This window comes from Kitasatospora sp. NPDC049285, from assembly GCF_040678815.1.
Classification (GTDB): domain Bacteria; phylum Actinomycetota; class Actinomycetes; order Streptomycetales; family Streptomycetaceae; genus Kitasatospora.
In genome coordinates, this window is the sequence record NZ_JBFAQR010000024.1 from 1 (window position 1) to 57,671 (window position 57,671).

48 protein-coding genes and 2 pseudogenes (1 of these 50 running past the window's edge) are annotated in these 57,671 nt (G+C 72.4%); 19 read left to right on the forward strand and 31 right to left on the reverse strand.

The window, feature by feature from the left end; genetic code table 11:
• Together AB0K51_RS17445 and pdhA are read right to left on the reverse strand one after the other, a co-directional pair.
• On the reverse strand, positions 1–834 hold an 834-nt coding region (locus AB0K51_RS17445; protein ID WP_363455860.1), incomplete at its 3' end, for a transketolase C-terminal domain-containing protein.
• Complete coding sequence (gene pdhA / locus AB0K51_RS17450) at positions 831–1,988, reverse strand: pyruvate dehydrogenase (acetyl-transferring) E1 component subunit alpha (protein WP_363455658.1); 1,158 nt, start codon at positions 1,986–1,988, stop codon at positions 831–833. The genes AB0K51_RS17445 and pdhA, both read right to left, overlap by 4 nt.
• Positions 1,989–2,293: 305 nt before the next feature.
• Between pdhA and AB0K51_RS17455 the strand changes: the two genes are divergently transcribed.
• Both AB0K51_RS17455 and AB0K51_RS17460 read left to right on the forward strand, forming a co-directional pair.
• Complete coding sequence (locus AB0K51_RS17455; protein ID WP_363455661.1) at positions 2,294–2,953, forward strand: response regulator transcription factor; 660 nt, start codon at positions 2,294–2,296, stop codon at positions 2,951–2,953.
• A 58-nt stretch (positions 2,954–3,011) separates the two neighbouring features.
• Positions 3,012–4,097: a phosphotransferase gene (locus tag AB0K51_RS17460; RefSeq protein WP_363455664.1), complete on the forward strand. Its 1,086-nt coding sequence runs from the start codon at positions 3,012–3,014 to the stop codon at positions 4,095–4,097.
• Positions 4,098–4,158: 61 nt separating this feature from the next.
• Here the strand turns inward: AB0K51_RS17460 and AB0K51_RS17465 are convergent, their stop codons facing one another.
• The 5 genes from AB0K51_RS17465 to AB0K51_RS17485 form a co-directional block, all read right to left on the reverse strand.
• Positions 4,159–5,820: a protein kinase gene (locus tag AB0K51_RS17465; protein WP_363455667.1), complete on the reverse strand. Its 1,662-nt coding sequence runs from the start codon at positions 5,818–5,820 to the stop codon at positions 4,159–4,161.
• Positions 5,821–5,930: 110 nt separating this feature from the next.
• On the reverse strand, positions 5,931–7,361 hold the full coding sequence (locus tag AB0K51_RS17470) for a protein kinase (RefSeq protein WP_363455670.1): 1,431 nt from the start codon (positions 7,359–7,361) through the stop codon (positions 5,931–5,933).
• A gap of 157 nt (positions 7,362–7,518) precedes the next feature.
• The gene (locus AB0K51_RS17475) at positions 7,519–8,118 is read right to left on the reverse strand and encodes a bacterial proteasome activator family protein (RefSeq protein WP_363455863.1); all 600 of its coding nucleotides are present in this window, start codon (positions 8,116–8,118) and stop codon (positions 7,519–7,521) included.
• Between the two features lie 91 nt (positions 8,119–8,209).
• Positions 8,210–9,181 (reverse strand): hypothetical protein, encoded by a 972-nt coding sequence (locus AB0K51_RS17480; protein ID WP_363455673.1) that lies wholly within the window; start codon positions 9,179–9,181, stop codon positions 8,210–8,212.
• Positions 9,182–9,294: 113 nt separating this feature from the next.
• Positions 9,295–10,263 (reverse strand): NAD(P)H-quinone oxidoreductase, encoded by a 969-nt coding sequence (locus AB0K51_RS17485; RefSeq protein ID WP_363455675.1) that lies wholly within the window; start codon positions 10,261–10,263, stop codon positions 9,295–9,297.
• A gap of 170 nt (positions 10,264–10,433) precedes the next feature.
• On the opposite strand from AB0K51_RS17485, the gene AB0K51_RS17490 reads away from it, so the two are divergent.
• Positions 10,434–11,519: an NAD-binding protein gene (locus tag AB0K51_RS17490; protein ID WP_363455678.1), complete on the forward strand. Its 1,086-nt coding sequence runs from the start codon at positions 10,434–10,436 to the stop codon at positions 11,517–11,519.
• A 151-nt stretch (positions 11,520–11,670) separates the two neighbouring features.
• Here AB0K51_RS17490 and AB0K51_RS17495 read toward each other — a convergent pair whose 3' ends face one another.
• From AB0K51_RS17495 to AB0K51_RS17510, 4 genes and pseudogenes are all read right to left on the reverse strand, one after another.
• Positions 11,671–12,057, reverse strand: a complete 387-nt coding sequence (locus tag AB0K51_RS17495) for a hypothetical protein (RefSeq protein ID WP_363455681.1) — start codon at positions 12,055–12,057, stop codon at positions 11,671–11,673.
• Between the two features lie 67 nt (positions 12,058–12,124).
• On the reverse strand, positions 12,125–13,324 hold the full coding sequence (locus AB0K51_RS17500) for a molybdopterin molybdotransferase MoeA (protein WP_363455866.1): 1,200 nt from the start codon (positions 13,322–13,324) through the stop codon (positions 12,125–12,127).
• A 109-nt stretch (positions 13,325–13,433) separates the two neighbouring features.
• Positions 13,434–14,408 (reverse strand): annotated as a pseudogene (locus AB0K51_RS17505) (NTP transferase domain-containing protein).
• 38 nt (positions 14,409–14,446) lie between these two features.
• Positions 14,447–15,379, reverse strand: a complete 933-nt coding sequence (locus AB0K51_RS17510; RefSeq protein ID WP_363455684.1) for an MBL fold metallo-hydrolase — start codon at positions 15,377–15,379, stop codon at positions 14,447–14,449.
• A 222-nt stretch (positions 15,380–15,601) separates the two neighbouring features.
• On the opposite strand from AB0K51_RS17510, the gene manA reads away from it, so the two are divergent.
• Positions 15,602–16,795 carry a mannose-6-phosphate isomerase, class I gene (manA, locus tag AB0K51_RS17515; RefSeq protein ID WP_363455687.1) on the forward strand — a complete coding sequence of 398 codons (1,194 nt, stop codon included), beginning with the start codon at positions 15,602–15,604 and terminating at the stop codon, positions 16,793–16,795.
• Positions 16,796–16,802: 7 nt separating this feature from the next.
• Here the strand turns inward: manA and AB0K51_RS17520 are convergent, their stop codons facing one another.
• The 3 genes from AB0K51_RS17520 to dnaB form a co-directional block, all read right to left on the reverse strand.
• Positions 16,803–17,366 carry an HD domain-containing protein gene (locus AB0K51_RS17520; RefSeq protein WP_363455690.1) on the reverse strand — a complete coding sequence of 188 codons (564 nt, stop codon included), beginning with the start codon at positions 17,364–17,366 and terminating at the stop codon, positions 16,803–16,805.
• Between the two features lie 84 nt (positions 17,367–17,450).
• Entirely contained in the window at positions 17,451–19,133 is a 1,683-nt protein-coding gene (locus AB0K51_RS17525) for a hypothetical protein (protein ID WP_363455693.1), read from the reverse strand.
• A gap of 129 nt (positions 19,134–19,262) precedes the next feature.
• Entirely contained in the window at positions 19,263–22,103 is a 2,841-nt protein-coding gene (dnaB, locus tag AB0K51_RS17530) for a replicative DNA helicase (RefSeq protein WP_363455696.1), read from the reverse strand.
• A 460-nt stretch (positions 22,104–22,563) separates the two neighbouring features.
• Between dnaB and AB0K51_RS17535 the strand changes: the two genes are divergently transcribed.
• Positions 22,564–23,901, forward strand: coding sequence for an MATE family efflux transporter (locus AB0K51_RS17535; protein WP_363455698.1), 1,338 nt, complete (start codon positions 22,564–22,566; stop codon positions 23,899–23,901).
• Between the two features lie 96 nt (positions 23,902–23,997).
• Here AB0K51_RS17535 and rplI read toward each other — a convergent pair whose 3' ends face one another.
• The 4 genes from rplI to rpsF form a co-directional block, all read right to left on the reverse strand.
• Entirely contained in the window at positions 23,998–24,444 is a 447-nt protein-coding gene (gene rplI / locus AB0K51_RS17540) for a 50S ribosomal protein L9 (protein ID WP_363455701.1), read from the reverse strand.
• 17 nt (positions 24,445–24,461) lie between these two features.
• On the reverse strand, positions 24,462–24,698 hold the full coding sequence (gene rpsR / locus AB0K51_RS17545; RefSeq protein ID WP_030270170.1) for a 30S ribosomal protein S18: 237 nt from the start codon (positions 24,696–24,698) through the stop codon (positions 24,462–24,464).
• A 69-nt stretch (positions 24,699–24,767) separates the two neighbouring features.
• Entirely contained in the window at positions 24,768–25,358 is a 591-nt protein-coding gene (locus AB0K51_RS17550) for a single-stranded DNA-binding protein (protein ID WP_363455704.1), read from the reverse strand.
• A 100-nt stretch (positions 25,359–25,458) separates the two neighbouring features.
• Positions 25,459–25,749 (reverse strand): 30S ribosomal protein S6, encoded by a 291-nt coding sequence (gene rpsF / locus AB0K51_RS17555; RefSeq protein WP_363455706.1) that lies wholly within the window; start codon positions 25,747–25,749, stop codon positions 25,459–25,461.
• Positions 25,750–25,984: 235 nt separating this feature from the next.
• Between rpsF and AB0K51_RS17560 the strand changes: the two genes are divergently transcribed.
• The 3 genes from AB0K51_RS17560 to AB0K51_RS17570 all read left to right on the forward strand — a co-directional run bounded on the left by AB0K51_RS17560 (position 25,985) and on the right by AB0K51_RS17570 (position 28,669).
• On the forward strand, positions 25,985–26,290 hold the full coding sequence (locus tag AB0K51_RS17560; protein WP_363455709.1) for a hypothetical protein: 306 nt from the start codon (positions 25,985–25,987) through the stop codon (positions 26,288–26,290).
• Positions 26,291–26,486: 196 nt separating this feature from the next.
• On the forward strand, positions 26,487–27,605 hold the full coding sequence (locus AB0K51_RS17565) for a peptidoglycan bridge formation glycyltransferase FemA/FemB family protein (RefSeq protein WP_363455712.1): 1,119 nt from the start codon (positions 26,487–26,489) through the stop codon (positions 27,603–27,605).
• Positions 27,606–27,637: 32 nt separating this feature from the next.
• The gene (locus AB0K51_RS17570) at positions 27,638–28,669 is read left to right on the forward strand and encodes an alanine racemase (RefSeq protein WP_363455714.1); all 1,032 of its coding nucleotides are present in this window, start codon (positions 27,638–27,640) and stop codon (positions 28,667–28,669) included.
• 1 nt (position 28,670) lies between these two features.
• On the opposite strand, the gene AB0K51_RS17575 is transcribed toward AB0K51_RS17570, so the two are convergent.
• Both AB0K51_RS17575 and AB0K51_RS17580 read right to left on the reverse strand, forming a co-directional pair.
• Complete coding sequence (locus AB0K51_RS17575; protein ID WP_363455717.1) at positions 28,671–30,254, reverse strand: glycosyltransferase 87 family protein; 1,584 nt, start codon at positions 30,252–30,254, stop codon at positions 28,671–28,673.
• A gap of 93 nt (positions 30,255–30,347) precedes the next feature.
• Positions 30,348–32,972 carry a transglycosylase domain-containing protein gene (locus AB0K51_RS17580; RefSeq protein WP_363455720.1) on the reverse strand — a complete coding sequence of 875 codons (2,625 nt, stop codon included), beginning with the start codon at positions 32,970–32,972 and terminating at the stop codon, positions 30,348–30,350.
• Positions 32,973–33,231: 259 nt separating this feature from the next.
• Here AB0K51_RS17580 and AB0K51_RS17585 point away from each other — a divergent pair, with 259 nt between their 5' ends.
• Positions 33,232–33,894, forward strand: coding sequence for a PadR family transcriptional regulator (locus tag AB0K51_RS17585; protein WP_363455723.1), 663 nt, complete (start codon positions 33,232–33,234; stop codon positions 33,892–33,894).
• Positions 33,895–34,037: 143 nt separating this feature from the next.
• The gene (locus tag AB0K51_RS17590) at positions 34,038–35,120 is read left to right on the forward strand and encodes an inositol-3-phosphate synthase (protein WP_363455725.1); all 1,083 of its coding nucleotides are present in this window, start codon (positions 34,038–34,040) and stop codon (positions 35,118–35,120) included.
• Between the two features lie 85 nt (positions 35,121–35,205).
• Here the strand turns inward: AB0K51_RS17590 and AB0K51_RS17595 are convergent, their stop codons facing one another.
• Positions 35,206–36,828, reverse strand: a complete 1,623-nt coding sequence (locus AB0K51_RS17595) for a peptidoglycan-binding protein (RefSeq protein WP_363455727.1) — start codon at positions 36,826–36,828, stop codon at positions 35,206–35,208.
• Between the two features lie 165 nt (positions 36,829–36,993).
• On the opposite strand from AB0K51_RS17595, the gene AB0K51_RS17600 reads away from it, so the two are divergent.
• Both AB0K51_RS17600 and AB0K51_RS17605 read left to right on the forward strand, forming a co-directional pair.
• Positions 36,994–38,286, forward strand: a complete 1,293-nt coding sequence (locus AB0K51_RS17600) for an MFS transporter (protein ID WP_363455730.1) — start codon at positions 36,994–36,996, stop codon at positions 38,284–38,286.
• Between the two features lie 98 nt (positions 38,287–38,384).
• Complete coding sequence (locus tag AB0K51_RS17605) at positions 38,385–38,756, forward strand: hypothetical protein (RefSeq protein WP_363455732.1); 372 nt, start codon at positions 38,385–38,387, stop codon at positions 38,754–38,756.
• A 24-nt stretch (positions 38,757–38,780) separates the two neighbouring features.
• Here AB0K51_RS17605 and AB0K51_RS17610 read toward each other — a convergent pair whose 3' ends face one another.
• Positions 38,781–40,208 (reverse strand): CCA tRNA nucleotidyltransferase, encoded by a 1,428-nt coding sequence (locus tag AB0K51_RS17610; RefSeq protein WP_363455869.1) that lies wholly within the window; start codon positions 40,206–40,208, stop codon positions 38,781–38,783.
• 261 nt (positions 40,209–40,469) lie between these two features.
• Between AB0K51_RS17610 and AB0K51_RS17615 the strand changes: the two genes are divergently transcribed.
• From AB0K51_RS17615 to trxA, 7 genes and pseudogenes are all read left to right on the forward strand, one after another.
• Positions 40,470–42,815: a DUF6049 family protein gene (locus tag AB0K51_RS17615; RefSeq protein ID WP_363455734.1), complete on the forward strand. Its 2,346-nt coding sequence runs from the start codon at positions 40,470–40,472 to the stop codon at positions 42,813–42,815.
• A gap of 47 nt (positions 42,816–42,862) precedes the next feature.
• Positions 42,863–45,127, forward strand: coding sequence for a murein biosynthesis integral membrane protein MurJ (murJ, locus tag AB0K51_RS17620; protein WP_363455738.1), 2,265 nt, complete (start codon positions 42,863–42,865; stop codon positions 45,125–45,127).
• Positions 45,128–45,368: 241 nt separating this feature from the next.
• The gene (locus AB0K51_RS17625) at positions 45,369–47,477 is read left to right on the forward strand and encodes a serine/threonine protein kinase (protein WP_363455741.1); all 2,109 of its coding nucleotides are present in this window, start codon (positions 45,369–45,371) and stop codon (positions 47,475–47,477) included.
• 124 nt (positions 47,478–47,601) lie between these two features.
• Positions 47,602–48,168 (forward strand): annotated as a pseudogene (sigM, locus tag AB0K51_RS17630) (RNA polymerase sigma factor SigM); the annotation flags it as partial.
• A 293-nt stretch (positions 48,169–48,461) separates the two neighbouring features.
• Complete coding sequence (locus AB0K51_RS17635; RefSeq protein ID WP_363455743.1) at positions 48,462–49,379, forward strand: zf-HC2 domain-containing protein; 918 nt, start codon at positions 48,462–48,464, stop codon at positions 49,377–49,379.
• A 153-nt stretch (positions 49,380–49,532) separates the two neighbouring features.
• Complete coding sequence (gene trxB / locus AB0K51_RS17640) at positions 49,533–50,501, forward strand: thioredoxin-disulfide reductase (protein WP_363455745.1); 969 nt, start codon at positions 49,533–49,535, stop codon at positions 50,499–50,501.
• Between the two features lie 128 nt (positions 50,502–50,629).
• Complete coding sequence (gene trxA, locus AB0K51_RS17645) at positions 50,630–50,956, forward strand: thioredoxin (protein WP_363455747.1); 327 nt, start codon at positions 50,630–50,632, stop codon at positions 50,954–50,956.
• 175 nt (positions 50,957–51,131) lie between these two features.
• Here trxA and AB0K51_RS17650 read toward each other — a convergent pair whose 3' ends face one another.
• From AB0K51_RS17650 to rpmH, 9 genes are all read right to left on the reverse strand, one after another.
• On the reverse strand, positions 51,132–51,749 hold the full coding sequence (locus AB0K51_RS17650; RefSeq protein WP_363455749.1) for a GNAT family N-acetyltransferase: 618 nt from the start codon (positions 51,747–51,749) through the stop codon (positions 51,132–51,134).
• A 116-nt stretch (positions 51,750–51,865) separates the two neighbouring features.
• Complete coding sequence (locus AB0K51_RS17655; protein WP_363455752.1) at positions 51,866–52,939, reverse strand: ParB/RepB/Spo0J family partition protein; 1,074 nt, start codon at positions 52,937–52,939, stop codon at positions 51,866–51,868.
• The gene (locus AB0K51_RS17660) at positions 52,936–53,904 is read right to left on the reverse strand and encodes a ParA family protein (RefSeq protein WP_363455871.1); all 969 of its coding nucleotides are present in this window, start codon (positions 53,902–53,904) and stop codon (positions 52,936–52,938) included. The genes AB0K51_RS17655 and AB0K51_RS17660 overlap by 4 nt, the downstream gene beginning before the upstream one ends.
• 260 nt (positions 53,905–54,164) lie before the next feature.
• A complete protein-coding gene (rsmG, locus tag AB0K51_RS17665) occupies positions 54,165–54,959 on the reverse strand; it encodes a 16S rRNA (guanine(527)-N(7))-methyltransferase RsmG (RefSeq protein WP_363455755.1) in 795 nt (264 codons plus the stop codon).
• A gap of 151 nt (positions 54,960–55,110) precedes the next feature.
• Positions 55,111–55,632, reverse strand: a complete 522-nt coding sequence (locus tag AB0K51_RS17670) for a R3H domain-containing nucleic acid-binding protein (RefSeq protein WP_363455757.1) — start codon at positions 55,630–55,632, stop codon at positions 55,111–55,113.
• Positions 55,633–55,693: 61 nt separating this feature from the next.
• Entirely contained in the window at positions 55,694–56,854 is a 1,161-nt protein-coding gene (gene yidC, locus AB0K51_RS17675; protein ID WP_363455760.1) for a membrane protein insertase YidC, read from the reverse strand.
• Positions 56,855–56,857: 3 nt separating this feature from the next.
• Positions 56,858–57,172 carry a membrane protein insertion efficiency factor YidD gene (yidD, locus tag AB0K51_RS17680; RefSeq protein ID WP_363455762.1) on the reverse strand — a complete coding sequence of 105 codons (315 nt, stop codon included), beginning with the start codon at positions 57,170–57,172 and terminating at the stop codon, positions 56,858–56,860.
• On the reverse strand, positions 57,169–57,597 hold the full coding sequence (gene rnpA, locus AB0K51_RS17685; protein WP_363455765.1) for a ribonuclease P protein component: 429 nt from the start codon (positions 57,595–57,597) through the stop codon (positions 57,169–57,171). The genes yidD and rnpA overlap by 4 nt, the downstream gene beginning before the upstream one ends.
• 19 nt (positions 57,598–57,616) lie before the next feature.
• Positions 57,617–57,671: the final stretch of a 50S ribosomal protein L34 gene (gene rpmH / locus AB0K51_RS17690; protein WP_033214180.1), read on the reverse strand. 83 nt of this gene lie beyond the right edge of the window; the window shows 55 of its 138 coding nt (coding positions 84–138); its start codon lies beyond the right edge, outside the window; the stop codon is at positions 57,617–57,619.

Genomic DNA, 57,671 nt, shown 5'->3' on the forward strand with positions numbered 1-57,671 from the left:
CGTCAACCGCGCCGCCAACTCCGCACCCAGACCCAGGAACACCGGCGCCTCGTGCACCACGATCGCGCGCCCGGTCCGCTTCACCGACTCCTCCACCGTCGCGAAGTCGATCGGCGACAGCGACCGCAGGTCGACCACCTCCAGCCGGCGGCCGTCCTCCAGCGCCGCCTGCGCCGCCTCCTGGCACACCTTCACCATCGGCCCGTACGCGATCAGCGTCGCATCCGCACCCGGACGCACGACCCGCGCCGCGTGCAGCGGCAGCATCGCGTCCTCACCGACCTCGCCCTTGTCCCAGTACCGCCGCTTCGGCTCCAGGAACACCACCGGATCGTCCGACTCGATCGCCTGCCGCAGCATCCAGTGCGCGTCGTGCGCGTTCGACGGGCTCACCACCCGCAGACCCGCCGTGTGCGCGAAGTACGCCTCGTGCGACTCACTGTGGTGCTCCACCGCCCCGATACCGCCACCGAACGGGATCCGCACCGTGATCGGCATCTTCACGTGCCCCAGCGCCCGCGCGTGCATCTTCGCCAGCTGCGAGACGATCTGGTCGAACGCCGGATACACGAACCCGTCGAACTGGATCTCCACCACCGGCCGGTAACCGCGCAGCGCCAGACCGATCGCGGTCCCCACGATCCCCGACTCCGCCAACGGCGTGTCGATGACCCGGTCGTCGCCGAAGTCCTTCTGCAGACCGTCGGTGATCCGGAAGACGCCGCCCAGCTTGCCGATGTCCTCGCCCATCAGGACGGTCTTCGGGTCGCTCTCCAACGACTTGCGCAGCGCGTCGTTCAACGCCTTCGCAATGCTCAACTGCCCGGCCATCAGTGGTACTCCCCACCCTCGAAGGAGGCGGCGTACGCCTCGTACTCGGCGCGTTCCTCGTCCACCAGGGGGTGCGGCTCGCTGTACACGTGGTCGAAGATCAACGTCGGGTCCGGATCCGGCATCGAGCGGACGCCCTCCCGCACGCGCAGGCCGAGCTTCTCGCTCTCGGCCTCGACCTCGGCGAAGAACGCCTCGTCGGCGAGGCCCTCCTTGTCGAGGTACGCCTTCAGGCGGAGGATCGGGTCCTTGGCCTTCCAGGCCTCGGTCTCCTCGGACTCCCGGTAGCGGGTCGGGTCGTCGGAGGTGGTGTGGGCACCCATCCGGTAGGTGAACGCCTCGACCAGGACCGGGCCCTGGCCGGTGCGGGCGTGGTCCAGCGCCCAGCGGGTGACCGCCAGGCAGGCCAGCACGTCGTTGCCGTCGACCCGGACACCCGGGAAGCCGAAGCCGGACGCCCGGCGGTACAGCGGGATCCGGGTCTGCACCGTGGTGGGCTCGGAGATCGCCCACTGGTTGTTCTGGCAGAAGAACACGACCGGGGAGTTGTACACCGAGGCGAAGGTGAACGCCTCGTTCACGTCGCCCTGGCTGGACGCGCCGTCGCCGAAGTAGGCGATCACCGCGTCGTCCGAGCCGTCCTTGGTGATGCCCATCGCGTAGCCGGTCGCGTGCAGGGTCTGCGCGCCGATCACGATCGTGTAGAGGTGGAAGTTCTTCTCGTTCGGGTCCCAGCCGCCGTGGTTCACGCCGCGGAACATGCCGAGCAGGTTCAGCGGGTCCACGTCGCGACACCACGCCACGCCGTGCTCACGGTAGGTCGGGAAGGCGTAGTCGCCCGGCCGCAGCGCCCGGCCGGAACCGACCTGCGCCGCCTCCTGACCCAACAACGAAGCCCACAGGCCCAGTTCACCCTGCCGCTGGAGCGAGGTGGCCTCGGCGTCGAAACGCCGCACCAGCACCAGGTCGCGGTAGAGCGAACGCAGCTCCTCCGGCGTGATGGTCAGGGGGAATTCCGGGTTCTCGACCCGGTCGCCTTCCGGCGTGAGCAGCTGGACGAGCTCCGGCTCGGCGGCCTGCCCGGTCCGGGGGTGGTCAGGGACGCCGGGGGCGGCCTTCTTGCGCGCCCTCGCCGTGCTTTTGACGGTCACGTTCACTCCTCGGTCTGTCCGGCCGCCCGGGGTCGCCGGTGGCCGGTCCGGTCACCTCCTCGCCCGGGCGCGTGGGTGTGCGCTCCGAGTGCGGGTAGGTGGTGTTCCCATTCCGACGGCGTCCCTCACGAGAACGTTACCCAGCGGGGCCCTTCAGCGCCTTTGCGCTAGGACGTCCTACTTGTTCTCGGTCGAGAAACCGCCGGTGTGACGCGGCTTACTCGATGCCATCAGGACACCAGCGCACGGTATCCGGGCAGCGGCCGCTGCGTAAGGGGGTAACAGGCATCGATTTGTGCGAGGCTTTGCAAATGACTGATAACGGACATATCCGGGTTTTTCTCCTCGATGATCACGAAGTGGTGCGGCGCGGGGTGCACGATCTGCTGTCCGTCGAGGACGACATCGAGGTGGTCGGCGAGGCCGGGACGGCCGCCGAGGCGCTGAACCGGATCCCCGCGGTCCACCCGGACGTGGCGGTGCTGGACGTCCGGCTGCCGGACGGGAACGGCGTCGAGGTGTGCCGCGAGATCCGCTCCCAGGACCCCTCGGTGAAGTGCCTGATGCTCACCTCGTTCTCCGACGACGAGGCGCTGTTCGACTCGATCATGGCGGGGGCCTCCGGATATGTCCTGAAAGCGATCCGCGGCACCGACCTGCTCTCCGCGGTGCGCGACGTGGCGGCGGGCAAGTCGCTGCTCGACCCGATCGCCACCAGCCGGGTGCTGGCCCGGCTGCGCGAGGGCGGCGAGAAGGAGGACGAGAAGCTCGCGCAGTTGACGAAGCAGGAGCGCCGGATCCTCGATCTGATCGGCGAGGGGATGACCAACCGGCAGATCGGCAACGAGCTGCACCTGGCCGAGAAAACCGTAAAAAACTACGTCAGCAGCCTGCTGGCCAAGATGGGCATGGAGCGCCGCACCCAGGCCGCCGCCTACGTGGCCCGCCTGCAGGCCGATCAGCAGCACTGAGACCAGATCGCATACGCTGTGTCAAGTCACCATCACGCCGAGTAATACGCTCTGCTGCGTGACGGACGGTCAGACCATCTCCCTCGCGCCGGCCCGCCCGGACGCCACCGCTCCCCCCGTCGGCACCCTCAGCCCCCCGGTCGCGCACGCCGCCGTGGCCGGAGTGCTGCGCGCCTACCGCACCGGACCGCCCAGCGCGGTGGCCCCGGTCGCCGAGGGCCTGCTGAACCGGGGGTACCGGGTGTCCACCGCCGACGGCGACTACTTCCTCAAGTGCTACGTCGACCGGGCCACCGCCGGCCGGCCCGCGATCACCGCCCAGCACCGCGCCACCACCGCGCTGGCCGGGCTCGGTCTGCCGGTCACCCCGCCGCTGGCCGCCGAGGACGGCCGCACCGTGACGGCGCACGGCGGGCGGCTGTTCGCGCTCTACCCGTGGGTGGCCGGCGGGCACCGGCACGGCACCGAGCTCGACCCCCTGCGCTGCACCGAACTCGGCTCCCTGCTGGGCGGGTTGCACCTCGCGCTGGCCCGGGTCTGCGCCCCGCTGCAGCAGCCCGACGGGGTGCTCGGCGCCGAACCGGAGGAGACCGAGCGGATCGTCGGCGAGCTGCTCGCCCTGGCCCGCGCGCACCGGCCGTACGGCCCGTTCGACCGGCTCGCCGAGCAGCGGCTCACCGAGCGGCTCGACCTGCTCGCCGCGCACCGGCACCGCCGACCCGGCCCCGCCGACGCCCCGCCGACCGGCTGGACCCACGGCGACTTCCACGGCCTGAACATCCTCTACCGCGGCGACACCGTCACCGCGGTGCTGGACTGGGACAAGCTCGCGCCGCACCCGGTCGCCGAGGAGGCGGTCCGCGCCGCCACGCTGCTGTTCAACGACCGCGCCACCGGCGTCCTCGACCTCGGCCGGGTCCGGCACTACGCCCGCGCCTACCGCGCCAGCGGAGCCGCCACCGCCGAGCAACTCGCCGCCGCCACCCACCGGGTGTGGTGGGAACGGCTGAACGACCTGTGGATGCTGCAGTGGCGCTACCAGCGCCGCGACCACCGCGCCGACCCGCTGTTCCCGGGCTCCGCCGGGCAGTTGACCTGGTGGTGCGCCGAGTACGAGCAGGTCCTCGACGCCTTCACCAACTGACCTCCGGCCTCAACCGAGGCCTCCGCCGACCGGATTGACGTGACGTCCGGTCGGCGGCGGGTCACTCCGGCTGGGCCGCCGACGTGGGGCTCGCCTTCGTGCTGCTCGGCGGGGCGGCCGGGCTGGTGCCGGTGGTCGGCGTCCCGCCGGCGCTCGGGCTCCCGGACGCGGACGGCGAGGCCGAGTGCGAGGGGCTCGGCGAGGGCGAGGCGGACGGCGACGCGGAGTGCGAGGGGCTCGGCGACGGCGAGGCGGAGGGCGACTCCGTTTGCCGGCTGGCGGTCTGACTGCGGGTCGGGAGCGTGGTGCTCGGCCGCTCCGTCGGGGTCGGGGAGACCGGGGCGCTGCTGCTCTGGGTCGGCTGGAGCGGCGTCTCGTTCTTGTCCCGATTGGCCGTCAGCGCCAGCGCCACCCCGATGGTGGCCGCCAGTACCAGCGCGACCAGCGCCAGCACCCAGCCCCACGGGTTGCGACCCTTGCGCCGGCCCTCGTCGTCCTCGCCGCCACCACCACCGCTCGCCGCCGGGTAGGGCTGCGCGGGCGTCTGGTACGGCGAGGTCACCTGGTAGGGCAGCAGCTCGGTCGGTCCGGTCCCGGGCGCGCCGACCGCGCCCATCGGCTCGGTCAGCGAGTCGGAGCCGCTCGGCGGGGTGGTGTCCCAGCCGCCCGCGGCCGCGGCTGCGGCCAGCCCGGCCGCACCCGACGGGAACCCCGCGCCGGCCGCGCCGTGCATCTGCCGCAGCGCGTGCTGCACGTGCGCCCGGAACTCGTCGGCGCTCTGGAACCGGTCGTCCGGGTTCTTCTCCAGCGCCCGCAGCACCAGCGCGTCCAGCTGCGGCGGCACCCGGTCGTTGGCCCGGGACGGCGGCACCGGGGCGTCCTGGACGTGCTGGTACACCACGGCCAGCGGCGTCTCGCCGGTGAACGGCGGCCGCAGGGTGAGCAGTTCGTACAGCATGCAGCCGGCCGCGTACAGGTCCGAGCGGTGGTCCACGGCCTTGCCGAGCGCCTGCTCCGGCGACAGGTACTGCGGCGTGCCCATCACCATGCCGGTCTGCGTCATGGTGGAGGCGGCGCCGGTCAGCGCCCGGGCGATGCCGAAGTCCATCACCTTCACCGCGCCGCCGGTGGTGATGATGACGTTGGCCGGTTTGATGTCCCGGTGCACGATGCCGTGCCGGTGGCTGTAGGCCAGCGCCTCCAGCACCCCGGCGGTGATGATCAGCGCCTGGTCGACCGGCGGCGCCGCCTCGTCCACCAGCAGCTCGCGCACGGTGCGGCCCTCGACCAGCTCCATCACGATGTACGGGGTGGACTCCCCGTCGTGCTGCTCCTCGCCGGTGTCGTAGACCGCGACGATCGAGTGATGGTTGAGCGCGGCGACCGAGTGCGCCTCACGGGTGAAGCGCAGCCGGGCGGTGTCGTCCTCGGCGAGTTCCGAGCGCAGCAGCTTGACCGCCACGGTGCGGCCCAGCCGGATGTCCTGGGCGGCGAACACCTCCGCCATCCCGCCGCGGCCCAGCCGCCGGGTCAGCCGGTACCGGCCCTCGCCGACCGTGGCGAGCGGAACGGCGGTGCCGCGTCCGGGAGTTCCCGTCCCGGCAGGCGGCGTCGCGGCCGCCGCGGGGCCCTGGTCCTCAGCCGCGGTCCGGTCTGCGGCGTCCGCACCCGGGACGTCCCGCTGCTCCGCCTCGCCGTCGTCCGGTCGTTCGCTCTGACCCATCGCTCCTCGCCCCGGGCACTCGCTCGGCGCGCGGTGGCCCTGTCGGTTCCTTCCTCAGCACGCTACCGTCTCGCGCCGTCCGTCGTGTCACACGGCGGCGCGGATCGGCCTCAGAGCGCGCCCGCTCCGCCCGCCGCGGAGCCCAGGTCCAGCACCGTGCGCAGGGTCGGCGCGCCGTAGGTCGACGAGCCCGAGTTCGACCCGGCCGCGGCGATCATCACGATGACGATCGCCAGCACGATCACACCCACGATCACGCCCACCACGATCAGCGCGGTCGAGCAGCCGCTGTTGTTGCTCGGCGGCGCGTACGGCACCGTGACCGGCGGACCGATCGGCCCGGTCTGCTGCGGGAACGGCTGCGGCGTCTGCGGGTACCCCGGCTGCGGGAACGGCTGAGGGGTCTGCGGCGCCTGCGGGAACGGCTGGGGAGTCTGCGGTGCCTGCGGGAACGGCTGCGGCGTCTGCGGTGCCTTCGCGAACGGCTGCGGCTGCGGGGTCTGCGGCGCCTGCGGGAACGGCTGGTACGGCTGCTGCACCTGCGGCGCCGGGGTGCGCAGATCGCCGGTCACCTGCGGGAAGTTGGTCAGCGAGGGCGCGGCGTGCACCGAGCGCGGGCCCTCTCCGATCACCAGCGGGGTGGACGCCTGCAACGGCGTGTTGCCCTGCTGCTCCCCCGCCGCGACCCGCTCGACCTCCTCGCGCATCGCCTCCGCGGTCGGGAACCGGTGCGCCGCGTCCTTCCGCAGCGCCCGCGCCACCAGCGCGTCCACCGCGGGAGTGACCGCCGGGTTCAGCGTCGACGGCGCCGGCGGGGTCTCCTGCACGTGCTTGTACGCGATCGAGAACGCCGAGTCCCCGTCGAACGGCAGCTGCCCGCTGAGCAGTTCGAACAGCATGCAGCCCACCGAGTACAGGTCGGAGCGGGCGTCCACGCTCTTGCCGAGCGCCTGCTCCGGCGACAGGTACTGCGGGGTGCCGACCACCATGCCGGTCTGCGTCATCGACGTGACTCCGGACTGCAGCGCGCGGGCGATGCCGAAGTCCATCACCTTGACGACGCCCTTGGAGTTCACCATGACGTTCGCCGGCTTGATGTCCCGGTGCACCAGCCCCTGGTCGTGCGAGGCCTCCAGCGCCGACAGCACCGCCGCGGTGATCTTCAGCGCCTGCCCGGCCGGCATCGCGCCCCGGGTGCGCACGTGCTCGTCCAGCACGTCCTTCAGGGAGCTGCCCTCGACGTACTCCATGACGATGAACGGGGTGGGCGTCCCGTCCGGCGCGATGTCCTCGCCGGAGTCGAAGACCGAGACGATGTTGGTGTGCTGCAGCCGCGCCACGGCCTGCGCCTCACGCCGGAACCGCTCCTTGAACGAGGCCTCCCGGCCCAGTTCGGTGTTGAGCGTCTTCACCGCGACCTGACGGTCCAGCACCGAGTCGTACGCCAGGTGGACCGACGCCATGCCGCCCTGCCCGAGCAGCCGCTGCAGCACGTAGCGGCCGTTGCCGAGCGAGCGGCCCCCGGTGGTGCCCTCAGTCATGGTCCCAGCTCCCCCTCGGCGCGCGGTACTTCCGGACAGGGGTCAGGGTAGCGGCTCGGGGCCGCGCTGCCGCGCGACCCCTGCCGAGTGGTGGATGATGAGGAATTTTCAGTTGTGCACTGCCGTGACTGGCGGGGCGACAGTCACCGGGTACCGGTCACAGGTAGGGGCCGGAGCGGATGCCGCGGCCGGGAGCCGGTTCGTCCAGCTCGCCCTCCGCGCCGTGCATGCCCGGCGGCAGCGCCCGGCGCATCTGCTCCAACTGGGCCCGGGCGGCCATCTGCTGGGCGAACAGCGCGGTCTGGATGCCGTGGAACAGGCCCTCCAGCCAGCCCACCAACTGGGCCTGGGCGATCCGCAGTTCGGCCTCGGTGGGGATGGTCTCCTCGGCGAAGGGCAGCGACAGCCGCTCCAACTCCTCGACCAGCTCAGGCGCCAGACCCAGCTCCAGCTCCTTGATCGAGCTGGCGTGGATGTCCTTCAGCCGCGCCCGGCTGGCCTCGTCGAGGGGCGCCGCGCGGACCTCTTCCAGCAGCTGCTTGATCATGCTGCCGATCCGCATCACCTTGGCCGGCTGCTCGACCATCTCGGTCACCGGCAGTTCCCGCGGCTCCCCGCCGTCGTCGCTCCGCCCCAGTGCCCCGGCCGGCGCGGTGCCCACCGCCATCCCGTCGGGCCCGACGATCAGCACCTTCGGACTGTCATCGGATTTCCCGCTCGACACTTGGTATGGCTCCTGCCGCGACCGCTCGTTCATCGGGTTGGTCATAGCTCCTTCATATGCTTCGTCCACCACGATGGTCAACGAACCCGGGCCATCGATCGTCCCGGCCCCGCCGCGGAGCCCGCTAGCGGCGGCGCATCCGCAGGCCCACCAGCCCCAGCCCGAACCCGATCAGCGCCAGGCCCGTGCCCAGCGGCAGTTGCAACGCCGACGGGTCGGTCCAGTGCAGCGGGAAGGCCGGGTCGACCGGGCCCGCCGCCACCGCCTCGGGCGACGCCCCCGGCGTTTCCGCACCCGCGCCCGGCTCGGGCTGCGCCGCATCCCCGTCCGACTGCCCGCCCACCGCCCCCGGGACGTCCAGCTCGGGCACGGCCAGCTCCCCGCCGCCGCTCTGCTGCTGCTCCGGCTCCACCTCCTGCACCGACGGCGGGGGCACCTCCGGCACCTCCGGCACCTCCGGCAGCATCGGCTCCGCCGGGAGGGCCGGGACCACCGCGTGCTGGTGGCTCTGGTGCTGCGGCCCCGCCGTCCCCGACGGAGTCGGCTGCGGCGAGGCACCCGTGCCCGCCGCCGACGAGGCCGAGGGCGACGCGGACGCCGAGGAGGACGGCGACGGCGACGGCGTCCCGGACGGCTCGGCGGAGGGCGAACCGCTCGGTGACGGTTCCGGCGACGGCGACGCCGGTGCGGTGGCGGGCATCGTCGCGGTCCGGGTCTCGGTGGCGCTCGGCGACGCCGCGACGGGGCTCGCGGACGTGCTCGCCGTCTCGTCCGGCAGGCCGGGTATCGCGCTGCCGGGCGACGCCGCCGCGGGCCCGCCGGCCGGCAGCCGGCCCGCCTGCTCGCGCGCCGCGTCCAGCTGTGCCTCGGCCTGCACGCGGGCCGCCTCCACCTGCGCGACGGTCTGCTCCCGGATCCCGTCCACCACGCCTGCCACCGCACCGCCGCCCGGCCCGGTCGCCGCGGCGGGAGCGGCGAGCAGCAGCGGCAACGCCAGCCCCGCCCCGGTCAGCACCGCCCACCGCCGGATCGGCGCCGAACGGGCAGCGGCGGAACGGTGCGGAACCGAGGACGCGGAGCGGCGACGAGCAGGCATGGACGGCGGTCCTTCCGACGGCCGCCCGCACCTGAGTGCGGGCGGAGGCGGAACAGCTTGTGGCCAGCCTCACACATTCGGACAATTCGGGCATGTCGGTCCTGCGGCCGAGGTCAGAGCTCCAGGACCACCTTGCCGACCTGCTCGCCCGCCTCGACCACCCGGTGGGCGGCGGGGGCCTCCGTGATCGGCAGCACGCGGTCGATCACCGGTGCCACCACACCCGCCTCGACCAGCGGCCACACGTGCTCCCGGACGGCGGCCACGATCGCGGCCTTCTCCCCGAGCGGACGGCCGCGCAGGTTGGTGGCCACCAGTGCCGCGCGCTTGGCCAGCAGGGTGGAGAGGTTGAGCTCGGCCGTGACGCCGCCCTGCAGGCCGATCACCACCAGCCGGCCGTTCACGGCGAGGGCGTCGACGTTCCGCTGCAGGTACTTGGCGCCCATGATGTCCAGGATCACGTCCGCCCCGCCGAGCGCCGCCACCTCGGCGACGAAGTCCTGCCGGCGGTAGTCGATCAGCACGTCGGCGCCGAGCTCGGCGCAGCGGGCCAGCTTCTCCGGGCTGCCCGCGGTCACCACGACGCGCGCGCCGACCGCCTTGGCCAGCTGGATCGCCATGGTGCCGATGCCGCTCGCGCCGCCGTGCAGCAGCACCGTCTCGCCGGGGCGCAGGTGCGCGACCTGGAACACGTTGGACCACACCGTGCACGCCACCTCGGGCAGCGCCGCCGCCTGCACCGGCGTCAACCCCGCGGGCACCGGCAGCAGTTGACCGGCCGGCACGACGACTTGCTCCGCATAGCCGCCGCCCGACAGCAGGGCGCACACCTGGTCGCCGACCGCCCAGCCCGCCACGCCGGGGCCGAGCGCGACGATCCGCCCGGCGCACTCCAGGCCCGGATACGGTGAGCTGCCGGGCGGCGGGTCGTAGAAGCCCATGCGCTGCAGCAGATCGGCCCGGTTGACCGCGGTGGCCGCGACCTCGACCAGCACCTCGCCGGCCGCCGGAGTGGGTTCGGGTACCTCGGCCCAGACCAGCTGCTCCGGTCCGCCGGGCTCGGGAATCGTGATGGCTCGCATGCCCGCCACGCTACTTGTCCCGCCCCCGAACTCCCCGGCCACCCGCCGCTGCCCGCCCCCGCCTGGCGGTTCGTCAGCCGACGTGCGATCAGTTCGGCGGCTCCGACGGGCCGGCGACACTCCGGCCCCGGGGCCCCGCGCCGACCGTCCCACCCCGCATCCTTTTCCCTGTGCCGAACTCCACCCCGCCGACCCGGCCCACGCGCAAGCCGTACCGGGACCCCGGCGCCGACACCGCCGACCCCGCCCGCCGGATCACCCTGCCCGCCCGGCCGACCCGCCCACCGCTGCGCCAGGTCGGCAAGCGGCTGGCCCTCGCGCTCGGGGTGCTGGTGCTCACCACCTTCCTGGTCTACGCCGACCACGCCGGCTACCACGACAACGCGGACGACACGGTCAGCTTCCTGGACGCGGCCTACTACGCCACCGTCACCCTCTCCACCACCGGCTACGGCGACATCACCCCGGTCAGCGACGGCGCGCGACTGGTCAACATCTTCGTGATCACCCCGCTGCGCGTGGTCTTCCTGATCATCCTGGTCGGCACCACCCTCGAAGTGCTCACCGAACGCACCCGCCTGCAGTGGCGGATCGAACGCTGGAGGCACACCGTGCGCGAGCACACCGTCGTGATCGGCTACGGCACCAAGGGGCGCAGCGCCGTCGACACCCTGCTGGGCCAGGGCGTCCCGAAGGACTCCATCGTGGTGGTCGACCCGCAGGCCAGGGCGATCGACCAGGCCACCCACGACGGACTCGTCGGCGTCCTCGGCGACGCGACCCGCGCCGCGACCCTGCTGCGCGCCGAACTCCCGCGCGCCGCGCAGGTGGTGGTCGCGCCCGAACGCGACGACACCGCCGCGCTGATCATGCTGACCGCCCGTCAGCTCAACAAGGGTGCGACCGTGGTCGCCGCGGTCCGCGAGGACGAGAACGCCCCGCTGCTCCGCCAGAGCGGCGCCGACGTCGTCGTCACCTCCTCCAGCTCGGCGGGCCGCCTGCTCGGCATGTCGATGCTCAGCCCGAACGCCGGCTCCGTGATGGAGGACCTCCTCACCTACGGCAACGGCCTCGACGTCGCCGAACGCCCCGTCACCAAGGCCGAAGCCGGCCGCAGCCCCCGCGACTGCGCCGACCTCGTCGTCGCAGTCGTCCGCGGCCGCCGCATCCTCAACTACACCGAACCCGAAGCCGCGACCCTCCACCTCACCGACCGCCTCATCGTCATCAAACCAGCCACCCCAGTCGCCACCTGACGCAGCCACCCGGAAGCAACGCTGCCGCCCCCAGCGCCAGCACCTCAGCCCCGGCACAAGCCGCCTCCTCACCCCCGGTGCGCCGCAGGCTTGAGCGGCAGCAGCTCCGCTGGCACGGCGTCAGCCATCTCTTCACCGCAAGCGACTCCCGCTACAGCAACGGCAGCTCCAGCCGGGAGACCGCCCGGGGGATGACGGCCAGGGCGTCAGCGAGAGCGAGGCCTCGAAACATGGCGGGGCCGTCGTGCGGCCAGCACAGCACCACCTCTTCACCCCGCTTGCGCCGCAGGCTTGAGCGGCAGCAGCTCCGCCCTGACTCCAGCCCGGAGGGACTGCCCTGGGGGGAGACGGCCAGGGCGTCGGCGAGGGCGAGGCCTCGAAGCACGGCGGGGCCGTCGTGCGGCCAGCACAGCACCACCTCTTCACCCCGCTTGCGCCGCAGGCTTGAGCGGCAGCAGCTCCGCCCTGACTCCAGCCCGGAGGGACTGCCCTGGGGGGAGACGGCCAGGGCGTCGGCGAGGGCTAGGCCTCGGAGCATGGCGGAACCGTCGTGCGGCCGGCACAGCACCATCTCTTCATCCCCCTTGCACCGCAGGCGACTCCCGCTACAGCGCCAGGAGCTCCGTCTGGGCTCCGGCCGGGAGGCCGGCTGGGGGGATGACGGCCAGGGCGTCGGCGAGGGCTAGGCCTCGGAGCATGGCGGGGCCGTCGTGGGGGAGGAGGGCTAGGCCGGTGGGGGTGTGGCGGACGGGGTGGAGGCGGGTGTCGCGGGGGTGGCCGGGGAGGGGCGCGGCGAGGTGACCGGTGTGCGGGGCGGGGGCCGGGCGGCCGGAGCGGGCGTGCAGGAGGGGGAGGGCGAGGGTGACGGTGCCGGCCACCGCGGCGAGCGGGTTGCCGGGGAGCCCGACCAGGTGGCGGCCGCCGGGCAGCGCCGCCAGCAGCATCGGGTGCCCCGGCCGGACGGCCACGCCGTCGACGCGCAGGTGGCCGCCGGTAGCCTCGAGTGCGTCGTGCAGGAAGTCGACCGGCCCGGCGGCGGTCCCGCCGGTGGTGAGGACCAGGTCGGCGGGCGAGTGCCGGATGGCGTCCCGCAGCAGCCCGAAGTCGTCCCGCACGTACCGTCGGCCGATCAGTTCGGCCCCGGCCGCGGCCAGCCACGGCGGCAGCAGCGGTCCGAGCGCGTCCCGCACCCGCCCGGGCCCGGGGAGCCCGGAGTCCAGCAACTCGTCGCCGAGGACGAGCAGTTCGACGGTGGGGCGGCGGTGCACGGCGAGCGTGTCGTGGCCGGCCGCGGCGGCCAGGCCTAGCACCGCGGGGGTGACCATCGTCCCGGCGGGCAGCAGTTCCTCGCCGCTCGTGCACTCCTGCCCGCGCGGACGGATGTCTTGCCCCGGGTCCACCCGGCCGTGCAACTGCCGGACGTCACCGGGGTGTTCGTCGACCCGGCCGTGTTCGCGGCGGAGCACCCCGGTGGCGCCCGGCGGGAGCTGGGCGCCGGTGGCGATCTCCACCGCGGTGCCGTCGGGCAGCGGGTGGCCGAAGTCGCCGGCCAGCAGCCGTCCGGTCAGCCGCCACGGGCCGGGTCCGGCCACCGCCCAGCCGTCCATCGCGGAGGTGTCGAACGCGGGCAGGTCGGTACGGGCGGCCAGCGGACGGGCCAGGGTGCGACCGGCCGCGTCCGCCAGCGCGACGTGTTCCACCGGCAGCGGCCCGGCCGCCGCCCGTGCGGCCGCCCGGGCGTCCGGCCACGGGCATCCGCGCAGGGTGGCCTCGCCACGCTCCAGCCGTACGTCCGGGTCCACCATCCCGCCGCTCAACGCCCCGTCGATCATCGCCCGACCGCCCGACCGCACGGGCCGGCGCCGAGCCGGGCACAACCGCCCCGCCGGACCCGAGCCACCGCCACCGACCCGCTCATCGCTCGGCCGCGTCCGTCCCGGCCGCACCGTCCGACTCCGCCGCCCACCGCTCGGCGAGCGCCGTGGCCTTGGCCGTCGCGTCGGCGACGGCTGCCGGGCCACCGCCGTCGAGGGCGGCCGCGTAGCCCACCAGGAAGGCCGTCAACGGCGCGGCCGGGCGCTCCACACCGTGGGCGACCACCCGGGTCATGTCCAGCAGGGCCCGGACGTCCACCGCCAGGTCGAGGCCGAGTTCGGCACCGGCCGCGGCCATCCACTCATCCAACGTGCGCTCCATGACGCCCATGCTGCCCGATCCGCGCACCGCGGGGCCGCTTCCGGGGTGAGCGTCCCGAGTCGTTTCGCTCACGGGCGCCGCCGCGGCCGGTGAGGATCACCCCTCGCGGGCCGCCCGCTCCCGGGCCGCCGCGACCTGCTCCCAGGTGTCGCAGTCCTGCGCGGCCCCCGCCGGATCGGGCACCCGGACCAGCCGCAGCCCCAAGGTCACCCGCCGCAGCGGCGCACCCGCCGGGTCGCCCAGCGCCGCCACCGCCGACCGCAGCGCCGCCGTCCGGTACACCGCGGCCAGCGGCTGCTCCCGCCCGTCGGCGTCCACCAGCAGCGCCCCGTCCGCCGCCCCGTCCGGCGGGACCGGCCCGTCCAGCGCGGCCACCAGCCGGTCGACGGTCGCGCGGTCCAGGAACGGCAGGTCGGCGGCGAGCAGCAGCACCGCGGGCGCGGCGGCGTACGGCAGCGCCGCGGCGAGCGCCGCCACCGGCCCGCCACCGGGCGGGTCCTCGCGCAGCAGGCGCACCCCGGCGGGCCCGGTCGGCCGCGGCGGGCCGACGACCAGGACCGCACCCGCCCCGGCGCAGGCGTCCAGCACCCGGTCCAGTAGCGTCCGTCCGCCGACCTCCAGCGCGGGCTTGTCCGCCCCGCCCAGCCGTCGCCCGGCCCCGCCGGCCAGCACCACCGCGTCGTACTCCGTCACCCGGCCAGTATCCGCCGCGCCCGGAACCCGGCGGGCGGCTACTCCTCGTCCTCGACGATCTCCGCGTCGACCACCCCGTTGTCCTCGTGCGGGACCTCCACGCGTTGGACGTTGGCGGCGGCGCCGAGTTCCAGGATCACCGGCAGGGTCAGGCCGCCGTAGCGCTCGTTGACCGCGTCGGCGAGGGCCTCCGGGTCGTCGGGGTGGTCGGCCAGCGCCTCGTCGAAGTCGCGCAGGTAATCGGCGGTGAAGCCGAGCACCCGGTGCGCGGCGTCGTCCATGCCGGGGGCGCGGTGGCCGGCGATCACCCGGTCCACGCCGAGGTCGGCGATCCGGCCCAGGTTGTGCGACCACTGGTCGCGGGCGGCGGGGTCGGTGTCGGCGGTCCACACGTGCGTGCCGTTGTAGACGAAGTCCCCGGCCACCACGGTGCGGATGCTCGGGATGTGCGCCACCGTGGAGCCCGCCGCGTCGCCCTGGCCGAGCTGCAGCACCCGGATCAGCTGACGGTCGATCATCAGCGGCTGCGGCAGCAGCGGGGCGGGCAGCAGCGGCTGGTCGGGGATGTCGTCGCCGTACACCGGCTTCCACTGCGCGACCTTCGCGGCGGCGGTCTGGCCGATCCCCTGCACCACGGACGGCGCGGCGAGCAGCTGCGCGGCGGGGAACAGCCGCAGCACCTCCTCGGCGCCGAAGTAGTGGTCCGGGTGCTGATGGGTGATCACGATCGCCAGCAGCTGGCGGCCCTTCCCGGCGATCCACTCGGCCAGCTCGCGGCCCGCCGAACGGGTCAGCTGGGCGTCCACCAGGATCGCCGTGCGCTCGCCCATGATCAGGCTGGAGGTGGCGAAGAACGCGGTCTCCGGACCGGTGAAGACGTCCACCTCCAGCGGGCGGACGGCCGGCGCGCCGCCCGCGCCGAGATGCGCTCCGCCGCCCTGGGCGGTCTCGTCGGGCGGTGACGCGGTCACGGCGGCTCCCTGGTCGGTTGCGGCGGCGGGCCGGACCGGCCCGATCCCCACCAGCCTGTCCGCAACACCCCGGCGACGCCGGGTAGGCGCGCCCAGGAGGGTGATCACTCCGGCGCCCGCCGAACGCCCTCGGCACCCGGTGGGGCGGCCATCGACGTCGGCTATTGTCGGTGGTCCCTCGGACCACGGCAGACCTGACGCGCACACACCTGGGAGTTCCTGATGGACCGGCTCCGCACCACCGTTCGCCCGTATGCCTGGGGCTCGGTGACGGCCATCCCCGAGCTGCTCGGGCAGGAGCCGACCGGTGAGCCGCAGGCCGAGCTGTGGATGGGCGCCCACCCCGGATCGCCGTCACTGGTCGACCGGGGCGACGGGCCGCAGCCGCTGGACCGGGTGATCGCCGCCGACCCGGTCGGCGAGCTCGGCGCCGCCGCGGTGGAGAAGTTCGGGCCGACCCTGCCGTTCCTGTTCAAGGTGCTCGCCGCCGCCGTCCCGCTCTCCATGCAGGCCCACCCGACGCTCGCCCAGGCCCGCGCCGGATTCGCCGCGGAGGAGGCCAGCGGCGTGCCGCTGGACGCGCCGCAGCGCAACTACAAGGACGCCAACCACAAGCCCGAGCTGATCTGCGCGCTGAGCGAGTTCGAGGGGCTGTGCGGCTTCCGCGAGCCCGCCGACGCGGCCGCCCTGATGGCGTCCCTGGCGGTGCCCGCGCTCGACCCGCTGATCGACCTGCTGCGCAGCAAGCCCGAGTCGGAGGCACTGGCCGGCGCGCTCGCCGAGATCCTCTCGATGACCGGCGAGCAGGCCGAGCGGACCGTCGCCGAGGTCGCCCGCGCCGTCACCGTCGCCGCCCCCGCCGACCCGACCGGCGCGCTGGCCGGCTACGCCTTCGCCGCCGCCGAACACCCCGGCGACACCGGGCTGCTCGCCGCCCTGCTGCTCAACCACATCGTGCTGCAGCCCGGCGAGGCGCTCTACCTCGGCGCCGGCGTCCCGCACGCCTACCTGCGCGGCACCGGCGTCGAGATCATGGCCAACTCCGACAACGTGCTGCGCTGCGGACTCACCCCCAAGCACGTCGACGTCCCCGAACTGCTCAAGGTGGTCGACTTCCACGCCACCCGGCCCGAGGTCCTGCGCCCCGAGCCCGCAGCCGACGGCGAACGCCACTACCCCGTCCCGATCGACGAGTTCCGGATCTCCCGGTACGACCTCACCGCCGACCGCCCGGTGCACCTGCCCGGCGACGCCCCGCAGATCCTGCTCTGCACCGCCGGCACCGTCCACCTCGCCGACGGAACACAGGAGTTGACCCTCTCCCCCGGCCAGTCCGCCTACCTTGCGGGCAACGGCGTCGCCACCACCGCGACCGGCCCGGGCACCGTCTTCCGCGCCACCGTCACCCTGGACTGACCCGCCTTCAGACCACCGGACGGGCCGCCTGGTACGCCAGTCGGCCCTCCGCACCGTCGCCGATCGCGGTCAGCACCTCGTCCAGCGCCAGGAACTCCTCCCAGCGCTCCCGCCCGCCGGCCTGCACCAGCACGGCCACCACCAGGTCCTCCAGCTCCGGCACCCGCTTGTTCTTCCACACCTTGTCGGCCAGGCTCACCAGCAGGTCCTCGACCCGCGTACCCGGGGCGTCCCACGAGGCGTGCCCCGCCGCGAACCGGGCCAGCTCCGGCGGTACCCCGGCGGCCAGCAGCAGGTCACGGCCGGCCGGCTCGTGCGCCGACTCCGGGCCGGAGAGCTCCGCCCGGTGCACCGCCTTCCCGATGTCGTGCGTCGCCGCCCCGAACAGCACCGCCGCCGGCTCGAACTCCAGCTCCGGACAGCGCCGTTGCACCCACGCCACCAGCTGCGCCGCCACGTCGTGCACCAGCCGCAGGTGCGCCACCAGCCGCGGCGGCGCAGCCGCCTCGGCCAGCAGCGCGGCGGCCCGCTCGGGCAGCGGGCGCAGCGCCGGTTCCGTCGACTCGTCCACGGTCGAACTCCCGTCTCTCGGTCACAGGATGCGACGGAGCCCCCGCGGACCGAGGTCCGCGGGGGCTCCCGAACTGATCGCGGATCAGCTCTTGTCGTAGAAGCCGAACATGTCGACGATCAGGTCGGTCTCGCCGAAGCTGACGTTCCAGAAGTCGACCAGGCCGGTGGTGCCGGTGTTCGCCTGCACCAGGTTGGGGACGGTGTCCCCGCGCTTCCAGTTCAGCGAGGACACGTTCGGCACCGGCGGCATGGTGGCGTAGTTGCCCTGGTAGGCCGCCTTGGTGTTCGGGTCCGGCGCGACGGAGAGGTGACCGTCGCCCGCGGTGTTGGTGACGGTCGCGTTCAGCGCCCAGCCGGTGATGTTCGAGTCCCAGGAGCCGAGGTCCAGCGGCACGTAGTCGAAGCCGCCGTAGTTGGCGTCGTACGCGTACAGCGGGTGGCCCCAGCTCGGGTCCCGGGTGTCGACCAGGCGGTCCGGGTTGACCGGGATGTAGGCGCTCTGGCTGTTCTGCGTGTAGTAGCCGACCACGTCGACGATCACGTCCGACGCCTTCCAGGCGCCGTTCTGGATCTGGATGCGGCCGTCCGCGCCGACCGGCACGATCACCGAGTTGGCCACGGTCTGGCCGACGGTGAAGTTGACGTTCGAGGCGGTGGGCAGGGACTGCCCGCTCGGGTACACCGTCAGGTGGCCGTCGCTGCCCGGGTTGGTGACGGTCACGTTCAGCGCCACCGCGGTGAACTTGCTGTCCGGCACCTGCGCGTTGGTCGGGATGGTCACCGGAACGGTGCCGTACGCGGCGACCTGGCCGCGCGGGGCGCCGGTGCCGTCACGGGTGTCCAGCAGGCGCTGCGGGTTGACCGGGGTGTAGCCGGAGGCCTGCGACTGGGTGAAGTACCCGGTCACGTCGGCGATCAGGTCGACGTTGCCCCAGCCGCCGTTGTACAGGTCGACGTAGCCGTTCGCCCCGACCGGCGCGATCACCAGGTTCGGAACCGTCTGGCCCGGCGCGTAGTTGAGGTTCGACGTGGTCGGACGGGCGTCGCCCTCGCCGTAGACGGTCACGTGGCCCGGAGTCTCCGGGTTGGTGACGGTGACGTTCAGCGCGACCGCGGTGACCCCGGCCGGGATGCCGCCGTTGCCCGCGATCTTGATCCGCGAGGTGCCGTAGGCCCCGACCTTGGCCGCGGGGGCGCCGGTGCCGTTACGGGTGTCCAGCAGACGGGTCGGGCCGTACGCGGTGTACGCGTTGCCCGCGGTCACCACGTTGAGGCCGCCGTTGACGGTGTTGGCGGCGCCGTCGGCCAGGCTGACGGAGATCGCGTAGCTGCCCAGGTGGGCGTAGGTGTGCGTCTGCTTGACCTCGGCGGTCGAGTAGATCGTCACCGGAGTGGTCGGGCTGCCGTCACCCCAGTTGATGGTGGCGGTGATCGGCCAGGTGTCGCTGGTGGCCGAGATGCTCAGCTCGATGCTGCGGGCGGTCGCCTGCACGGCGTGCAGCGAGGCACCCAGCGTGGCGTTGCCCACCGACAGCGCGCCGGCCTGCGGCTGCGCGTTCGGCTTGACGGACTGCTGCGCCGAGACCGACCCGCTGAAGGTCTGGAACTCGGGCTTCGGGGCCTGGACCGCAGCGTGCGCGCCGGCGGCCTTGGCGGAGGAGGGAGTTGAGTGCGAGTCGGCCGCTACGGCCTGGCTCGGGATGAACGCGAGACCGGCAGCAACGGCAGCGGCTCCCGCGAGAAAACGGCGATAAGACACCGACACCTCGTGAATAAAGTGATGATCCGATGAGAGGCTCGCTTAGCGTACAGATTCCGCCTTGCTCGAACAATCGCCTTTTTCCGAGCGCCGTATGACGCTTGGCCGAACGCCGACAAAATCTCCGACGGTCCGTCAGGTCACATCGCGGGTCATGTCGACAAAGCGTGAATAGTGGCCCTGGAAAGCGACGGTAATTGTCGCGGTGGGACCGTTTCGGTGCTTTGCGACGATGAGGTCCGCTTCGCCTGCCCGCGGCGACTCCTTCTCGTAGGCGTCCTCACGGTGCAGCAGGATGACCATGTCCGCGTCCTGCTCGATCGAGCCCGACTCACGCAGGTCGGAGACCATCGGCTTCTTGTCGGTGCGCTGCTCGGGACCACGGTTCAGCTGGGACAGCGCGATCACCGGGACCTCCAGCTCCTTCGCCAGCAGCTTCAGGTTCCGGGACATGTCCGACACCTCCTGCTGGCGGCTCTCCGCCCGCCGCGAGCCGCCCGACTGCATCAGCTGCAGGTAGTCGATGACCACCAGCCGCAGGTCGTTGCGCTGCTTCAGCCGCCGGCACTTCGCCCGGATCTCCATCATCGACAGGTTCGGCGAGTCGTCGATGTACAGCGGAGCCGCCGTCACCTCCGGCATCCGCCGCGCCACCCGGGTCCAGTCGTCGTCCGTCATGTTCCCCGACCGCATGTGGTGCAGCGCCACCCGCGCCTCCGCCGACAGCAAGCGCATCGCGATCTCGTTGCGCCCCATCTCGAGCGAGAAGATCACGCTCGGCAGGTTGTTGTGGATCGAACACGCCCGCGCGAAGTCCAGCGCCAGCGTGGAGTTGTGGGTCGGGACCATCGAACGGGTCGCCAGGTAGAGGTGGTCCGGGTTGTCGACCTCCACGCAGCGGACCGGCACGCTCTCGATCTCACGGACGTCCACGATGTAGCGCTGCGCCGACTTCGGAGTGGCCGGCCGCCGTCGCTCCGCGTGCGCCGCACGCTTGCGATCGAGCTCGAACACCTCGGTGGTGGGCGTGAAGGTGATCCGGTACAGGGTCGAGGTCTCGGCAGAGCGTCCGGCGACCGGCCTCGTCGCCATCCCGCAGCGGTAGCCGAGGCCGACCACCAGCTCGCGGAAGTCCTCAGCCAACCGGCGGTCGGTCACCGCGAACTGCACCGAGCCGGTCTTGGTCACCGTGCCGTCGGAATCCAGCAGCCCGGCCAGCAGCGCCCTGCGCTGCTCGACCGAGCCGCGCAGGTACGCCGCGGGGATGTGCTTGCTCCCGAGCACCCCGAGATCCCGCAGAACGGTCAGTAGGCTGCCGTGCCGCCGGGTGCACGCGTCACAGCGCGGCTCGGCGAACGGCGAGGCGCACGCACGGCCGCAGTCCACGCAGACGGTGGGCTGGACGGGCTCCGAGACCAGCCGCGCCCGGCCGCCGCACGAGCGACCGCAGGTGCGCACGTGGGCGAGCTTGGGCGTGAAGACGGCGCCGCAGACCACGCAGGACCGCTCGAAGGTGCTCGGCGGCTCCACCGCGTACCGGACCGCGTACGTCGGGGAGCCGTCGCCGACGGGCTTCAGGTCGAAGCCGTCCCGCGCGATCCGCTGAACCACCTCGGGGTCGGTCGTGGTGATCCGGGCCGCGTCGGTGTGACCGTCGCCCAGCCAGGCCCCGAGGGTGTACGGCGGAACGGGGAGCTCGCGCCGGGGCAGTTCGAGCGCGGCAGTGTTGCGTACCGAGTGGTTGCTGCGGCCGTCCGCCGAGGCGCAGCGCAGCGTCGCGGCGATCTCCTTGGTGGTCCGGATCCGGCCGACGCCGCCCGAGCGGCGTGCGGCGCGGGTCTCGGTGAGCCACTGGTGGTCCGCATCGGCGACCACCGAGGTGCCGTCGTCGAACACCACCTCGAAGCAGGGCCGCCCGGTCATCACCTCGGTGGCGGCCACCACCCGGGTCGGTCGGCCCTGGGCGTCGAGCAGCAGGTCTCCCGCGCGTACCGCGCCCATGGTGGTCCAGCCGTCCGGCGTCGGCAGCGGGGTGTCGAGGGCGAGGGCCTTACCCATGGCCGGGCGGGCGGCGATGACGATCATCTGGCCGGGGTGGAGGCCGTTGGTGAGGGCGTCGAAGTCGGCGAAGCCGGTGGGGACGCCGGACATCTGGCCGGAGCGGGAGCCGATCGCCTCGATCTCGTCGAGGGCGCCCTCCATGATGTCGGCGAGCGGGGCGTAGTCCTCGTTGGTGCGCTGCTCGGTGACGGCGTAGATCTCGGCCTGGGCGGCGTTGACGATGTCGTCGACGTCGCCCTCGGCGGCGTAGCCCATGCCGGCGATCCGGGTGCCGGCCTCGACCAGGCGGCGCAGGACCGCGCGTTCGTGGACGATCTCGGCGTAGTACTCGGCGTTGGCCGCGGTGGGGACCGAGTTGACCAGGGTGTGCAGGTAGGAGGCGCCGCCGACGCGGACGAGTTCGCCGCGCTTGGTGAGCTCGCCGGCCACGGTGATCGGGTCGGCGGGCTCGCCGCGCGCGTAGAGGTCGAGGATCGCGCCGTGGATCAGCTCGTGCGCGGGGCGGTAGTAGTCGGCGGGCTTGAGCACCTCGACCACGTCGGCGATGGCGTCCTTGGAGAGCAGCATGCCGCCGAGGACCGACTGCTCGGCCGCCAGGTCCTGCGGGGGGACCCGCTCGAAGCCCTCGCCGCCGAAGCCGCCCTCGCGGTCGCGGTCGCCGTCTCGGCCCGCCCGCTCACCCTTGGCCGGGAAGCGGTCGCCGCCCTTGCCGTCCCGCCGCTGGAAGCCGCCGGAGCCGCCCTGGCCGCCGCCTTGCCCACCGCCCTGGCCGCCCTGGCCATTCGAGCGGCGGGTGACCGGCAGGCGGTCTCCGGGGCCGTCCGGGAACGAGTCCAGCGGGAAGGCGTCGTCGGACGGCTGCCAGTCATCCTCCGGCGGCGGGGCGTCGTGGTCGTCGTACTGGGGGCCGGTCACGCGTCTTCCCCGATCAGCGAGTGGTGCGAGTTGGTGCGGGCCTGTCCGGTGGCGCACCCTCTTTCTTACGCCACCGAGCCGACAGTTCCGGCCGTGTGCGGGGCGGTGTCGCGCGGGCACCGTGGTCTGGTCCGGGGCCACGGTACGGGGGTCGGGCGGGTTCCTCCAAGGCGGTTATCCACAGGCCATGTGGATAAGTGTCCGAAGGCTGTGGAGAACCCCCGGAAAGCTGTGCACAACCCTGTGGACACCGTTGTGGATAACCACACGATCGCTCCGGTGTCAACTCGCTGACCTGCGAGTACTTCTTCGACGGGCTGTGCATGAGAAATTCTTCACACACCCGTGAGCGGAGCCGTTCAGGTGTTCGATCGGCCGTTCGAACGGGCGCTCATCCACAGGATCGGTAATAGATCGATGGGGCTAGTGCCTATTACCTGTGGATGAGTAGGCTGACCCCATGCCCTGGAGATCCACAGCAGCACCCGAACGCCGCCGCCACGACCGGGAGATCCTCGCCCTCGCCGTCCCGGCCTTCGGCGCCCTGGTCGCCGAACCGCTCTTCCTGATGGCCGACTCCGCCATCGTCGGACACCTCGGCACCGCCCAGCTGGCCGGCCTCGGCATCGCCTCCGCCGCGCTCACCACCGCCGCCGGGGTGTTCGTCTTCCTCGCCTACGCCACCACCGCCGCGGTCGCCCGCCGGATCGGCGCCGGCGACCGGCGGGCCGCCATCCAGCAGGGCATCGACGGCATCTGGCTGGCCCTGCTGCTCTCGGTCGGCGTGGTCGCCCTCACCCTGGCGCTCGCCCCGCAGGCCGCCCACCTGCTCGGCGCCTCCCCCACCGCCGCCCCGTACGCCGTCACCTACCTGCGGATCAGCGCGCTCGGGGTGCCGGCGATGCTGCTGGTGCTGGCCGCCACCGGCGTGCTGCGCGGGCTGCAGGACACCCGCACCCCGCTGCTGGTGGCGATCGGCGGCTTCAGCGCCAACCTGCTGCTCAACCTGGGCCTGGTCTACGGCGCCGGCCTGGGAGTGGCCGGCTCCGCCTGGGGCACCGTGATCGCGCAGACCGGGATGGCCGCGGCGTACGTCGCGGTGGTGGTCCGCGGCGCCCGCCGGGAGGGCGCGAGCCTGCGGCCGGACCGCACCGGGATCAAGGCCTCCGCCCGGGCCGGCGGCCCGCTGGTGGTGCGCACCATCAGCCTGCGCGCGGCGCTGCTGATCGCCACCGCGGTGGCCGCGAACCTCGGCGACGCCGAGGTGGCGGCCCATCAGATCACCATGACCATCTGGTCGTTCGTCGCCTTCGCGCTGGACGCCATCGCGATCGCCGGGCAGGCCATCATCGGCCGCTACCTGGGGGCGAGCGACCTGCCGGGCACCCGGGAGGCCACCCGGCGGATGGTCGAGTGGGGCATCGGCGCGGGCGTGCTGTTCGGCCTGCTGATGGTGCTGGCGCGGCCGCTGTACATCCCGCTGTTCACCGCCGACCCGGCCGTCCGGAGCCAGCTCGCCACGGTGCTGCTGCTGGCCGCGCTGACCCAGCCGGTCGGCGGACTGGTCTTCGTGCTGGACGGCGTGCTGATGGGCGCCGGCGACGGCGGCTACCTGGCCTGGGCGATGCTCGCCACCCTGCTGGTCTTCACCCCGGCCGCGCTGGCGGTGCCCGCGCTCGGCCTGGGCCTGGCCGGCCTGTGGTGGGCGATGAACCTGTTCATGCTGGCCCGCGCCGCCTTCCTGACCGGCCGGGTGCGCACCGGCCACTGGATGGTGACCGGCGCGGTGCGCGCCTGAGCACGGGCCTCGCCACGGGCACGACGAACCACCGGCACGACGAAGGGGCCGGACTCCCTGCGGAGTCCGACCCCTTCGTACTGGCTACTGCTTCGCTCAGGCGGCGACGACGTTGACGTCGAGGTTGGCCTGGACGTCACCGTGCAGCTTGACCGACACCTTGTGGGTGCCCACGGTCTTGATCGGCGAGGCGATCGCGACCGCGCGCTTGTCCACGACCGGGCCGTCGGCGGCCTTGATGGCGTCGACGACGTCGGCCTGGGTCACCGAGCCGAACAGGCGGCCGGCGTCGCCGGAGCGGACGGCCAGCTTGACCTGGAGGCCCTCGAGCTTCGCCTTGATCTCGTTGGCGGCCTCGAGGGTCTGGATGGCGTGGATCTTCCGGGCGCGACGGATGGCGTCGACGTCCTTCTGACCGCCCTTGGTCCAGCGGATGGCGAAGCCACGCGGGACCAGGTAGTTGCGGGCGTAGCCGTCCTTGACCTCGACGACCTCGCCGGCGCTGCCGAGGCCGGGGACCTCGTGAGTGAGGATGATCTTCATTCTTCGGTCACCCTCTCTTAGCGCGTGGTGGAGGTGTAGGGCAGCAGCGCCATCTCACGGCTGTTCTTCACGGCCGTGGCGACGTCACGCTGGTGCTGGGTGCAGTTGCCGGTGACCCGGCGGGCACGGATCTTGCCGCGGTCGGAAATGAACTTCCGCAGCAGGTTCGTGTCCTTGTAGTCAACGTAGTTGACCTTGTCCTTGCAGAAGACGCAAACCTTCTTCTTCGGCTTGCGAGCAGGCGGCTTCGCCATCGTGTGCTCCGTTTAGGTACGAAATCTGTCAGCGTTGCCGGGTCTTCGTGAAACCCGGCCCGCACCGCTTTAGAACGGGGGTTCCTCCGAGAAGCCGCCACCGGACGGGGCACCCCAGCCGCCGCCCTGCTGGCCGCCGGACGGGGCGCTGGACGCCCACGGGTCGTCGGACGGACCGGACTGGCCGCCACCGGAGTTTCCACCCCAGTTGCCGCCGCCCTGGCCGCCGCCGTAACCGCCGCCCTGCTGGCCGCCGCCACCGCCGAAGCCGCCGCCACCGCCCGGACCACCGGTCCGGTTGGCGCGGGTGACCTTGGCGGTCGCCGAGCGCAGGCTGGGGCCGACCTCATCGACCTCGACCTCGAAGACCGTCCGCTTCTCGCCTTCCTTGGTCTCGTAAGACCGCTGGCGCAGTCGGCCCTGCACGATGACGCGCATGCCGCGCTGCAGCGACTCGGCCACGTTCTCCGCCGGCTGACGCCAGACGTTGCACGTGAGGAAGAGGCTCTCGCCGTCCTTCCACTCGTTGGTCTGGCGGTCGAAGGTGCGCGGGGTGGACGCGATACGGAACTTCGCGACCGCCGCACCCGACGGGGTGAAGCGCAGCTCGGGGTCGTCGACGAGGTTGCCGACGAGGGTGATGACGGTCTCGCCTGCCATGTGGTGATGACCTCTCGGAAAGGAGTTCTGCGGTGCTCGTCAGCGATGTTTCACGTGAAACATGCGACGTGAGCGCTCCGGCGCGGACGCCGGAGTGGGCTCAGTGGGTGTCCGGGCGCAGGACCTTGGTCCGCAGAACCGACTCGCTCAGGCTGAGCTGGCGGTCGAGCTCCTTGACGACCTCGGGCGTGGCCTTGAGGTCGATGACCGAGTAGATGCCCTCGGACTGCTTGTTGATCTCGTACGCCAGGCGACGACGGCCCCAGGTGTCGATCTTCTCAACCTTGCCGCCGCCGGTGCGGACGACGTTGAGGAAGCTCTCGATCAGGGGGGAGACAGCTCGCTCTTCGACCGAGGGGTCGAGGATGACCATCACCTCGTAGTGACGCATGTGTAACCCACCTCCTTTGGACTCAACGGCCACGGTCTCTCCGTGGCAGGAGGGTTGTGCGCGTCGGCACCGGTGCCAGGGCATGCGGGCACGCCTCTACACCAGTACAGAGGTGCCAGCCTACCGGGTGACCCGACCGGCGGACAAAACACTTCGGTCCAGGGGTTGCCACCCGGAGCGAATCGGTCGCAATCTGGACAGAACGGCAAGCTTCCCTCCACTGGAGGTGGGTCCCATGGCGCAGACAGTCCACCGGCCGCCGCTGACGCTGAACACCGACGGGCACGCACATCCACGGGAGAACGCCCTGGTCGGCGTCACCGCGTTGCTCGGCCTGGTCGCCTTCGTCACCTCGTTCTTCCACAACCTGCATCTGCTGACCTCGTGGACCGGCCTGTTCGGCGTCATCGCCGGACTTGTCGGCCTGTTCTACTCGGTGACCACCGCCGAGCGGTTCGTGGTGGTGATCGGGCTGGGCGCGTCCGCGTTCGGCCTCTACCTCGGAGTGGCGCACGGCGGGCTGTTCGGGGGCGTGTGGTGAGCCCCGCGCGCGGCCACCGGTAGACCTCCGGGCCACCGAGCAACCCTTGGTGCCCTTCCCGCGTAATACCTGTGCGGCAGGTACGGGCGGGGAGGGCGCCGGCGCTTCCCGGCCCTCCGCCGATTCGCGGCCGAATCGGACCATTCGGGCGATAGGGTCAGGCCTTGACAAGGACTGACGAGGAGGAGCACCCAGCATGAGCCTGCGTCTGCGGACGATCACGCGTGAGGAACACCTGGCCTTCGTCCAGAGCCGCGCCTCGGCGAGCCACATGCAGGTGCCCTCCTGGGCGGACGTGAAGGCGGAGTGGCGCGCGGAGAGCCTGGGCTGGTTCGACCCCTCCGGTGAGATCGTCGGCGCCGGGCTGGTGCTCTACCGCCAACTGCCCAAGCTGAAGCGCTACCTGGCCTACCTGCCGGAGGGCCCGGTGATCGACTGGTTCGACAGGGACCTGGACGGTTGGCTGCAGCCGATGCTGGCGCACCTGAAGTCGCAGGGCGCGTTCTCGGTGAAGATGGGCCCGCCGGTGGTGGTCCGCCGCTGGGAGGCCGCCACCATCAAGGAGGCGATCGCCTCCAAGGAGGCCAAGCGGCTGCGCGACGTCGAGCCGGACTGGTACGAGCCGCGCGCCTTCGAGGTCTCCGACCGGCTGCGCAAGGCCGGCTGGCTGCAGGGCGAGGACGGCGGGGCCGGCTTCGGCGACGTGCAGCCCCGGTACGTCTTCCAGGTGCCGCTCGGCGGCCGCTCGCTGGACGACGTGCAGCGCGGCTTCAACCAGCTGTGGCGCCGCAACATCAAGAAGGCCGAGAAGAGCGGCGTCGAGGTGGTCCAGGGCGGCTACGAGGACCTCGCGGTCTTCCACAAGCTGTACGTGGTCACCGCCGAGCGCGACCACTTCACCCCCCGCCCCCTGGCCTACTTCCAGCGCATGTGGCAGGCGCTGACCGCCGAGGACCCCAACCGCATGCGGCTCTACCTCGCCTACCACGAGGGCGAGCCGCTGGCGGCCACCACGATGCTCACGGTCGGCGAGCACGTCTGGTACTCCTACGGCGCCTCGGCCAACCACAAGCGCGAGGTGAAGCCGTCCAACGCGATCCAGTGGCGGATGATCCGGGACTCCTACGCGCTCGGCGCGAGCCTCTACGACCTGCGCGGGATCAGCGACACCCTGGACGAGGACGACCCGCTGTACGGGCTGATCCAGTTCAAGCTCGGCACCGGTGGGCAGGCCGCCGAGTACCTCGGCGAGTGGGACTACCCGCTGAACAAGCTGCTGCACAAGGCGCTCGACCTCTACATGTCGCGCCGCTGACGCACCGTCACACCATTCGGGGAGAACGACGCATGACCTTGACGATGTACGTGGACACCGGCCGTTGGCGGGCGCACCAGCGCGGGCTGCTGGCGGAGTTCCCCGGGCTGGTACCGGTCGCCAAGGGCAACGGCTACGGCTTCGGCAACCGCCGGCTGGCGGCCGAGGCGGCCCGGCTGGGGACGCCGATGCTGGCGGTGGGCACGGCGGACGAGGCCGCCGAGGTCGCCGAGGACTTCCCCGGGGACCTGCTGGTACTCACCCCGTACCGGGTCGGTGAGGAGCCGCGGGAGCTGCCGCCGGAGCGGGTGGTGCGGACCGTGGCGCACGCCGAGGCGCTGGCCGCGCTGCCGTCCGGCAGCCGGGTGGTGGTGGAGTGCATGACCACGATGCGCCGGCACGGCATCGCCGTCGCGGACCTGGCCCGGCTGCCGGTCGGCGAGGTGCGGGTCGAGGGCTTCGCGCTGCACCTGCCGCTGGACCGCCCCGACGGCTCCGACCCGGTGGAGGAGGTCACCGGGTGGGTGCGGGCGATCGAGGCGGCCGGCCTGCCCACCGGGGCCGTCTACCTCAGCCACCTGGCCGCCAAGGACGTCACCCGGCTCGCCGAGCGCCACCCGCGGACGGTCTTCCGCTCCCGGATCGGCACCCGGCTGTGGCTCGGCGAGGTCGAGGCGCTCTCCTCGCGGGCCACCGTGCTGGACGTCACCCCGGTCGCCCGCGGCGAACGCTACGGCTACCGGCAGCACAAGGCCCCCTCCGACGGCCACCTGCTGGTGGTCACCGGCGGCACCGCGCACGGCGTCGGCCTGGAGGCGCCCAAGTACGTGCACGGGATGCTGCCCCGGGCCAAGGGCCTGGCCCGGGCCGGGCTGGCCACCGTCAACCGGACGCTCTCGCCGTACTCCTGGCGGGGCAAGCAGCTGTGGTTCGCCGAGCCGCCGCACATGCAGGCGTCGATCCTGTTCCTGCCGGGCGAGCTGAAGCCGCCCGCGATGGGTGACGAACTGCCGCTGAACGTCCGTCACACCACCACGCACTTCGACCGGGTGGCCGAGCGCTGAGCTAGCGCTTCGCCAGCGGGTCCGCGTCGGGGCTCGCGTCGGTGTCGGGGTCCGGGCCGAGGTCGGGGCCCAGCCAGTCCACCTCGCCGTGCGGGGCGTAGGCGGCGTAGCTCTCCTCCTCACGCAGCCGGCGGGCGGTGCCGATCACGAAGGTGTCCGGGGCGCCGTCCAGCACGCCGCCCGACGGGTCGTCACTTCCGTCCCAGCGCACCGGGTCGCGGTCCGGGAAGAGGATGTCGCGGACCACCAGGTAGCAGATGTACAGAGTGCCGATCAGGTGCAGGGCGATCGCGAAGTGGTACCACTCCTGGTCGATGCCGTGCTGCTTGGAGTCGCCGGAGTAGGCCAGGTAGGACCAGACGCCGAGGAAGTACAGCACCTCGCAGGCCTGCCAGATCAGGAAGTCCCGCCAGCGGGGGCGGGCCAGGGCGGCGAGCGGGATCAGCCAGAGCACGTACTGCGGCGAGTAGACCTTGTTGGTGAGCACGAAGGCCGCGACCACCAGGAAGGCCAGCTGGGCGAAGCGCGGGCGGCGCGGGGCGCTGAGCGCCAGCCAGCCGATCGCCAGGCAGCTGAGCACCAGCAGGCCGGCGATCCAGGTGTTCAGGGTGGACAGCTGGGCGTTGCGGACCTGCATGAGGATCAGCCAGAACGAGCCGAAGTCCTCCTTGCGGGTCTGGCTGAAGGTGTAGAAGGTCGCCCAGCCCTGCCAGTTGGCGATCATGATCGGCAGGTCGACCAGCAGCCAGGCGCCGGCCGCGCCGCCGAAGGCCAGGCCGAACTCCTTCCACCTGCCCGAGCGCCAGCACAGGATCAGCAGCGGCCCGAGCAGCAGCACCGGGTACAGCTTGGCGGCGGTGGCCAGGCCGATGAAGACGCCCGCCCAGAGCGGCTTGGAGCCCGACCAGAAGGCCATCGCCACCGCGGCCAGCGCGACCGCCAGCAGGTCCCAGTTGATGGTCGCGTTCAGCGCCAGGCAGGGTGCCAGGGCGAACAGCAGCGCGTCCCACGGGCGGCGGCGCTGGGTGCGCGAGACGGCGACCACCGCGACCACCGCACAGATCATCAGCATTCCGGCGTTGACCAGCCAGAACCACTGCTCACGGCCCATCATCTCGCCGTTCGGCGTGGTCAACCACGCCGCGACCTGCATGAACAGGCCGGTCAGCACCGGGTACTCCAGGTACTTCATGTCCGGCGAGCCCTGCGGGATCGGGTCCAGGTACGGGTGCCGGCCGTCGGCGAAGCCGCGCCCCGAGAACAGGTGCGGGATGTCGCTGTAACAGGCGTGCGTGTACTGGGTGGTGGCGCCGTGGAACCAGCCGTCGGTGTAGCACGGCGCCTTCTGGAACAGGCCCAGCAGGTAGGTGGCGATGACGGCCAGCGCCAGGAACTTGGCCGGCGTCCACCAGGACACCCCGAGCAGCGCCCGGCGCCCCGGCGGGCCGCCGAACAGCTCGCTGCCGGCCGCCGAGACCGGGTCCTCGTCCGCGGGGACGACCACGGTATCGGGCAGCGGGCCCTCGGCCGGGGCCGGGCCGGCCGCGGAGGTCTCGTCACGCAGGCTGGACGTCATGGCGCACATACTGCCGCACCGTCCGCCACAACCGAAGAGGGGCACGGGATTGCTCTCGCAGTCCGGTGCCCCTCTGTCGGGATCGTCCCCTTACGGCCTCCGTCAGCCGGCCGGGGGCAGGCCGCTGGCGCTGTCGCTCGGACTGCTCGTCGGCGACTTGCTGGGCTTGCCGGACTTGCTCGGGCTCGGGTTCGGGCAGAGCGGGCCGAGGAAGCAGCTCTGGCTGCTGCTCGGGCTCGGGCTGCTGCTCGGCTCGGCGGTGAGCGTCGGCGACGGGCCCACGGTCGCGGTCGGCTGGTCGGTCGGGCCGGTGGAGGCCGACGCGGAGGCCGAGGCGGACGCGCTGGCCGGAGCACCGGAGGAGTCGACCTGCTGGCCCCACGGCTCGGGGGCCGGGAAGTCCTTCACCGGCTGGTCCTTCAGCGCCACCTTCATGTAGCGGGTGAAGATGTCGGTCGGGAAGTCACCACCGTGCACGGACTCGTGGCCCGCGGTGCCGTTCAGCGAGAGCAGACCGGGCTTGCCCGCCTCCTCGCGCCACATACCGACCGAGGTGGCCAGCTGCGGGGTGTAGCCCACCCACCAGGCCGAGGTACCGGCGTCGGTGGTACCGGTCTTGCCGGCCACCGGGCGGCCCAGCGCGTTGGTCTTGTTACCGGTGCCGTTCTTGGCCACGTTCTCCAGCACGTCGGTGATGTTGTCGGCGACCGCCTGGTCCAGCGGCTGCTTCGGCGCGGACTTGGTGAACGCCGGCTGCTCCGCGCCGTTGTAGACCAGCTTGGCCACCGAGTACGGGTCGTTCTGCTGCCCGCGGGCGGCGAACACCGAGTAGGCCGAGGCCATCCGGATCGCGCTCGGGTGCGAGGTGCCGAGCGGGTAGGTGATGGTCGAGGAGGGCTCCAGGCTCTCCTTCTTCAGGCCGAGGCTGAGCACCATCTTCTCGACGTTGGCACCGCCCACGTCCTGGCCGAGCTGGACGAACGGCACGTTGTACGACCACTGCATGGCCTTCTTCAGCGAGACGTAGCCGGGCGTGCCCGGGCTGTCGTTGCGCTGCTTGTAGGGCTTGCCGTCGTCGCCGGTGAGCGGGGTGCCGTTCTTCGAGTAGATCGGCGACAGGTTGTTCGCCAGGTACAGCGACTCGGGGTTGATCTGGGTCGGCTTGCCGTCGGGGCCGCTCTTGGTCAGCACGCCGTTCTGCATCGCGGTGGCCAGCACGAAGGGCTTGAAGGTCGAGCCGACCGGGACCTTGGAGTCCGCGTTGTTGCTGTAGTGGCCGTTCTCGATGCCGTCGCCGCCGTAGATCGCGACGATCGCGCCGTCACCGGGCACCACCGAGGCGGCGCCGACCTGGACGTTGGTGTCGGCCGGGCGCTTGTCCGGGTGCAGCGACTCGGTCTTGACCTGGTCCACCGCGGCCTTCAGCGCGTCCACCTTGTCCTTCTGGAAGGTGGTGTAGATCTGGTAGCCGCCGCGGCCGAGCTTCGCGTCGGTGATCGTCGGGTCCTTGGTCATGATGAACTGGTTGACGGTGTCCACCAGGTAGGAGACCTCGCCGTTCATGCTGGCCGGGGCCTTCGGCTTGATCGGCTCCGGGAAGTCGGTGCACTTGGCGCGCTGCTCCGGGGTGAGCGCCTTGGTGATCACCATCCGGTCCAGGATCCACTTCCAGCGGGCCACCATGCGGTCGTGGTTGGCCTGGTTCAGGGTCGGGTCGTAGAGGCCCGCGCCCTTCAACAGGCCGGCCAGCATGGCGCCCTGACAGGCGTTCACGTCCTTGGCGTCCACGCCGTAGTACGCCTGGGCGGCGGCCTGGATACCGGTCGAGCCGCGGCCGAACCAGCTGGTGTTCAGGTAGCCCTTGAGGATGTCGTCCTTGCTCTGCGACCCGTTGATCTTCAGGGTGATGAAGAACTCCTTCAGCTTTCGCGTCAGGGTCTGGTCCTGGGACAGGTAGACGTTCTTCACGTACTGCTGGGTGATGGTCGAACCACCCTGGGTCTCACCGCCGGTGGCCATGTTGTACACGGCGCGGGCGATGCCCTTGGGGTCGATGCCGCTGTCGGTGCGGAAGGTCTCGTTCTCCGCGGCGATCACCGCGTCCTGGGCCTCGCGGCTTATCCCGGAGAGCTCCACCAACTGCCGGTTGGTGTCGCCCTTGCGGGCCATCTCGGTGCCGTCGGCCCAGTAGTAGATGTTGTTCTGGTCGTGGATCGCGTCCTTCGCGTTCGGCACCGTGACCAGCGCGTACGCGGTGCCGACCGCGGCCACGCCGCCGCCGAAGAACACCAGGAAGAGGCTCAGCACCAGCTTCCAGGAGGGCACCCAGCGCTTCCAGCCCTCCCGGCCGAACCGCGGGTAGTCGATGAAGCGCTTCTTGCCCGGCTTGCCGCCGCGCCCACCGGACCTGCCGTCCGACGGACCGCCCGAGCCGCCGGGGCCGCCGGGGCCGCTGCCACCGGCGCCGCCGGCACCGCCCTTGCGGCCCTGCTTGCGCATCTCGGCGCGGGTCAGCCGGGGCTGCTGCGCGGTCGCCCGCGTCGTGCGCCGACCTCCGCCGCCCGAGGCGAGCTCGTCGCGGCCCGTGCCGGGCGCGGCCCCGGGTGCGTAGTCGGGTGCGCCCTCGACCGGGCTGCCGTAGGCATACGGACGCCCGCTGTCGGCTCGCCGGGGCGGCGGCTGCTGTCCGCCCCCGGGATTGGCCGACCTACGCCGGTGTTCGCTCATCTCTCAGCAGCTCCTCGGTCAGGGTGCACAGCCGAAAGAGTACGGCGATCTGAAAGGTGGTCAATCGGGCATTGATGACCAATCAGGACGAAACGACCGCAGATCATTACACGCCCGTTGCTCAAAGCGCTTGTGATCGTGGTTACGCGTGCCCCCCTTGCCCCTTCCGTGACCCAGGGTTACTGTTGCCGATATATCGAGCCGATACATCGGCGCGATGCATCGATCCGGGACACTCCCATCGGAAGGAGAAGGCGGCATGAGTCGACGCTCCGGCGTGCTCGAGTTCGCCGTCCTCGGCCTGCTGCACGACGCGCCGATGCACGGCTACGAGCTGCGCAAGCGGCTGAACGTGCTGCTGGGCTCCTTCCGGGCCTTCTCCTACGGCACGCTCTACCCGTGCCTGAAGAACCTGGTCGCCCAGGGCTTCCTGGTCGAGGACAACCCGGACGTCGAGTACGTCCCGGCCACCGCGCTCAACGGCAAGCGGTCGAAGATCGTCTACCGGCTCTCCCCGGAGGGCAAGGAGCGCTTCGAGGAACTGCTCGCCGACACCGGCCCGGAGGCGTGGGAGGACGAGCACTTCGGCGTCCGCTTCGCCTTCTTCGGCCAGACCGACCGGGCCGTGCGGATGCGGGTGCTGGAAGGCCGGCGCAGCCGGCTGGAGGAGCGCCTGGAGCGGATGCGCAGCTCGATCACCCGCACCCGCGAGCGGTTCGACGACTACACCCTCGAACTCCAGCGGCACGGCCTCGAATCGGTGGAGCGCGAGGTCCGCTGGCTCAACGAGCTGATCGAGACCGAGCGGGCCACCAGAACCGGACGCGCACCCGCGTCCCCCCAAACTTCGGACGGCCGTGGCCAGGCCGCCGGGTCCTCGGACCCGCCGGGGCCACCGCACGACCGCCCGGGGCGCTCCTGACGGAGCGCTGCGCTCCGCGTCGGCCCCGGGCCGTCCGCGAGAGGTGAGGGCGCTCCGTGCGCCCGACAGACAGTCAGAACAGATGTGGAACCGAGGTGCCGCCACAGCACGGCGGATCTCATGAGATTCAGGGAGCAACCGGAATGGGTTCGGTTCGCGTAGCCATCGTCGGCGTGGGCAACTGCGCCGCCTCGCTGGTGCAGGGTGTCGAGTACTACAAGGACGCCGACCCGGCCGGTAAGGTCCCGGGCCTGATGCACGTGCAGTTCGGCGACTACCACGTCCGCGACGTCGAGTTCGTCGCCGCGTTCGACGTCGACGCCAAGAAGGTCGGCTTCGACCTGGCCGACGCCATCGGCAACAGCGAGAACAACACCATCAAGATCTGCGACGTGCCGCCGACCGGCGTCACCGTGCAGCGCGGCCACACCCTCGACGGCCTCGGCAAGTACTACCGGGAGACCATCGAGGAGTCCGACGAGGCCCCGGTCGACATGGTCCAGGTCCTGAAGGACCGCCAGGTCGACGTCCTGGTCTGCTACCTGCCGGTGGGCTCCGAGGCCGCCGCCAAGTTCTACGCCCAGTGCGCCATCGACGCCAAGGTCGCCTTCGTGAACGCCCTCCCGGTGTTCATCGCCGGCACCAAGGAGTGGGCCGACAAGTTCACCGAGGCCGGTGTCCCGATCGTCGGCGACGACATCAAGTCCCAGGTCGGCGCGACCATCACCCACCGCGTGATGGCCAAGCTGTTCGAGGACCGCGGTGTCATCCTCGAGCGCACCATGCAGCTGAACGTCGGCGGCAACATGGACTTCAAGAACATGCTCGAGCGCGAGCGCCTGGAGTCCAAGAAGATCTCCAAGACCCAGGCCGTCACCTCGCAGATCCGCGACCGCGAGCTGGGCGCCAAGAACGTCCACATCGGCCCGTCCGACTACGTGGCGTGGCTCGACGACCGCAAGTGGGCGTACGTCCGCCTCGAGGGCCGCGCGTTCGGCGACGTCCCGCTGAACCTCGAGTACAAGCTCGAGGTCTGGGACTCCCCGAACTCGGCCGGTGTCATCATCGACGCCGTGCGCGCCGCGAAGATCGCCAAGGACCGCGGCATCGGCGGCCCGATCCTCTCCGCGTCCTCGTACTTCATGAAGTCCCCGCCGGTGCAGTACTTCGACGACGAGGCCAAGGAGAACGTCGAGAAGTTCATCCGTGGCGAGGTCGAGCGCTGAGCTGAGCAGCTGACAGGCTGATCGCTCGTCAGGAGGGCCGTTTCCGTGGTGCGCCACGGGGACGGCCCTCCTGCCGTTTCTCTCGCTACGACCAGGTGGCGCGCCAGGTGATCGGTCCGACGACGCCGTCCACCGCCAGGCCGTGGCGCTGCTGGAACGCCCGGCACACGCCCGCCGAGGCGGGCCCGTACCAGCCGTCCACGTCGATCGCCCAGCCGCGCATCGACATCTTCTGCTGCCACATCCGCACGTCGTCGCCGTGCAGCATCGGCGACTGCACCCGCAGGTACCGCCAGGGCCAGGTCGGCACGCCGGGCACCGGTGTCGTCGCCTGGCCCGACGTCCGCGCCGCCGGCACCCCGCCCAGCGCCGGGTCCGCCGACACCGTCCCCTCGGGGTACGCCGGGACCCCGTACCCGTACGGCGACCCGGGACCGCGCCGCGGCCGGGACTTCAGGTAGACCCCGTCGCCCTCGGCCGTTCCGTTGTCATTGGTGTTGTGGGTGGGGATGAAGTCGTCGGTGACGAACAGGTGGGAGGGTGCGGAGACGGCGATGCACTGCACCTCCTCGTCGCGCAGGTACTCGACCGAGACCACCGTGCGCGCCCAGGCCGCGTCCCGCGGGACGAAGCACGCGGCCTTGTCGGGCAGGCGGAACGGGTTGAGGCGCGGCATGTCGACGTTCCGGACCCGCGAGGCGTCCTCGTCCAGCACGGCCCGGCCGCCGAGCGACCGGACGATCTCCTGGACGTCCAGGGCGAGTTGGCGGGAGTCTGCGGCGAAGTCGATCCGTCCCTGCTCGTCGATCCGGCCGGCGGCGTCCATCAGCCCCTGGAGCAGGGCCAGGCGCTCCTTGATCCCGGCCTTCCGGTAGCGCTCCGGGAGGAACGTCCGCTCCGCGGTGGCACCGCGGAGGCCGAGCGCGTCCAGGGCGGTGTCGGTGACCGGCGCACCGCCCTCGCTCGTTGCGCCGCCCCCGAGGAGACGGCCCAGCAGGTAGGGGTCCACCGGCAGGGGCTCGCCGGTCTGCTGGTACTCGACGGGTTCCAACAGGGGGACGCGAACCGGGTGGTGAGGGCGGGCGACCAGGTCGGCCAACTCGAGGGTGGTGACCACCCGGGGCTGGGCATCGCCTTCGGTCTCGACCTGCCACAGGTGTTCGTTGCAGGCCTCGGCCGACGAGCCGTCCTGGAGCGTGATCCGGTGGACCGGCCGGACGCCCTTGGGGTGCACGCCGGTGACGTGGGAAAGCTGCCCCGCGGGATCGATCAGCGGGTCACCGACCCGCAGGTCGCCCATCCGCCGGAAGCCGCCGGGGGTGAGGACGCCCGCGTGCAGCGGGAGGGCGTTGCCCTCGACGGTGTGGATGGTGTCGGCGTCGTAGGCGACCACGATGCCGGTGTGGGTGCCGCCGTCGGGGCCCAGGTAGAAGGGGCCGCCGAGGACGGGGTAGTCGGTCCAGCGGCCGTGGTTGCGCCACCAGGCGACGGCGGTGAGGCAGGAGGCCGTCATCGGCCAGAGGGTGTCCATGCCGGTGCGGTGGGCGGCCCAGGCTTCGAAGACGGCGCACCAGGGCTGGCCGTCGGACCATTCCAGACCGGGGGTTTCGGTGGAGTAGCGCTGGTGGTTGTTCCAGGTGCCGTCGGGGTCGCGGCCTTCGTGGACGCCGACCTGGCCGAGCAGCAGGGCGGTGAACTCGTCTCTCATGGGAGCCTCCCGTTGCGAGGGTGCGATGGTTCCTCCCGGGATGGGTCAACGACCGTACGGCGGGGAGGACATCGGCGACAGGGGGCGCGCGGGGGGCATTTGGTCGCTCGGCGTTGGCAGATGTTTCACGTGAAACATCACTGCCCCTCATGGCACCCTTGGCGGGTGATCACCGAACGGCCCCCACAGGAGGCCAGCCTCCTCGGGCTGCTGAGCGGCTCCGGCTTCCGGAAGCTGCTGACGGTCCGTCTGCTCTCGCAGCTGTCCGACGGCGTCTTCCAGGTCTCGCTGGCGGCGTACGTGATCTTCTCGCCGGAGCGTCAGTCCTCCCCCGCGGACATCGCCGCGGTGCTGGCGGTGATGCTGCTGCCGTTCTCCGCGGTCGGGCCGTTCGCCGGCGTGCTGCTGGACCGTTGGCGGCGGCAGCGGGTGCTGCTGGTGGGCAACCTGGCGCGGTTCGGGCTGGGCCTGGTGACGGCGGCGCTGCTGCTCGGCCGGGCCCCGGAGTGGCTGTTCTTCGCGGCGGCGCTGCTGGTGACCGCGCTCAACCGCTTCATCCTGGCGGGCCTGTCCGCCGCGCTGCCCCGGGTGGTGGCCTCCGCGGACCTGGTCACCGCCAACGCGCTCTCCCCCACCCTCGGCACGGTCGCCGCGGCCAGCGGCGGCCTGGTGGGCTTCCTGGTGCACCAGTTGCTGCCGCCCGGCCGGCACGCCGACGCGCTGCTGGTGACCGTGGCCGCGCTGCTCTACCTGTCCGCTGCGCTGGCCGCCCAGCGGATCGCCCCGGACCAGCTCGGCCCCGAGCAGAGTGGTGAACTCCCCTCCCTGGGCGTCGCGTTGAGCGCGGCCTGGGCGGACCTGCGGGCGGGCGTCCAGCACCTGGTGCGGGACTGCCGTCCGGCGGTGCACGCGCTGGCCGCGGTCACCCTGGCGCGGTTCTGCTACGGGGTGCTGATCGTGGTGGTGCTGATGCTCTCCCGGTACACCTTCAACAGCGCGGACGACAGCAAGGCCGGACTGGCCAGCCTCGGCCTGGCGGTCGGGATGTCCGCGGCGGGCTTCTTCCTGGCCGCGCTGGTCAGCCCCTGGTGCACCCGCCGGCTGGGCCTGCCCGGCTGGATGGCCACCTGCCTGGCCGCCGCCGCGGTCTTCGTCCCCGCACTCGGGCTGCCGTTCCGCGAGATCCCGGCGATGATCGCGGCACTGCTGCTCGGCCTGGTCACCCAGGGCACCAAGATCTGCGCGGACACCCTCGTCCAGGAGTCGGTGGAGGACGACTACCGCGGCCGGGTCTTCGCCATCTACGACGTGCTGGTGAACGTCGGCTTCGTGGCCGCCGCCGCGGTCACCGCCCTGGTGCTGCCGCTGAACGGCCGCTCGGTCCCGGTGGTGGTCGGCCTCGCCGTGCTCTACGCGCTCGGCGCCGCGCTCTACTACCGCGCCGCCCGCCGCGACTGACGGAGCGTCGGGGCCCTCGACCGCCGGGGGCCGGCGGAACCCCGCCCGCTAGGGTACGTGGGCGCACGGCACCGCGACCGACGCCCCGGGGGGACCAGATGAGCACACCGCAGCCGCCGTACGGCTACCAGCAGCCCGTGATCACCGAGCAGGCCCGGCGCAAGGGCAACTGGATGTTCCGGATCGCCGTGGCGCTGCTGGTGCTGGCCGTCCCGCTCGGGCTGTGGTCGTACCTCCACAGCCCGCGGATCGCCGTCCCCGGCGACTGCACGACCGGCGGCACGCCCCCGAAGCTCACCGCCTGCTCCTCCGCCACGGCCGAGTACCGGGTGACGCAGCGCGCCAACAACGACACGCTGCTGTCGTACAGCTGCCCCAAGGGCACCACCCGGACCTACCGCGGCAAGTACCGCAAGCACTTCCGCAGCTACCGGTACGTGCTCTGCCTCGCGCCGGTCGCCAAGCACTGACGGCGGGTCACCCGCCGGCCGCGCTCAGTCCTGCGGCTGCTGCGCCCACCACTTGCGGAGCTCGGCCACCGCGTCCTCGTGCGGCATCGGGCCGTGCTCCAGGCGCAGTTCGAGCAGGTGCCGGTAGGCGCGGCCGACCGCCGGGCCGGGGCGCAGGTCGAGCAGCCGCATGATCTCGTTGCCGTCCAGCGCGGGCCGGATCGCGTCCAGCTCCTCCTGGGCCTTCAGGCTGGCGATCCGCTCCTCGAGCGAGTCGTAGGTGCGGGCCAGCGCGGCGGCCTTGCGCTTGTTGCGGGTGGTGCAGTCGGAGCGGGTCAGCTTGTGCAGCCGCTCCAGCAGCGGGCCGGCGTCGGCGACGTAGCGGCGCACCGCGGAGTCGGTCCACTCGCCGCCGCCGTAGCCGTGGAAGCGCAGGTGCAGCTCGACCAGCTGCGAGACCTCCTCGGTGAGCTCCTTGGAGTACTTCAGCTCGCGCATCCGCTTGCGGGTCATCTTCGCGCCGACCACCTCGTGGTGGTGGAACGAGACCCGGCCGTCCGCCTCGAACCTGCGGGTGCGCGGCTTGCCGATGTCGTGCAGCAGCGCGGCGAGCCGCAGCACCAGGTCGGGGCCCTCGGTCTCCAGCGCGATGGCTTGCTCCAGGACGGTCAGCGAGTGCTCGTAGACGTCCTTGTGCCGGTGGTGTTCGTCGCTCTCCAGCCGCAGCGCGGGCAGCTCGGGCAGCACGTGGTCGGCCAGGCCGGTCTCCACCAGCAGCCGCAGGCCCTTGACCGGGTGGGCGGCGAGCAGCAGCTTGTTCAGCTCGGCCTGGATCCGCTCGGCGGAGACGATGGTGATCCGCTCGGCCATCGCGGTCATCGCGGCGACCACCTCGGGCGCCGGCTCGAAGTCCAGCTGGGCCGCGAACCGGGCGGCCCGCATCATCCGCAGCGGGTCGTCGGAGAAGGACTCCTCGGGGGTGGCGGGGGTGCGCAGCACCCGGGCCTCCAGGTCGTCCAGGCCGTGGTGCGGGTCGACGAAGCCGCGGCCGGGCAGGTCGACGGCCATCGCGTTGACCGTGAAGTCGCGGCGGACCAGGTCCTGCTCGATCGAGTCGCCGTAGCTGACCTCGGGCTTGCGCGAGGAGCGGTCGTACGCCTCGCTGCGGTAGGTGGTGATCTCGATCAGGAACGAGCCGTCGGCGGTGTCCTTGCGCGCGCCGACGGTGCCGAAGGCGATGCCCACGTCCCACACCGCGTCGGCCCAGCCCTTGACCAGCTTGAGGATCTCCTGCGGGCGGGCGTCGGTGGTGAAGTCCAGGTCGTTGCCGAGCCGGCCGAGCAGGGCGTCCCGGACCGAGCCGCCGACCAGGGCCAGGCGGTGGCCCTGCGCCTCGAAGCGGCGGGCGATCTCGTCGGCGACCGGGGAGACCCGCAGCAGCTCCTGCAGGCCGCAGGTCTGCGCCTCGGTCAGCCCCGGCAGGGCGGTCGGGTCGGCGGAGCTGGAATGATTGGCGCTGGACGCGTTGGCAGTGGACACGGCTCACAAGGGTACGTGCCCGCCCTCCCCCACCGCTTTCCCCTTTTGCACCACCGGACAGCTACCGGCCCGCAACACTGCGGCCCGGTCGGCGTCGTTACCATGCGGGGAACGCTCCTTCGGGGGTCGGCGACCGCCGGGCGGCCGCGGCGGTGCGTGGAGTGAACGAGACGATCGGGAACGGCGAGGGCGCGCGTGGACGAGCGGACCGGGCGAGACGCGGCGAGGACCGCGTCCCGCGGACGGCGGACGGGTCGACTGGCCAGGAGTGCCGCCGCCCTGCTGGCAGGCGGGCTGCTCACGGCCGTCTCCGCCTCCCCGGCGCTCGCCGAGCGCGGCACCCTGCTGGCCGCCGCCCCCGAGTACCCGGCGACGGTGGAGATCACCACCGTCTCGCCGCAGGTCGCCACCGACACCAGCACCGTCACGATCACCGGCAAGGTGGCCAACACCGGTTCGTCGACGCTGAAGTCGCCGACCGTCGCGGTCCGTGCGCCGATGCAGGTCAAGCCGCTGGGCACCCGCAGCGAGATCGGCCTGGTGGCGTCCCGGACCACGCCGAGCGGCCAGGACGGCATCGACCTGCAGAACCCGGTCCAGGACGTCGGCGACCTCCCGCCCGGCAAGAGCGCCGACTTCACCCTGTCGGTGCCGGTCTCCGCGCTGAAGGCCAAGGACACCGGCGCGTACGAGCTGGCGGTCGACGTCTGGGGCACCACCGGCAGCGAGAAGGGGCACCCGCTGGGCATCGCCCGCACGTTCCTGCCGGTGCAGGGCAAGGCCACCGCCAAGGCCTCGCAGATCTCGGTGGTCTGGCCGCTCACCCACGCCCCGGTACTGGTCGCCCAGACCATGCCGGACAACGACCAGATGCCGGTGCTGCGCGACGACAGCCTGGCCGGTGAGCTGACCGGCGACGGCCGGCTCAACCAGCTGGTCGACATCGGCGGCACGATGACCGGCCTCACCTGGGCGATCGACCCGGACCTGCTGGACACCGTGTACGCGATGACCAAGCCGTACCGGGTCCAGAAGCCCGGCACCTCCGGCGAGTCCGCGCGCGAGGAGAACACCGTCCCCGGCACCGGCCACGACGCGGCGGTGGCCTGGCTGGCGAAGCTCCGGCAGGCGGTCGGCAAGGCCGAGACCGAGGTGGTCTCGCTTCCGTACGCCGACCCGGACCTGGCGTCGATCGCGCACCACGGCACCGACCAGTCCGGGATGGACACCGCGCTGCGCAAGGCGGTGACGGCGGGCCAGGTGACCACCGAGGCGCGGCTGTCGGTGGACGCCCACTCGGAGGTGGCCTGGCCGTACCAGGGCTGGCTGGACCAGAAGACCGCGGCGGTGGCGGGCGCGTCCGGCGGCCGGGTGGTGCTGGTCAACGGCGCTTCGATGCCCGAGTCGGAGAAGCTCTCCTACACCCCGAACGCGGCCCGGCCGATCGGCAACGGGCAGACCGCGGTGGTCGCCGACGCCACCCTCTCCGAGCTGTTCCAGGGCGACCTGGGCACCCCGCGCGACCGTACCGCGGCCGAGCAGCGCTTCCTCGCCGAGACCCTGGCGATCGCCCACCAGGCGCCCGAGCAGCCGCGCACGGTGCTGGTGCTGCCGCCCCGCTCGCTGACCACCGGCACCGCCACCGCGCTGCGCGACTCGATGGCGCAGGCCGTTGCGGGCGGCTGGGCGGGTGCCGCGGTGCTCGACAGGGTGGTCGGCACGCAGCCCGACGCGAGCGCCAACGGCGCCGTCCCGGACGGCTACCCGCGGGAGCTGGCGGCCTCCGAGCTGTCCTCCGACGAGCTCGCCGCGACCATGCAGCTGCAGAACGGCGTGGATCAGCTGATGATGATCCTCACCCAGCCGCAGCGGGTCCGCGGGCCGTTCAGCGCGGCGATGGTGCGCTCGCTGTCCACCGAGTGGCGCGACCAGCCGAAGGTCGGCACCGACTACCGCACCGGCGTGCGGCAGTACCTGGACAACCTGAAGGCCGCGGTCCGGGTGCCCACCAAGAGCGTGGTGACCCTGCCGGGTGACAACGCGACGCTGCTGATCAGCGTGAAGAACGACCTGACCCAGGCGGTCGGCAACCTGGAGCTGCGGCTGGTCTCCACCCAGCCCAACCGCCTGAACGTCGGCGCACCGCAGCCCGTGGTGCTGGACGCCACCACCGCCCGCACCTTCCGCTTCCCCGCCGAGGCGCAGGTCAACGGCCCGGTCCAGGTCACCGCCGAGCTGTGGACCACCGGCCCGGACGCGCAGCGCTACGGCGAGCCGGTGACCTTCACCGTCGAGGTCACCTCGGTGGCCAGCGGCGTGACCTACGTGATCGTCTGCGGCACCGTGCTGATGGCGCTCGCCGGGGTCCGGTTCTACCTGCAGCGCAAGAAGCGCAAGGCGGCCGGCGAGGCCGACGAGGACCCGGACCGCCCGCTGGAGGGCGACGGGGAGGCCCCCGAGGGGCCGGACGCCGACGCGGAGCCGTCCTCGGACGCCGGTGCCGACGATCGGGTCCCGGGTGATGAGAAGGTGGGGCACTAGGCCGTCCCACCCCCGGGCGCCCACCCCTCTGACTGTGGATTGGTGGCATGAACGAGCGGAGCGAGCGAGCAGCACAGGACCAGGGAGGCCGGCCCCAGGACCGCGCGAGCGGTCCACGCTCCGCCGCCGCCCCCGCCGAACCCGCCGCCGACTGGTACGTCGCCGACACCTACGCCCGTGACCCGTACGCCGCCGAGACGTACGGCGGCGGCCCGGACCCGTACGGCGCGCCGGCCGAGCCCGAGGGCGCGGCCGCGGTGCCCGGCCAGCCGCAGCGCGAGCCGGAGGGTGCCAAGCAGCTGACCGCGCCGGCCCCGCGCTGGGCGACGCTCGCCGCCGAGGTCGCCGCGGACGCCGGGACGGCCGAGCCCGCGCAGCCCGCCGAGCCCGCGGCGGCGCAGCCCGGATCGCCCCGGGACACCGAGACCACCGAGTACGTCGGCGTCGACGCGCTGCTGTCCGGCGACGCCGCGGCCGACGAGCCGCAGCCCGAGCCGCCGGCCGCGGAAGACGAGCCGCACCCGTACGTGCCGCCGATCGAGTTCGACCCGCCGCTGTCCGAGGAGGAGGCGGTGATCCAGGCCAACGCCGCGGTGCTGGAGGCCGACGCCGCCGCCGCGCCCCCGCCCTCCGCCGCCCCCGCGGCCGCCGCGGCGCAGGGCGGTGGTGGCCGGGTCGCCGGCCTGCTGAACTCCAGCGCCGTGATGGCGGCCGGCACCCTGGTCTCCCGCGGCACCGGCTTCCTGCGCACCATGGTGATCGCCGCGGCGATCGGCGTGGCCTCGATGGGCGACTCGTACAACGCCGCCAACACCCTGCCCACCCTGCTGTACATCCTGATCGGCGGCGGCGCGCTGAACGCGGTCTTCGTGCCGCAGCTGGTGCGCAGCATGAAGAACGACGAGGACGGCGGCACCGCCTACGCCAACCGGCTGCTCACCCTGGTGGTGACCGGTCTGGCGGGCGTGGTCTTCGTGGCGGTGCTGGCCGCACCGGTGCTGGTGCAGCTGATCTCGCACGCGCTGATGCGCGATCAGGCGAGCGCCGACACCACGGTGGCGCTGGCCCGGTACTGCCTGCCGACCATCTTCTTCATGGGCGTGCACGTGGTGATGGGTCAGATCCTCAACGCCCGCGGCCGGTTCGGAGCGATGATGTGGACGCCGGTCCTCAACAACCTCGTGGTGATCTTCACCTTCGCGATGTACATCGGCGTGTACGGGACCTTCCAGCACACCGAGGTCACCCCGGAGACCATCTCCCCCGAGGGCGTCCGGCTGCTCGGCGTCGGCACCCTGCTGGGCCTCGCGGTGCAGGCGCTGTCGATGATCCCGTACCTGCGGGCCTCCGGCTTCCGGTTCCGCCCGCGCTTCGACTGGCGCGGCCACGGCCTCGGCAAGGCCGCCCGGCTGGCCAAGTGGACCTTCCTGTTCGTCCTCGCCAACCAGGCCGGCTTCCTGGTGGTCACTCAGCTCGCCACCGCCTCCGGGAAGGCCGCCGAAGCCGACGGCCACCTCGGCGTCGGCCTCGCCGCGTACTCCAACGCGCTGCTGATCTGGCAGCTGCCGATGGCCGTGGTCACCGTCTCGGTGATGAGCGCGGTGCTCCCCCGGCTCTCCCGGGCGGCCGCCGACCACGACGCCGGCGCGGTGCGCGACGACCTCTCCTACGGCCTGCGCACCTCCGCGGTGGCGATCGTCCCGGCCGCCTTCCTGTTCCTCGCGCTCGGCCCGGTGATCGGCTCCTCGATCTACGGCCTCGGCAACGGCGGCGCGGTCGCCCACGGCACCACCGCGGTCGGCTTCATGCTCTCCGCCTTCGCCCTCGGCCTGATCCCGTACTCGGTGCAGTACGTGCTGCTGCGCGGCTTCTACGCCTACGAGGACACCCGCACCCCGTTCTCCAACACCGTCTGGGTGGCGCTCACCCAGGCCGTCACGGCGGTGCTCTGCTGGCTGGTGCTGCCCGCCCAGTGGGCGGTGACCGGCATGGCGCTCGGCTACGGCCTGTCGTACGCCGTCGGGGTGTTCGTGGCGGTGCCCAAGTTGAAGGCGAAGGTCGGCGACCTGGACACCGGGCGGATCGCCAAGACCTACGTCCGGCTGGCGATCGCCTCGCTGCCCGCCGCCGCGGTCGGCCTGGCCGTCGAACTGGTCGCGCTGCAGGCGCTGGACGGCTGGATCGGCAGCGTGCTGACCCTGCTGGTGGCCGGCAGCGCGCAGCTCGCGGTCTTCCTGCTGCTGGCCCGCCGGATGCGGATCGAGGAGCTGAACGCGCTCACCGGCATGGTGCGCCGTCGTCTCGGCCGCTGAACCAGACGCTCACTCAGCCCTGTTTCGAGGGGCCGGAGTCGGGGTTGAAGCCCCCGATTCCGGCCCTTTCGTCTGACGTTCCACCGGAAGTGGGTAATCAGGCAACCCCCGAGCGCTCTCATAGGTCGTACCTGGGGACCAAGAGTGGGCACAATTGACCTGGCACGGGTTGACCACTCCGGCAACGGATCGTCGACCGTCCCCGACGGGATCGGTCGACACAAGGGGAGGCAGGAGCACGGTGGCTGACGGCACCAAGGCGATCGTCGACACGTCCCAGGCGGACGAAGCGGCGTTGGCCATGGCACTGGGCGAACTCCCGGACGTATCCGCCCCGGAGCCCGCCCCCGAAGCTCGACGCCCCGCCACCCCGGGAGCCGACGCGGACGAACCGGCGGAGGACGACGTGACGGCTGACGACGACGCGACGGCCGAGGACGATACGTCGGCCGAGGACGATACGTCGGCCGAGGACGACGAGCACCCCCTCGGGGACGACCCGCAGCCGAGCGCGGACGCGGACGCGGCCGAGGACGCGGCCGAGGACGCGGCTGAGGACGCGGAGGAGCAGTCGGCGGAGCCCGAGCAGCCCGCGGCTCCGCCGGTCGCCGAACGGCCCGCCGAGGCCACCGCCCCGCTCTCCGCGCAGGAGATCGCCGCCGAACTCGTCGCCAAGGGCGGCCGTGCCGAGACCGCGGCTCGCAAGAGCCGTGGCGTCCGCCGCCCGCTGCCGCCGGTCGAGCCGTCCGAGCCCGCCCCGCCGACCAGCACCGCGACCCTGGACGCCGACACCGGCACCCTGCCCGCGGTACTGCCCGCCCCGGCGCGGCACAGCGGCGACAAGATCGCCGGCCGCTACCGGCTGGAGGAGTGCATCTCCCAGTCGGACACCTTCAGCAGCTGGCGCGCGGTCGACGAGAAGCTCCGCCGCGCGGTCGGCGTCCACCTGCTCTCGGCCGGCCACCAGCGCGCCAAGTCGGTGCTCACCGCCGCCCGCAGCGCCGCCCTGCTCGGCGACCCGCGCTTCGTCCAGGTGCTGGACGCGGTGCAGGAGGGCGAGCTGGTCTACGTGATCCGCGAGTGGCTGCCCGGCGCCTCCGACCTCGGCGAGCTGCTCGCGGCCGGACCGCTGGAGCCGTACGACGCCTACCAGATGGTGCGTCAGGTCACCGACGCGATCGCCGCCGCCCACCAGCGCGGCCAGGCGCACCTGCGGCTCACCCCCAAGTGCGTGCTGCGCACCGACGGCGGCCAGTACCGGATCAACGGCATCGCGGTCGACGCCGCGCTGCGCGGACTGCCCACCGAGGACGCCGCGCTGACCGACGTGCGGGCGATCGGGGCGCTGCTGTTCGCCGCGCTCACCCACCGCTGGCCCTACCCGGAGGACCGCTACGACCTCCAGGGGCTGCCGAAGGGGCTCGGCTGCGTCCCGCCGGACCAGGTCCGGGCGGGCGTCCACAAGGGCCTCTCCGAGCTCGCCGCGCGGATCCTGTGCGACCAGCCGCCGCACCACCGGGAGCCGATCACCAGCCCGGCCGAGCTGGCCGAGGCGATCGCGGAGCTGCCGAAGATCCGGCCGCCGGAGCAGTCCGCCCCCGCCCCGCTGCGCGCGCTGCCCGCCGCCGCCCGGCCGCGCTACGCCACCAGCACGCCGACCCAGGTGCTCCCGCGGGTCGAGCCCGCCCCGGCCCCGCCCGCCGCCCGCCCCACGCTGCGCGGCCGCGGCCTGCGCCGGGTCGCCCGGTGGACCGCCTCGCTGGTCGCGCTCGGCGCCGTGATGGTCGGCTCCTGGCAGCTGGTGGAGTACGTCAACCGCACCGGCCAGCCCACCAGCGGGCACACCGCCCCCGCGCCCACCCCGACCCCCTCCGCCACCCCGACCGGCGGCAAGCTCACCATCTCCGCGCTCGCCCCGTTCAACGCCCTCGGCGACAACAAGGACGAGCACGCCAGCGAGCTCCCCGGGACGCTCGACGGCAATCCCACCACCGCGTGGACCACGCAGCGCTACAACGACCCGTTCGGCGCCTTCCGGGCCGGCACCGGTGTGCTGATCGACCTCGGCTCGGCCCGCCAGGTCGGCTCGGTCGACGTCCAGTTCATCGGAGACCACAAGGTCGAACTGAAGGCCGCCCCGACCGGCACGACCACCGCACCCGGCGCGGACGAGAACGGCCTGCGCACCTTCGGCAACGCGGTGGCCAGCGGCTCCGGCAACAAGGTCACCCTCAAGCCGGACGCCGCGGTCACCACCCGGTACCTCCTGCTGTGGATCACCAGCATCCCCGCCGACGACACCGGCGGCGGCTACCGCGGCAAGGTCGCCGAGATCCAGGTCAACGGCTGACGCGGACGGGGATCCGGTCGGACCGGGCCGGATCCCCGTCCGCCTCTTGATCCGTTCCGCCGCATCCCCAACGATGTGAACCACGGCCCCCGGAGCGGACGGCCGGACCGCGAGGAGGGGGCGGATGGCCGAGGAGCCCAGCGACGCCGAACTGCTCGCCCGACACACGGCGGGCGACCCGGACGCCTTCGGACGGCTGGTGCACCGGCACCGCGACCGGCTCTGGGCCGTCGCGATGCGCACCCTCGGCGACCGCGAGGAGGCCGCCGACGCGCTCCAGGACGCCCTGGTCTCCGCCTTCCGCGCAGCCGGTGGCTTCCAGGGCCGCTCGGCGGTCACCACCTGGCTGCACCGGATCGTGGTCAACGCCTGCCTGGACCGGGCCCGCAAGAGCGCCGTCCGCCGCGCCGACTCGCTCGACCAGGACCCCCGCCCGCTGGACGGCGCGCTCGGCACCGCCGAGGGGGCCGAGCACCACGCGGTCCGCGCCGAGACCCGCCGCGAGGTGGCCGACGCGCTGGCCGCCCTCCCCACCGAGCAGCGGGCCGCGCTGGTCCTCGTCGACATGCAGGGCTACTCGGTCGCCGAGGCGGCCGAGCTCCTCGGTGTCCCGGTCGGCACCGTGAAGAGCCGCTGCGCCCGCGGCCGAGCCCGGCTGCTGCCCCTGCTGCGCCACCTCGGCCCGGCGGCCCGCACCGCCACCTCCGGACCGGTCACCGTTTCACGTGAAACCACCGCCGCCGCTCCTGCCGGCTCCAGACCCTCCGTTGTTTCACGTGAAACCGATGCCCCGGGTGTCCCGGGCGATGTTTCACGTGAAACATCGCCACGCTCCAACCCGACCGCCGCGCCCGTCGCACAGGAAACCGCGTCGCCCGGTGCCCCCGTTTCACGTGAAACATCGGGCGACGGGAACCCGAACCGGCCCTCCCCCGTCCCACCCACGGATCCCGCACCCGCGCTGGAAGGAGATGCGACCCCGCGATGACGCCGCAGCCGCCTTCCGACCACCCCGGCCTGGATGCCCTCGCCGACCTCGCCGAGGACCTGCTCCCGCCCGAGCAGGCCGAGCAGCTCCACCGCCACCTCGCCAGCTGCCCCTCCTGCGCGGACGACTACGCCGCCCTCTGCGGGCTGCCCGAGCTGCTCGCCGCGGCCCCGGCTCCCCCGATGCCGGAGGACGTCGCGGACCGCCTCAACGCCGCCCTCGCCGCCGAGTCGGCCGCCCGCCGCGAGACCCGACCCGCAGTCCCGACCGCAGTCCCGACCGCAGCCCCATCCGGTGGCCCGTCCGGTGGCCCGCAGACCGCCGGCCGCCCTGCGGGCACCGCCCCCGCCGCCACCGGCCCGGGCCGCCCACCCCGCCGTCGTCGCCGCACCACGGCGATCCTGCTCGTCACCGCCGCGGTCGCCGCCGCACTCACCCTGGGCGGCGTACTGCTGAACCTGCCCGGGTCGCAGCAGGGTGCGTCCACCGCCAGTGCTGCCAAGGACGTCGCCGCCCGGCCTTCGTTGGCCGACGGCGCGGCGGCGAGCACCACCGCGCCGAGGACCCCGCACACCCAGCCGACCGAGGGCGCCGCCGCGGGCACGACGGACTTCCGCGCCGAGCAGCTCCCGGAGCAGATCCGCCGTCTGCTGCCCGCCCGACCGACCGAGCAGATCGGCCCGGCCGACTCGCAGCCCCTCGGCGGCCCGGCCGCCGCACCGTGCGTGCTGGCCGCCGCCGGGCACACCGGCGAGCAGCCGGTGGCCACCGGGGCCGGCAGCTACCAGGGGCGACCTGTGCTGGCACTGGTCTACCGGCTGCCCGGTCAGGCCGACCGGCTGGACGTCTACCTCGCCACCCCGGACTGCCCCGGCTCGGCGATCCTGTTGCACAGCACCGTCCCGGCCCCCTGATTCCTCCGCCATCCGGGCCGTCCACGCCCAGAGTGCGGGCGCTGGGTGCGTCGGGGCCTGGGAATGCGGGAGACTGGTGAGTCGTTGTCCGGGGCGGCGGAGCAGACCGCCCTCCCCCGCCCCTGCGGGGCGCGATGCCAACCAGGAGATGCAGTGAGCGACGTCCGTAACGTGATCATCATCGGTTCCGGCCCGTCCGGGTACACCGCTGCGCTGTACACCGCGCGCGCCTCCCTCCAGCCGCTGGTGTTCGAGGGCGCGGTCACCGCCGGCGGTGCGCTGATGAACACCACCGAGGTGGAGAACTTCCCGGGCTTCCGCGACGGCATCATGGGCCCCGAGCTGATGGACAACATGCGCGCCCAGGCCGAGCGCTTCGGCGCCGAGCTGGTCCCGGACGACGTCGTCGCGGTCGACCTCACGGGCGACATCAAGACCGTCACCGACTCCGAGGGCAACGTGCACCGCGCCCGCGCCGTGATCGTCACCACCGGCTCGCAGCACCGCAAGCTCGGCCTGCCCAACGAGGACAAGCTCTCCGGCCGCGGCGTCTCCTGGTGCGCGACCTGCGACGGCTTCTTCTTCCGCGACCAGGACATCGCGGTGGTCGGCGGCGGCGACACCGCGCTCGAGGAGGCCACCTTCCTCTCCCGCTTCGCCCGCAGCGTCACCGTGGTCCACCGCCGCAACTCGCTGCGCGCCTCCAAGGCGATGCAGGAGCGCGCGTTCGCCGACCCGAAGATCTCCTTCGCCTGGGACAGCGCGGTCGAGGAGATCCACGGCGACCCGAAGCTCACCGGTCTGACCCTGCGCGACACCAACACCGGCGACCTGCGCGAGCTGGCCGTCACCGGCCTGTTCATCGCGATCGGCCACGACCCGCGCACCGACCTGTTCAAGGGCCAGCTGGACCTGGACGCCGAGGGCTACCTCAAGGTCGAGGCCCCCTCCACCCGCACCAACGTCCCGGGCGTCTTCGCCGCGGGCGACGTGGTCGACCACACCTACCGCCAGGCGATCACCGCGGCCGGCACCGGCTGCTCCGCCGCCCTGGACGCCGAGCGCTACCTGGCCGCGCTGACCGACTCCGCCGAGGCCGAGACCGCCGCCGTCGCGGTCTGACCGACCGCCAGAGGCGGGGCCAGGCGCCCCGCCACCCGGTCGGGGGCAGGACCGGTTTCACGTGAAACAGAACCGCCCCCGCCGTTGTTATCCCTCCCGTACCGCTCCTCCGATCCCAAGGAGTCCCCGTGGCCGGCGCCACCAAGGAAGTAACCGACGCGACCTTCGCCACCGAGGTCCTGAAGAGTGACAAGCCCGTCCTGGTCGACTTCTGGGCCACCTGGTGCGGCCCGTGCCGCCAGGTCGCCCCGATCCTCGAGGAGATCGCGTCCGAGCACGGCGACAAGCTGACCGTCGCCAAGCTCGACGTGGACGCCAACCAGGAGACGGCCGCCACGTACAACGTGATCTCCATCCCGACCCTGAACGTCTACAAGGGCGGCGAGCTGGTGAAGACCATCACCGGCGCCCGTCCGAAGGCCGCGCTGCTGCGCGAGCTGGCCGAGTTCATCTGAGTCGGCCACGGCCCACCGTCGCCGAGGCGGCCCGAGCGGATCACCCGCCCGGGCCGCCTCGGCGTTTCGCACCCCTTCCGGGCCGCGCCGAGGCTTCGTCAGGAAGCCCTGAGAGCTGACGGCCCGCCCGCCGGCCGGCCCGTTCCGCCCACAGAATCACGCTCTCGGAACGCCCTCAGAAGGGTCGTAGCGCCGGTTCCTTGCGCCGACCCCCGAGCAGTCGCTCCAGCGCACCCTCCACGTCGCCCTTCCAGGAGAGCGTGGTGCGCGCCTCCAACCGCAGCCGCGGGTACCGGTGGTGCGGCCGCACCGTCTTGAAGCCGACCGCCAACAGGTGCTCGGCCGGCAGCACACAGCTCGGGATCTCCCGCCCCAGCGCACCGAACGCCTCGATCGCACGGAAGTTGCGCCGGATCAGGTCCTTGGCCACCGACTGCACCAACACCCGCCCCAGCCCCTGCCCCTGGAACTCCGGCAGCACCCGGGAGACCATCAGCTGCACCGCGTCCGGCGCGATCGGACTGGTCGGGAAGGACTGCCCGCGCGGCACGTACGCGGGCGGGGCGTACAGCACGAAGCCGGCCGGCCGGTCGTCCACGTAGGCCACCCGCCCGCAGGACCCCCACTCCAGCAGCACCGCGGAGATCCACCCCTCCTTCTCCAGCTCCCCCTTGCCCGCGTCCTGCGCCGCCCGGCCGCTGACCGGGTCCAGCTCCCAGAAGACGCAGGAGCGGCAGGTACTCGGCAGATCAGAGAGGTTGTCCAGCGTCAGCGGAACGACCCTCCGTCCCACGCCCCACACCTCCTCCTCCACACGGGAATCGGCCTCGGAGTCCAGTCTGCTCCGCCCAACGAAACGGGTGCACGTTTCACGTGAAACATGCACCCGTTGTTCGCCCTGCGGCGGGCTCAGCCCTGCGAGAGGTTCAGCCCCTGCTCGCCCGGAGCGAGGCTGTCCAGGATCCGGTTCAGGTCCTCCACCGAGGCGAACTCCAGCACCACCTTGCCCTTGCCGAGCTTCCCGCCGCGCTGTGAGACCTCCACCTTCACCCGGGTGTCGAAGCGGTCGGAGAGCCGCCCCGCCAACTCGTTGAAGGCCGGGGACATCAGCCGACCCGCCTTCGGCGAGGCCGGCTTGCGGGTGGACGGCTCCTCACTGGCCATCAGCTTGGCGAGCTCCTCGGTGCTGCGCACCGAGATGCCCTCCGCCACGATCCGCTCGGCCAGCTTCTCCTGGCGCGCGGTGTCCGGGATGGTGAGCAGCGCCCGGCCGTGCCCGGCGGACAGTACCCCGGCGGCCAGCCGGCGCTGCACCGCGGCGGGCAGCTTCATCAGCCGCAGGGTGTTGGAGACGTGCGCCCGGGAGCGGCCGATCCGGTCCGCCAGCTCGTCGTGGGTGCAGGAGAAGTCGCGCAGCAGCTGGTCGTAGGCGGCGGCCTCCTCCAGCGGGTTCAGCTCGGCTCGGTGCAGGTTCTCCAGCAGCGCGTCCAGCAGCAGCTTGTCGTCCTCGGTGGCCCGGACGATCGCCGGGATCAGCTCCAGCCCGGCCTCCTGGGAGGCCCGCCAGCGGCGCTCGCCCATGATCAGCTCGTAGCGCTCCGGCCCGGTCTGACGCACCACCACGGGCTGCAGCAGACCGACCTCCTTGATCGAGGCGACCAGCTCGGCCAGCTTCTCCTCGTCGAAGACCTCGCGCGGCTGACGCGGGTTGGGGCTGATCGCGTCCAGCGGCAGCTCGGCGAAACGGGCGCCGTTCACCGGCGCCAGCGCCGACTCCAGCACGCTGCGGGCCTGCTCGCCGGCCAGCTCGCGCAGGCTCTCGGCGGCGGCCTTGGCGGCCACCGTGCCGCGGTCGGTGGGCACCACCACGGCGGCGGCCGCCGGCGCGGCGGCCGGTGCGGGAGCAGCTCCCCCGCCGGCCGGCGTGGTCGCCGGGATCAGCGCCCCAAGACCCCTGCCCAGACCCCTGCGTGCGCCACTCACCGGTTGCCCTCCATCGAACTGTGCTGTGCCATCGACGCGGGCAGCTCGCCGGCGCCGTTCCGCTGCGCACCGACCGCCACGACGCCCGCCCGAACCTCGTCGGCGGCCGCCGCGGGGACCGCCCGCAGCGCCAGCTCGCGCGCCGCCTCCAGGTAGGAGAGCGCACCGCTGGAACCGGGATCATAGGTCAGCACGGTCTGCCCGTAGCTCGGGGCCTCGGAGATGCGCACCGAACGCGGGATCGCGGTGGCCAGCACCTCGTTCTCGAAGTGCGTCCGCACCTCCTCGGCGACCTGGGAGGCCAGCCGGGTCCGGGCGTCGTACATGGTGAGCAGGATGGTCGACACGTGCAGCGCCGGGTTGAGGTGCGCCCGCACCAGCTCCACGTTGCGCAGCAGCTGGCCGAGGCCCTCCAGCGCGTAGTACTCGCACTGGATCGGGATCAGCACCTCCTGGCCGGCCACCAGGGCGTTGACGGTCAGCAGCCCGAGCGAGGGCGGACAGTCGATCAGGATGTAGTCCAGCGGCTGCTCGTAGCCCGCGATGGCGCGCTGCAGCCGGCTCTCCCGGGCCACCAGCGAGACCAGCTCGATCTCGGCGCCGGCCAGGTCGATGGTGGCCGGGCAGCAGAACAGCCCCTCCACGTCCACCACCGGCTGGACCACCTCGGCCAGCGGCCGGCCCTCGACCAGCACGTCGTAGATCGACGGCACCTCGGCGTGGTGGTCGATGCCGAGCGCGGTCGACGCGTTGCCCTGCGGGTCGAGGTCGATGACCAGCACCCGCAGGCCGTGCATGGCGAGCGAGGCGGCCATGTTGACGGTGGTGGTGGTCTTGCCCACCCCGCCCTTCTGGTTGGCGACCACCATCACCCGGGTCGCGGCGGGTCGGGGAAGCCCCTCCCCGGGGCGCACGGCGCCCTGGACGGCGGCCTGCGCGGCACATGTGACAGGGGTGTCATCCACCTGGTCGACGATCTCCGAGTCCTGCATGGGGGTCAGTGTTTCACGTGAAACCGGAGCGGCGACAGTCGCCGCCTGGAGGCGGCCGAGCAAGCGCGACAGCCCCTGGTCAAATACGCCGGAGAGCAGGAAGCGATGTTTCACGTGAAACACGATGCCCGGAATGTCGGAATCTGACGGTCCGACACTCCGAGTCATCCGGGCGCAACGCAGCGGGGCGGACGGCCGCCCCGGCCGTCCGCCCCGCTCCCACCTGGTCCGACTCAGCGCCGCCGACGACCGCCGCCGCGGGCCGATCCCTCGACGCCCTTGCCGCCACGCCCGGCCGCGCGGGCCGCCTTGGCCCGCCGGGTGGCCGCCTTGACCCCGCCGGGGCTCTCCCCCGCCTCCACCCGCACCACCCGGGTCGAGGTCTCCAGCACCCCCTCGCCGACCCCGATCACCGAGAACCCCACCGCACCGAGCCGGGTCAGCGCCGCCCGGGACTCCGCCAGCTCCTGCTCCGCGGTGTCGCCCTTCAGCGCCAGCATCTGCCCGTACGGCCGCAGCAGCGGCATCCCCCAGCCGGCCAGCCGGTCCAGCGGCGCCACCGCGCGGGCGGTCACCACGTCCACCGCCAGCTTGCCCACCGTCTCCTCGGCCCGGCCGCGGAGCACCGTGACGTTCTCCAGCCCGAGCTCGCGCACCACCTCCTCCAGGAAGGTGGTGCGCCGCAGCAGCGGCTCCAGCAGGGTCACCGAGACGTCCGGACGGGCCAGTGCCACCGGGATGCCGGGCAGACCGGCGCCCGAGCCGACGTCGCAGAGCGAGACGCCCTGGGGCAGCAGCTCGGCCAGCACGGCGCAGTTCAGCACGTGCCGGTCCCACAGCCGCGGCACCTCGCGCGGACCGATCAGGCCCCGCTGCACCCCGGCGGTGGCCAGCAGCTCGGTGTAGCGCACGGCCATCGGCAGCCGGTCGCCGAAGACCCGCCCGGCCGCCTCCGGGGGCGCTGCCGGGCCCTCCACCGGTGCCACGGACTCCTGCCCCGCCTCGGACGCCACGCCGTCCCTGTCCATCTCTGCCTCTCCGCCCACAGTCGAAGTCACCGTCGTATCCACCCGCCGTACAAGCACTGTTTCACGTGAAACATCCCTCCGCCGAAAAGGCGACGACCCCGCCCGCGCGAGGCGGGCGGGGTCGGACGCCGTACCGACGGCACCACCGGCGTCAGGCCGGCAGCACGACCACGCAGCGCTGGGGCTCCTCGCCCTCCGACTCGCTGCGCAGGCCCGCGGCGGCCACCGCGTCGTGCACCACCTTGCGCTCGAACGGGGTCATCGGCCGCAGCTTCACCTGCTCGCCGGTGCTCTTGACCCGCTCGGCCGCCTCGGCGCCCAGCTCCGCCAGCTCGGCCCGCTTGCGCGCGCGGAAGCCGGCCACGTCCAGCATCAACCGGCTGCGCTCACCGGTCTCCCGGTGCACGGCCAGCCGGGTCAGCTCCTGGAGCGCCTCCAGCACCTCGCCGTCCTGCCCGACCAGCCGCTGCAGCGTCCGGTCGTCGCCCTCGCTGACGATGGAGACCAGCGCCCGGTCCCCCTCGACGTCCATGTCGATGTCGCCGTCCAGGTCCGCGATGTCCAGCAGACCCTCCAGGTAGTCGGCGGCGATGTCACCCTCACGCTCCAGACGCGCGAGAGCGCCCTCACCGGCCGGGGCGGTGTCGACCGCGGAGGTGGTGCCATCCGTCACAGGTGGACTCCTTCAGGAATGGGCCCTCGGGTGGGGCCGAGAACGAGGGTTGTCGCGGAGACTACTTCTTCTTCGGCCGCTGCTGGCCGCCGCGTCGCGGCTGCTGGCGCTGACCGCCCTGCCGCGCCGCCGGCTTGGCTCCGCCCGACTTGGCACCGGACTGCCCGGCCCCGGCCGTCTCGGCCTCCGCCTCGTCGGGTGCGGTGTCCTGCGGCTCCACGGGCTTCTCCAGATCGACCGCGTGCTGCTGGTGGGCGGCGGTCGCCTGGCGCTGCGCCTTGCTCTGCTTGCGCGGCTGCTGCCGGCGCACCTGGACGCTCTCCTCGACCGCCGCCGCGGCCTGGGCCTGCGCACCGCCGTCCTTCTTCCCGGAGAGCATGGCCATCAGGCCGACCTTCTTGATCGAACCGTCCGGGTTGATCCGGCCCTGCTTCTTCAGCCGGGCCTGGCGCTCGTTCCACGCCTGGCTGCCCGGCGTCGGGTTGTTGCGGATGACGATCAGCTGCTGGCCCATCGACCAGACGTTGGTGGTGAGCCAGTAGACCAGCACACCGACCGGGAAGTTGATGCCCATCACGGCGAACATGACCGGGAAGACGTACATCAGCATCTTCTGCTGCTGCATGAACGGCGTCTTGACCGTGAGGTCCATGTTCTTGGTCATCAGCTGGCGCTGCGTGACGAACTGCGACAGCGACATCAGCACGATCATGACCGCGCAGACGATCTGGATGTGGATGCTGTCCGCACCGACGAACTTCGCCGACAGCGGCGCACCGAAGATGTGCGCCTTCTGCGCGCTCACCAGCAGGTCACTGTTGATGACGCCGATCGGCTTGTTGTTGGCGACCGAGGCCAGCACGCCGTAGAGGGCGGTGAAGAACGGCGCCTGCACGAGGATCGGAAGGCACGAGGAGAACGGGTTGGTGCCCGCCTCCTTGTACAGCTTCATCATCTCTTCGGACTGGCGCTGCTTGTCGTTCTTGTAGCGCTCCTGGATGGCCTTCATCTTCGGCTGGATCGCCTGCATGGCCCGGGTTGCCTTGATCTGCTTCACGAACAGCGGGATCAGGCAGATCCGGATGACGACCACCATCATCACGATGGACAGGCCCCACGCCAGGCCGCCGTCCGGATCGAAGACGTGGCTGAACAGCGAGTGGAACTGGACGATGATCCAGGACACCGCTGTGTAGAGGGGACTCAGAAAACCGAAGGTCACCGGTCAGACTCCTTGGACATCGGGCTTCGCCACCGGCTCCGGCTCGGCGGTCCCGCTCGTGGGGCTCAGCAGATTGCGCAGCCGGCGGTGCCACACCGGGTGCTTTCGCGGCGGAACGTGGTCGACCCCACCGGGAGACCACGGATTGCAGCGAAGGATGCGCCAGGCGGTCAGGCCACTGCCCTTGATCGCGCCATGGACGTGCACCGCCTCGTACCCGTAGCGGGAGCACGAGGGGTAGTAACGGCACACCGGACCGAGCAGCGGACTGATCGTCCACTGGTAGAGCCTGATCAGGCCCATCAGCAGGTACTTCATCGCCCTTGTCCCGTCGGGGCACTGCCGGTCGGCTCCGACCTGAGCAGGCGGCGCAGGGCCGCGTCCAGGTCGTGCGCGAGGTCGGGGTACGAAGCAGTCGCTGCCGGCGGCAGCGCGCGTACCACTATCAGGCTACCTGCGGGCAACCGGGACAGACGTTCGCGGACCAGGTGACGTAGCCGACGCTTCACCAGGTTGCGGACGACCGCCGGACCCACTGCCTTGCTCACGACGAAACCCGCACGCGCCGAAGGAAGCCCCTCGGCGACGTGCGGGCGGGAGTCGCTGTTCCGGTCGGCGGCACCCACGGGGTCCGCCTCTCTGTGGAGGTGGACCACCAGCAGGGGCCGTCCGGCCCGGCGACCGCGTTTCACCGCGGTCGCGAAGTCCTGGCGCCGCCGCAGCCGATTCTCGGTGGGCAGCACTGCAGACCCTTGGCGCGGATCAGGCGGACAGGGCGGTGCGGCCCTTGGCACGGCGGTTCGCCAGGATGGCGCGG

Bases quoted from the DNA above. Each gene is read 5' to 3' on its own strand.
- AB0K51_RS17455 (WP_363455661.1), top strand. From the start codon at position 2,294: ATGACTGATAACGGACATATCCGGGTTTTTCTCCTCGATGATCACGAA.
- AB0K51_RS17465 (WP_363455667.1), bottom strand. From the start codon at position 5,820: ATGGGTCAGAGCGAACGACCGGACGACGGCGAGGCGGAGCAGCGGGAC.
- AB0K51_RS17470 (WP_363455670.1), bottom strand. From the start codon at position 7,361: ATGACTGAGGGCACCACCGGGGGCCGCTCGCTCGGCAACGGCCGCTAC.
- AB0K51_RS17475 (WP_363455863.1), bottom strand. From the start codon at position 8,118: ATGAACGAGCGGTCGCGGCAGGAGCCATACCAAGTGTCGAGCGGGAAA.
- AB0K51_RS17480 (WP_363455673.1), bottom strand. From the start codon at position 9,181: ATGCCTGCTCGTCGCCGCTCCGCGTCCTCGGTTCCGCACCGTTCCGCC.
- AB0K51_RS17485 (WP_363455675.1), bottom strand. From the start codon at position 10,263: ATGCGAGCCATCACGATTCCCGAGCCCGGCGGACCGGAGCAGCTGGTC.
- AB0K51_RS17495 (WP_363455681.1), bottom strand. From the start codon at position 12,057: ATGCTCCGAGGCCTAGCCCTCGCCGACGCCCTGGCCGTCTCCCCCCAG.
- AB0K51_RS17500 (WP_363455866.1), bottom strand. From the start codon at position 13,324: ATGGTGGACCCGGACGTACGGCTGGAGCGTGGCGAGGCCACCCTGCGC.
- manA (WP_363455687.1), top strand. From the start codon at position 15,602: ATGGACCGGCTCCGCACCACCGTTCGCCCGTATGCCTGGGGCTCGGTG.
- AB0K51_RS17535 (WP_363455698.1), top strand. From the start codon at position 22,564: ATGCCCTGGAGATCCACAGCAGCACCCGAACGCCGCCGCCACGACCGG.
- rplI (WP_363455701.1), bottom strand. From the start codon at position 24,444: ATGAAGATCATCCTCACTCACGAGGTCCCCGGCCTCGGCAGCGCCGGC.
- rpsR (WP_030270170.1), bottom strand. From the start codon at position 24,698: ATGGCGAAGCCGCCTGCTCGCAAGCCGAAGAAGAAGGTTTGCGTCTTC.
- AB0K51_RS17550 (WP_363455704.1), bottom strand. From the start codon at position 25,358: ATGGCAGGCGAGACCGTCATCACCCTCGTCGGCAACCTCGTCGACGAC.
- rpsF (WP_363455706.1), bottom strand. From the start codon at position 25,749: ATGCGTCACTACGAGGTGATGGTCATCCTCGACCCCTCGGTCGAAGAG.
- AB0K51_RS17560 (WP_363455709.1), top strand. From the start codon at position 25,985: ATGGCGCAGACAGTCCACCGGCCGCCGCTGACGCTGAACACCGACGGG.
- AB0K51_RS17565 (WP_363455712.1), top strand. From the start codon at position 26,487: ATGAGCCTGCGTCTGCGGACGATCACGCGTGAGGAACACCTGGCCTTC.
- AB0K51_RS17570 (WP_363455714.1), top strand. From the start codon at position 27,638: ATGACCTTGACGATGTACGTGGACACCGGCCGTTGGCGGGCGCACCAG.
- AB0K51_RS17575 (WP_363455717.1), bottom strand. From the start codon at position 30,254: ATGTGCGCCATGACGTCCAGCCTGCGTGACGAGACCTCCGCGGCCGGC.
- AB0K51_RS17580 (WP_363455720.1), bottom strand. From the start codon at position 32,972: ATGAGCGAACACCGGCGTAGGTCGGCCAATCCCGGGGGCGGACAGCAG.
- AB0K51_RS17585 (WP_363455723.1), top strand. From the start codon at position 33,232: ATGAGTCGACGCTCCGGCGTGCTCGAGTTCGCCGTCCTCGGCCTGCTG.
- AB0K51_RS17590 (WP_363455725.1), top strand. From the start codon at position 34,038: ATGGGTTCGGTTCGCGTAGCCATCGTCGGCGTGGGCAACTGCGCCGCC.
- AB0K51_RS17595 (WP_363455727.1), bottom strand. From the start codon at position 36,828: ATGAGAGACGAGTTCACCGCCCTGCTGCTCGGCCAGGTCGGCGTCCAC.
- AB0K51_RS17605 (WP_363455732.1), top strand. From the start codon at position 38,385: ATGAGCACACCGCAGCCGCCGTACGGCTACCAGCAGCCCGTGATCACC.
- murJ (WP_363455738.1), top strand. From the start codon at position 42,863: ATGAACGAGCGGAGCGAGCGAGCAGCACAGGACCAGGGAGGCCGGCCC.
- AB0K51_RS17635 (WP_363455743.1), top strand. From the start codon at position 48,462: ATGACGCCGCAGCCGCCTTCCGACCACCCCGGCCTGGATGCCCTCGCC.
- rsmG (WP_363455755.1), bottom strand. From the start codon at position 54,959: ATGGACAGGGACGGCGTGGCGTCCGAGGCGGGGCAGGAGTCCGTGGCA.
- yidD (WP_363455762.1), bottom strand. From the start codon at position 57,172: ATGAAGTACCTGCTGATGGGCCTGATCAGGCTCTACCAGTGGACGATC.